Annotated in this window: 46 protein-coding genes, 2 pseudogenes and 2 CRISPR repeat arrays (1 of these 50 running past the window's edge); of the genes and pseudogenes, 17 read left to right on the forward strand and 31 right to left on the reverse strand. The window is 46.3% G+C overall.

The genetic code is table 11. From position 1 onward, the window contains the following. The 3 genes from NDI48_26650 to NDI48_26660 form a co-directional block, all read left to right on the forward strand. Positions 1-596, forward strand: a 596-nt coding sequence (locus tag NDI48_26650) for an HNH endonuclease (GenBank protein MEP0834748.1), incomplete at its 5' end; no start/stop codon positions are given. A 25-nt stretch (positions 597-621) separates the two neighbouring features. Then, the gene (locus NDI48_26655; GenBank protein MEP0834749.1) at positions 622-801 is read left to right on the forward strand and encodes a hypothetical protein; all 180 of its coding nucleotides are present in this window, start codon (positions 622-624) and stop codon (positions 799-801) included. A gap of 154 nt (positions 802-955) precedes the next feature. Further along, positions 956-2,032 carry a tyrosine-type recombinase/integrase gene (locus NDI48_26660; GenBank protein MEP0834750.1) on the forward strand — a complete coding sequence of 359 codons (1,077 nt, stop codon included), beginning with the start codon at positions 956-958 and terminating at the stop codon, positions 2,030-2,032. Between the two features lie 174 nt (positions 2,033-2,206). Here the strand turns inward: NDI48_26660 and NDI48_26665 are convergent, their stop codons facing one another. From NDI48_26665 to NDI48_26695, 7 genes are all read right to left on the reverse strand, one after another. Continuing rightward, positions 2,207-2,458 carry a hypothetical protein gene (locus NDI48_26665; protein MEP0834751.1) on the reverse strand — a complete coding sequence of 84 codons (252 nt, stop codon included), beginning with the start codon at positions 2,456-2,458 and terminating at the stop codon, positions 2,207-2,209. Positions 2,459-2,482: 24 nt separating this feature from the next. Further along, a CRISPR array of direct repeats spans positions 2,483-4,966; the repeat unit is 36 nt; unit sequence GTTTCCATTCAATTAGTTTCCCCAGCGAGTGGGGAC. Positions 4,967-5,163: 197 nt separating this feature from the next. Beyond that, entirely contained in the window at positions 5,164-5,445 is a 282-nt protein-coding gene (cas2, locus tag NDI48_26670; GenBank protein ID MEP0834752.1) for a CRISPR-associated endonuclease Cas2, read from the reverse strand. A 12-nt stretch (positions 5,446-5,457) separates the two neighbouring features. Beyond that, positions 5,458-6,090 carry a prepilin-type N-terminal cleavage/methylation domain-containing protein gene (locus tag NDI48_26675; protein ID MEP0834753.1) on the reverse strand — a complete coding sequence of 211 codons (633 nt, stop codon included), beginning with the start codon at positions 6,088-6,090 and terminating at the stop codon, positions 5,458-5,460. Beyond that, positions 6,050-7,045 carry a CRISPR-associated endonuclease Cas1 gene (gene cas1, locus NDI48_26680; GenBank protein ID MEP0834754.1) on the reverse strand — a complete coding sequence of 332 codons (996 nt, stop codon included), beginning with the start codon at positions 7,043-7,045 and terminating at the stop codon, positions 6,050-6,052. The genes NDI48_26675 and cas1 overlap by 41 nt, the downstream gene beginning before the upstream one ends. After that, on the reverse strand, positions 7,042-7,332 hold the full coding sequence (csx18, locus tag NDI48_26685; protein MEP0834755.1) for a CRISPR-associated protein Csx18: 291 nt from the start codon (positions 7,330-7,332) through the stop codon (positions 7,042-7,044). The genes cas1 and csx18 overlap by 4 nt, the downstream gene beginning before the upstream one ends. Positions 7,333-7,380: 48 nt before the next feature. Continuing rightward, positions 7,381-7,761 carry an excalibur calcium-binding domain-containing protein gene (locus tag NDI48_26690; protein MEP0834756.1) on the reverse strand — a complete coding sequence of 127 codons (381 nt, stop codon included), beginning with the start codon at positions 7,759-7,761 and terminating at the stop codon, positions 7,381-7,383. A 342-nt stretch (positions 7,762-8,103) separates the two neighbouring features. Next, positions 8,104-8,604 carry a peptidoglycan-binding protein gene (locus NDI48_26695; protein MEP0834757.1) on the reverse strand — a complete coding sequence of 167 codons (501 nt, stop codon included), beginning with the start codon at positions 8,602-8,604 and terminating at the stop codon, positions 8,104-8,106. A 472-nt stretch (positions 8,605-9,076) separates the two neighbouring features. On the opposite strand from NDI48_26695, the gene NDI48_26700 reads away from it, so the two are divergent. The 4 genes from NDI48_26700 to NDI48_26715 all read left to right on the forward strand — a co-directional run bounded on the left by NDI48_26700 (position 9,077) and on the right by NDI48_26715 (position 11,334). Further along, entirely contained in the window at positions 9,077-9,706 is a 630-nt protein-coding gene (locus tag NDI48_26700; GenBank protein ID MEP0834758.1) for a hypothetical protein, read from the forward strand. Positions 9,707-10,042: 336 nt separating this feature from the next. After that, positions 10,043-10,810: a ParA family protein gene (locus NDI48_26705; protein MEP0834759.1), complete on the forward strand. Its 768-nt coding sequence runs from the start codon at positions 10,043-10,045 to the stop codon at positions 10,808-10,810. Beyond that, the gene (locus NDI48_26710; protein ID MEP0834760.1) at positions 10,797-11,174 is read left to right on the forward strand and encodes a hypothetical protein; all 378 of its coding nucleotides are present in this window, start codon (positions 10,797-10,799) and stop codon (positions 11,172-11,174) included. The genes NDI48_26705 and NDI48_26710 overlap by 14 nt, the downstream gene beginning before the upstream one ends. Before the next feature lies 1 nt (position 11,175). Further along, positions 11,176-11,334 (forward strand): hypothetical protein, encoded by a 159-nt coding sequence (locus NDI48_26715; GenBank protein MEP0834761.1) that lies wholly within the window; start codon positions 11,176-11,178, stop codon positions 11,332-11,334. Between the two features lie 186 nt (positions 11,335-11,520). On the opposite strand, the gene NDI48_26720 is transcribed toward NDI48_26715, so the two are convergent. The 11 genes from NDI48_26720 to NDI48_26770 all read right to left on the reverse strand — a co-directional run bounded on the left by NDI48_26720 (position 11,521) and on the right by NDI48_26770 (position 23,306). Continuing rightward, positions 11,521-13,086 (reverse strand): hypothetical protein, encoded by a 1,566-nt coding sequence (locus NDI48_26720; protein MEP0834762.1) that lies wholly within the window; start codon positions 13,084-13,086, stop codon positions 11,521-11,523. Positions 13,087-13,137: 51 nt separating this feature from the next. Then, entirely contained in the window at positions 13,138-14,814 is a 1,677-nt protein-coding gene (locus tag NDI48_26725; GenBank protein ID MEP0834763.1) for a hypothetical protein, read from the reverse strand. Further along, positions 14,814-15,359 carry a hypothetical protein gene (locus NDI48_26730; protein MEP0834764.1) on the reverse strand — a complete coding sequence of 182 codons (546 nt, stop codon included), beginning with the start codon at positions 15,357-15,359 and terminating at the stop codon, positions 14,814-14,816. Before NDI48_26730 ends, NDI48_26725 begins: the two co-directional genes overlap by 1 nt. 2 nt (positions 15,360-15,361) lie before the next feature. Continuing rightward, on the reverse strand, positions 15,362-16,339 hold the full coding sequence (locus NDI48_26735; protein ID MEP0834765.1) for an RAMP superfamily CRISPR-associated protein: 978 nt from the start codon (positions 16,337-16,339) through the stop codon (positions 15,362-15,364). A gap of 9 nt (positions 16,340-16,348) precedes the next feature. Continuing rightward, positions 16,349-17,476, reverse strand: a complete 1,128-nt coding sequence (locus NDI48_26740) for a CRISPR-associated protein Cmr3 (protein MEP0834766.1) — start codon at positions 17,474-17,476, stop codon at positions 16,349-16,351. 11 nt (positions 17,477-17,487) lie between these two features. Beyond that, on the reverse strand, positions 17,488-20,481 hold the full coding sequence (locus NDI48_26745; protein MEP0834767.1) for a type III-B CRISPR-associated protein Cas10/Cmr2: 2,994 nt from the start codon (positions 20,479-20,481) through the stop codon (positions 17,488-17,490). A gap of 215 nt (positions 20,482-20,696) precedes the next feature. Beyond that, positions 20,697-20,861, reverse strand: coding sequence for a hypothetical protein (locus NDI48_26750; GenBank protein ID MEP0834768.1), 165 nt, complete (start codon positions 20,859-20,861; stop codon positions 20,697-20,699). Positions 20,862-21,473: 612 nt separating this feature from the next. Further along, a complete protein-coding gene (locus NDI48_26755) occupies positions 21,474-21,875 on the reverse strand; it encodes a hypothetical protein (protein ID MEP0834769.1) in 402 nt (133 codons plus the stop codon). A 41-nt stretch (positions 21,876-21,916) separates the two neighbouring features. Beyond that, positions 21,917-22,276, reverse strand: a complete 360-nt coding sequence (locus NDI48_26760; GenBank protein ID MEP0834770.1) for a hypothetical protein — start codon at positions 22,274-22,276, stop codon at positions 21,917-21,919. 9 nt (positions 22,277-22,285) lie between these two features. Further along, positions 22,286-22,423, reverse strand: coding sequence for a hypothetical protein (locus NDI48_26765; GenBank protein MEP0834771.1), 138 nt, complete (start codon positions 22,421-22,423; stop codon positions 22,286-22,288). Continuing rightward, on the reverse strand, positions 22,410-23,306 hold the full coding sequence (locus tag NDI48_26770; GenBank protein ID MEP0834772.1) for a M23 family metallopeptidase: 897 nt from the start codon (positions 23,304-23,306) through the stop codon (positions 22,410-22,412). Before NDI48_26770 ends, NDI48_26765 begins: the two co-directional genes overlap by 14 nt. A gap of 845 nt (positions 23,307-24,151) precedes the next feature. Between NDI48_26770 and NDI48_26775 the strand changes: the two genes are divergently transcribed. The 3 genes from NDI48_26775 to NDI48_26785 all read left to right on the forward strand — a co-directional run bounded on the left by NDI48_26775 (position 24,152) and on the right by NDI48_26785 (position 28,160). Beyond that, positions 24,152-25,708, forward strand: coding sequence for a hypothetical protein (locus NDI48_26775; protein MEP0834773.1), 1,557 nt, complete (start codon positions 24,152-24,154; stop codon positions 25,706-25,708). A 692-nt stretch (positions 25,709-26,400) separates the two neighbouring features. Beyond that, a complete protein-coding gene (locus NDI48_26780) occupies positions 26,401-27,606 on the forward strand; it encodes a WYL domain-containing protein (GenBank protein MEP0834774.1) in 1,206 nt (401 codons plus the stop codon). Positions 27,607-27,617: 11 nt separating this feature from the next. Further along, positions 27,618-28,160, forward strand: a complete 543-nt coding sequence (locus NDI48_26785; protein MEP0834775.1) for an ATP-binding protein — start codon at positions 27,618-27,620, stop codon at positions 28,158-28,160. 282 nt (positions 28,161-28,442) lie between these two features. Continuing rightward, positions 28,443-29,726: direct repeats of the CRISPR family, unit length 37 nt; unit sequence CTTTCCCACTCGCTGGGGAAACTAATTGAATGGAAAC. A gap of 416 nt (positions 29,727-30,142) precedes the next feature. On the opposite strand, the gene NDI48_26790 is transcribed toward NDI48_26785, so the two are convergent. Further along, entirely contained in the window at positions 30,143-30,559 is a 417-nt protein-coding gene (locus NDI48_26790) for a hypothetical protein (GenBank protein ID MEP0834776.1), read from the reverse strand. Positions 30,560-30,597: 38 nt separating this feature from the next. Continuing rightward, entirely contained in the window at positions 30,598-31,881 is a 1,284-nt protein-coding gene (locus tag NDI48_26795; protein MEP0834777.1) for an ISKra4 family transposase, read from the reverse strand. 170 nt (positions 31,882-32,051) lie between these two features. Here NDI48_26795 and NDI48_26800 point away from each other — a divergent pair, with 170 nt between their 5' ends. From NDI48_26800 to NDI48_26810, 3 genes are all read left to right on the forward strand, one after another. After that, positions 32,052-32,213, forward strand: coding sequence for a hypothetical protein (locus tag NDI48_26800; GenBank protein ID MEP0834778.1), 162 nt, complete (start codon positions 32,052-32,054; stop codon positions 32,211-32,213). Between the two features lie 110 nt (positions 32,214-32,323). After that, entirely contained in the window at positions 32,324-34,567 is a 2,244-nt protein-coding gene (locus tag NDI48_26805; GenBank protein ID MEP0834779.1) for an ATP-binding domain-containing protein, read from the forward strand. A gap of 622 nt (positions 34,568-35,189) precedes the next feature. Next, the gene (locus tag NDI48_26810; protein ID MEP0834780.1) at positions 35,190-36,497 is read left to right on the forward strand and encodes a transposase; all 1,308 of its coding nucleotides are present in this window, start codon (positions 35,190-35,192) and stop codon (positions 36,495-36,497) included. Positions 36,498-36,629: 132 nt separating this feature from the next. On the opposite strand, the gene NDI48_26815 is transcribed toward NDI48_26810, so the two are convergent. The 8 genes from NDI48_26815 to NDI48_26850 form a co-directional block, all read right to left on the reverse strand. Beyond that, entirely contained in the window at positions 36,630-36,848 is a 219-nt protein-coding gene (locus NDI48_26815; GenBank protein ID MEP0834781.1) for a hypothetical protein, read from the reverse strand. Positions 36,849-37,109: 261 nt separating this feature from the next. After that, a complete protein-coding gene (locus NDI48_26820) occupies positions 37,110-37,262 on the reverse strand; it encodes a hypothetical protein (protein MEP0834782.1) in 153 nt (50 codons plus the stop codon). A 255-nt stretch (positions 37,263-37,517) separates the two neighbouring features. Beyond that, a complete protein-coding gene (locus tag NDI48_26825) occupies positions 37,518-39,470 on the reverse strand; it encodes a hypothetical protein (protein MEP0834783.1) in 1,953 nt (650 codons plus the stop codon). Positions 39,471-39,549: 79 nt separating this feature from the next. After that, positions 39,550-40,977 carry a restriction endonuclease subunit S gene (locus NDI48_26830; protein MEP0834784.1) on the reverse strand — a complete coding sequence of 476 codons (1,428 nt, stop codon included), beginning with the start codon at positions 40,975-40,977 and terminating at the stop codon, positions 39,550-39,552. A 392-nt stretch (positions 40,978-41,369) separates the two neighbouring features. After that, complete coding sequence (locus tag NDI48_26835; GenBank protein MEP0834785.1) at positions 41,370-42,686, reverse strand: type I restriction-modification system subunit M; 1,317 nt, start codon at positions 42,684-42,686, stop codon at positions 41,370-41,372. 57 nt (positions 42,687-42,743) lie between these two features. Then, a complete protein-coding gene (locus NDI48_26840) occupies positions 42,744-45,122 on the reverse strand; it encodes a DEAD/DEAH box helicase family protein (protein MEP0834786.1) in 2,379 nt (792 codons plus the stop codon). Between the two features lie 1,402 nt (positions 45,123-46,524). Continuing rightward, the gene (locus tag NDI48_26845) at positions 46,525-47,355 is read right to left on the reverse strand and encodes a hypothetical protein (protein ID MEP0834787.1); all 831 of its coding nucleotides are present in this window, start codon (positions 47,353-47,355) and stop codon (positions 46,525-46,527) included. 25 nt (positions 47,356-47,380) lie between these two features. Then, positions 47,381-47,671, reverse strand: coding sequence for a hypothetical protein (locus NDI48_26850; GenBank protein MEP0834788.1), 291 nt, complete (start codon positions 47,669-47,671; stop codon positions 47,381-47,383). Between the two features lie 53 nt (positions 47,672-47,724). Between NDI48_26850 and NDI48_26855 the strand changes: the two are divergent. Further along, positions 47,725-47,844 (forward strand): annotated as a pseudogene (locus NDI48_26855) (site-specific integrase). Positions 47,845-47,905: 61 nt separating this feature from the next. On the opposite strand, the gene NDI48_26860 reads toward NDI48_26855, so the two are convergent. Further along, complete coding sequence (locus NDI48_26860; GenBank protein ID MEP0834789.1) at positions 47,906-48,211, reverse strand: hypothetical protein; 306 nt, start codon at positions 48,209-48,211, stop codon at positions 47,906-47,908. Positions 48,212-48,250: 39 nt separating this feature from the next. Then, complete coding sequence (locus NDI48_26865; GenBank protein MEP0834790.1) at positions 48,251-48,586, reverse strand: hypothetical protein; 336 nt, start codon at positions 48,584-48,586, stop codon at positions 48,251-48,253. Between NDI48_26865 and NDI48_26870 the strand changes: the two genes are divergently transcribed. Next, complete coding sequence (locus tag NDI48_26870; protein ID MEP0834791.1) at positions 48,585-49,517, forward strand: trypsin-like peptidase domain-containing protein; 933 nt, start codon at positions 48,585-48,587, stop codon at positions 49,515-49,517. The genes NDI48_26865 and NDI48_26870 overlap by 2 nt on opposite strands. A gap of 161 nt (positions 49,518-49,678) precedes the next feature. Beyond that, entirely contained in the window at positions 49,679-50,116 is a 438-nt protein-coding gene (locus tag NDI48_26875; protein ID MEP0834792.1) for a hypothetical protein, read from the forward strand. Between the two features lie 790 nt (positions 50,117-50,906). On the opposite strand, the pseudogene NDI48_26880 reads toward NDI48_26875, so the two are convergent. Continuing rightward, positions 50,907-51,308, reverse strand: a pseudogene (locus NDI48_26880) (helix-turn-helix domain-containing protein). A gap of 429 nt (positions 51,309-51,737) precedes the next feature. Here NDI48_26880 and NDI48_26885 point away from each other — a divergent pair. Further along, positions 51,738-57,671: the 5' portion of a hemopexin repeat-containing protein gene (locus NDI48_26885; GenBank protein MEP0834793.1), read on the forward strand. Its footprint extends 2,460 nt past the window's final position; 5,934 of the gene's 8,394 nt are visible here — the first part of the coding sequence; it begins with the start codon at positions 51,738-51,740; its stop codon lies beyond the right edge, outside the window.

A 57,671-nucleotide genomic window follows, 5' to 3' on the forward strand; every position in this document is an offset into this window, starting at 1 on the left:
ATCTATATGGGGCTAATTTAGTTGGTACGAATCTGGATAAAGCTCGGATATCGGATGCCAATTTAGAAGGGGCTATATATAACGAAACTACTATCCTGCCACCACTAGCTCCGTTGCAACAGCAGAGCCTGATTTCAGTTAATCCACCTCTAGAATTAGAATCTAATAAAAAAGAAGTTTTAGTTGATTTAGAGAGTTTGAAAGACGAGAGAAGAAGAACTAATGTTGAGCGCATTATTAGAAAAGGTCAAAGAAAATTTAGGGCTGTGGTACTCGATGCTTTTCAAGGAAAATGTGCAATTACTGCTTGTGATGTCGAACGTGCTCTTGATGCGGCTCACATTTTTCCTTACCGAGGACAGAAAACAGATTGTCTTTGGAATGGCATTCTTCTCAGGCTAGATTTACACCGACTTTTCGACTCTTATTTGCTAAGCATTGACCCCCTTTCTGGTCAAGTCTATCTGGAATCAAGCTTGATGAATAATTATGAGGGGGTTGCTAATACTAAAGTCTGTTTCCCTGAAGAGCCAGTTTCAGAAAATCGTAAGCAAGCTCTTAGGTGGCACAATGCTCAGTGCAGTTGGCTAGCTTAGTCGCAAGAACTAAGCAGAATCATGGATGCAGCAGATTGTCACTTGGTGCCTTTTTCACAAGGCTTCAAGTCCCGCTGAGCTGACGCAAGAACTGATGCTTTCCTCTTATGAGGGGAAGGTCAATATCTTGACGGCTGGCGGGATAAGTTTAGGGGAGGCGAGAGCGTTGCGAGAAGAGCGTCGCGCAGATCGCTTCTTGGATTGACTCAAGACAAGGTGAACCTGTCGGCAGTTACTAAATAAGACTACACGCCCCGTGTAAATGGGACGAATAATCACAAAATGAATAAGGCACATCTACTCTACCCGGTTAGATGTGCCTTTTGTTTGGAAAAGTTTTTGTTTTTACTCACGACCCTATGCTACCAATTCGCCCTTCTTCCCCAGACGGGAACACTCCCACAGCGTTAACGACTTGCGAAAACCCGCATTGTCTTAATTCCAGTTTCGAGATTTTTATGTCCGGTGGGTTCCCCATTCCCAGCCATTCTCAAACCAGTTGGCTCACAGATGCCAGCCAAAATTTAATTAGTCAGCTTTTAGCCGACAAGCGATCGCCTGTGACGCGCAAGGAATACGAGAAGGACTTACGTTATTTCTTTAAAGTCATTTCAGGTGCTTTCCAACCCAGCCCTGAACTGGTAAGCGAGTTTTTGAACCTTGACCGCTTTGCCGCGCTCTCGGTGGTTTTGAAGTTCAAGTCTTACATGATGATTGATAAGGGGCTGAAGGAGAACACAGTTAATCGTCGATTGGCAGCAGTTAGGAGCCTGGTTAGCTTTGCCTACAAGTTGGGGAAGTGCACTTATACACTCAAAGACATCTCAAACGAGAAAGTTCAGGCTTATCGCGACACCAGTGGCGTTAGTCCCGACTCCTATAAGAAAGTACTCGCGTCGTGCGATCGCTCTACAATACTTGGCAAGAGAAATTATGCATTACTGCGACTGCTTTGGAGTAATGCCCTCAGACGAGCTGAAGTTACATCTCTCGATGTAAAGCACTTCGACCCGCACAGCCGACAGCTTTGGATTTTGGGCAAAGGTAAAGGTTCTCAACGGCAATCAGTCACCCTTAACGACCAAACCGTAGAGGCCATTCTGGACTGGTTAAATTCTAAAGCACAACTCACCCCAAATAGCCCATTGTTTTGCAGCTTATCGCATCGCCAGCCAGGGCATAGACTAACCGGAACAAGTGTCTATAACATTGTTCGTGATAGCTGCGAAAAAGCTGGCATCACTAAAGTGATGAGTCCTCACCGCTGCCGACATTCAGCCATTACCGCCGCATTGGATAAATCAAATGGTAACGTCCGAGCGGTACAGCGATTGAGTCGTCACGCTGATTTGCGAACGGTTCAACTCTATGACGACAACCGCCAAAATTTGCAAGAGCAGATTACGGACTTACTTGAGGATGCGCTAGGGGAGTGACGGCAGCAAGCCATGTCGAGGTATACCGTAGTCTTATACACATATTTGCTGTCCCCAAAGGGGCTTGTCCGCTTCTTTTTCGGGGTCTATGCATTCAAAACTTTTGATTGTGCCGTCCAACATTATTCCAAATGTAATAGACCAGTCAGTTCTCTGCCTGCCAAACCTGACGGCTCAGAGAGAGCCACAAGAATTTATGATTTCGGAGGTGATAGCTTTTTGAAACACTGGCGATGACATCACCGAGTCAGCCGCATTGCCATCAACAATGATGGTGACGAACAAAGGACGGCCTGCAAAAGGCTGTGTAGCGTCGTTTACAGGGATATTCATGTTAATAATCCCACCCCACCCCAGATCGTCTCCATCTGCTTCGTACTGAATATCTAAAGGAATCGGGGTTGCTTGCACTGGGCTAAAAGCCATAAGAATTTGACCGTGTTCTACATGGTTTCCATTCAAATGATTTTCCCAGCGAGTGGGAAAGTTCTTTTAGATCTGTTATTTTAATATCTTCCTGAAAAGGTTTCCATTCAATTAGTTTCCCCAGCGAGTGGGGACCATCTACAAGGTCATTTAAGAGTTGTCTTTATTTCTAAGTTTTGTTTCCATTCAATTAGTTTCCCCAGCGAGTGGGGACTACAGGCTGGTGGTGCACCTCGTGCCAAAGTAATATCTGTACTTGGACTGTTTCCATTCAATTAGTTTCCCCAGCGAGTGGGGACTGAAAATTCATACGGTTTGAAATTTGACTACTTGAGTAGTTTCCATTCAATTAGTTTCCCCAGCGAGTGGGGACCTATATAGGGCTACTCATATAAGGGGGTCTACATAGAGGTTTCCATTCAATTAGTTTCCCCAGCGAGTGGGGACTCAATTTTAAAAAAAACGGTCAATCATCAAGAGATATTCCTGTTTCCATTCAATTAGTTTCCCCAGCGAGTGGGGACAGGACTTATGAACCTGAGTGTAAGGCTGTCCTAGCCTTGTTTCCATTCAATTAGTTTCCCCAGCGAGTGGGGACTCCAAAAATGAAACTCAATGCAGGATTAGCTTCAAGTTTCCATTCAATTAGTTTCCCCAGCGAGTGGGGACTTGAACAAAGATTAGCTAAGCAAGTACTTAAGGAGCAGTTTCCATTCAATTAGTTTCCCCAGCGAGTGGGGACTCTGTCTGCGGTCGGCGGGAGTGAAAGGTGTTTTGTGTTTCCATTCAATTAGTTTCCCCAGCGAGTGGGGACTTCTTATGAGTTTTACGATAAAACAATAGTTTGTTGGGTTTCCATTCAATTAGTTTCCCCAGCGAGTGGGGACTAAAGAGGCAGAAAGGATACTAGCTACTACAGATAACGAGTTTCCATTCAATTAGTTTCCCCAGCGAGTGGGGACCCAATCACGCTGACATCGAGCACCAGGCTGACATCCAGCGCGTTTCCATTCAATTAGTTTCCCCAGCGAGTGGGGACTTTGAAGAGTTTTTACAATGGTGTTATTGGAACCAAGATGGTTTCCATTCAATTAGTTTCCCCAGCGAGTGGGGACACTTATTTAGACAGAAACCTAGATAACGATTTTGAGTTTCCATTCAATTAGTTTCCCCAGCGAGTGGGGACTCTACAAAGGCCAAGCTTGCTGCTCTAGGAATAGTGTTTCCATTCAATTAGTTTCCCCAGCGAGTGGGGACTCTGGGATGACTTTAGATGAGGTAAAAAAGAGATGGGTTTCCATTCAATTAGTTTCTCCAGCGAGTGGGGACGTAGAAGAGAAAGAAGTTAATACACCATTGTAATTAAGTTTCCATTCAATTAGTTTCCCCAGCGAGTGGGGACTCTGTAAAAAACATAATCTACAACTAGTTGCTACAGAAGTTTCCATTCAATTAGTTTCCCCAGCGAGTGGGGACACAAAATGCTAGTGCTGACTTAATGAGCTGGCGAATGAAAGTTTCCATTCAATTAGTTTCCCCAGCGAGTGGGGACAATGTCTGCGGTATCTTCGACAAAACCGAATATCTCGTTTCCATTCAATTAGTTTCCCCAGCGAGTGGGGACTCTCCATTTGGGGATGGTTACTCCAAACTGATTCCTTCGTTTCCATTCAATTAGTTTCCCCAGCGAGTGGGGATTAAAAGTGAACTAGGTAAAAACTTTGATGTTCAGAGTTTCCATTCAATTAGTTTCCCCAGCGAGTGGGGACTAATAATACAATCTTAGATGTACCTTCATTGTTGTGTTTCCATTCAATTAGTTTCCCCAGCGAGTGGGGACTCAGGGAGTACTGCCGACGGTTTTGTCTCGAACCTTTCGAGTTTCCATTCAATTAGTTTCCCCAGCGAGTGGGGACTAGCTTCTTCGGCATCTATAAACATGCAATCAAGTGTTTCCATTCAATTAGTTTCCCCAGCGAGTGGGGACTTTATTACCCTGTTAACCACAAAATATGGATCGGCAATAGCGTTTCCATTCAATTAGTTTCCCCAGCGAGTGGGGACCTCATTGTGGATCAATGTCGCTCAGAAAAGGTCAAGGTTTCCATTCAATTAGTTTCCCCAGCGAGTGGGGACTTGATAACATACCAGCTACTTTAGATGCTGATGAAGTTTCCATTCAATTAGTTTCCCCAGCGAGTGGGGACACAAACTGCTTGGGATAGAGAGAATCGTGAATTAGATAAGTTTCCATTCAATTAGTTTCCCCAGCGAGTGGGGACTTTCACATTTTTGGAGTTTTTCATGTTTGTTACAAAGCTTGTTTCCATTCAATTAGTTTCCCCAGCGAGTGGGGACCGCGGAATGAGTGGTCTTCATCTCATTTTTGCAGGAGATGTTTCCATTCAATTAGTTTCCCCAGCGAGTGGGGACTTGTGGCTATAACAGACCTTAACCGGGTTACGTTAAATGGTTTCCATTCAATTAGTTTCCCCAGCGAGTGGGGACCCCTCTATTTAAAACCTTCGCCCCGCCTAGTGTCCAGAAGCCGTTTCCGACGCTCACCAATTTTTCCCTGACAACACTGGCAAAAGTCCCTGCTAAAATCGCTGAAACCCATGCAGGACAGGCGACCGACACTCCCAACGCTCTAATCAGCCTTTCAGCCCTTTTGCTATTGCGTCGGCTACCTCATGATACATTCATCAGATAACCACGCTCCCAGGCGCTTGTGTCATATCTGGCCCCACTCCCCAAGTCTCCACCTGTCCTAACGTATGCCGCGACAAGGGATAAAAGCGTACACTGTCTTCTTTGACTTTCACCTGCTTCTTCAGCCGAGAGCACAATTCATCATATTTAGCCTGAGTCAGCATACACTCAAACACCGAATACTGAACTCGCTTGCCATACCCTTCTAATAAGTCAGACACCTTTTTGCGCCGCTTATCATCCGGGATATCATAGGCAACCACATAAAACAACATCAGTAGCAGCCATCACTGGCATTGAGCGTTTTCTAATGACAGTACTGGGCAACTAACAATGTTGCCAATTAGAGTATTGAACCCAACTCGGTAAAAGTAATTTTGTTGACCATTGGACAAGTAAAAAAACCCTAAAGCATAGCCGTCATCAGGAAATAAACCCAAGTAAGTGGTATAGCAATCCCCATGAACTTGACGTTGCAGATTGTAGTGCGTCGGCGAATACCGAACCGTCGATTTGACGATGGAGACATTTGCGATTTCCGTAAACCCATAAGGACGCTCCGAGTACGGATGAACACTGTACTCAATCGAGTCGGTTGCAGGAGAATAGGGAGAATTTTCGCAAGCGGTAACCGCATAGCGAACTGAGTTTTTAGCAGCTTCAGACTTCGCCAGTTGTAAAGCAGATTGCAGTTGCCCAGCCGCCCTTCGTACCTGTTGCCGTTGCCAGAACAATAGCCATGACGGTGCAGCGATAACCCCTAGCAATCCCATCATCAGCAATACCACCACCACCTCAGGGAGAGTGTAACCCCCATCAAGCCTCCTCCCTCGATACCCCACCGCCACGCTTAACCCTTGCTGATTAGTACCCATGAGTTCAATCAATGCGATAAGGTTGATAACATTGGCTCGGTTCATAAACAAACCGCTTATAAGCCCTAACTTGCTTTGTCAGCAAATCCCAACGAGGCGCTTTGATATCAGACCCATCAACTTGAATCAATTCCTCCATACGTTGGAGAAACGCTTTGAGGTACGTTTTGCGTCCGAAATCATTGAGATAACACCCCCCATTGCGATAGACAAAATCCTTAGAGACATCAATTTGTTTGCGATTAACTAAATACATCACCAGAGAATCCACCAAAGGAGCACGAAACTCTTCAATCAAATCGCTAGCTAATGCCGCATGACGTTCTGTTCCTTGATGCAAACAAGCCTGATAGGGGTCAAGTCCTTGGATTTCAATTAATGCCAACAAATGATTCCACAGAATCTGATAGCCAAAACTCAGCATGGCATTCACCGGATTTCCGGGAGGACGACGAGTCCGCGCTGTGAACACAAACTCCTGATTTCTCAAACATTCCCCAAACGCCGAGAAATACTGCGCCGCCCCCGCCCCTTCAAATCCCATCAACCGCTCAAGGGACTCAGATTGAGCCGCTTGTAGGGCAAGGTGTTCTAAGCGTTGCAGCACTTGTTCGAGTAACTCTGACTCCCGCCGCCTCAACTGCCGCCGTAAAAAAACCCGACTGTTTTTCAACTTGGCAGTGACAATTGCTCGTGCCGTCACCAATCGCTCAACAACACCCAACTGCTGCTGGTAATGAGACAACTGACGATACCCCCGCTCAATCGGCATCACCCGTCCGTAGCAGTACCCCATCCGGGAAAGGTAAGCAATGGGAATATCCCGCCACAAACAAGTCCGAATTACCTGGGTTGTGACTTGCGACTTACCAAAGATTAAAATCTGCTCCAACAGTGGCAACTGTACCAAGGCGTGAATCGTCTCACCTTGCTTTACCAGTAAAGTCTCCTGTTGCAGCGTCACATAACAACCTTGTTGGGAAACATAAAGCGTTCTCATTGCCGCCGCCTCTCCATCAACGACTCTAAACGCTGCTGACGCCGTAGACTCATTGAATCCAGATTTGATTGTGAAAGTAATTCCGCTTGTGTGGGTGGCAATAACCAAGCAATAACTCGGTCAGCCACACTAGAAACCGCATAAGTGGCAACAGTAACCAACAGCGTATTGATAATCACCGCTGCCAATCCCAACGGAGCAATCAGCAGGATAATTAAGGTGATGCCGCCGTTAATCGTTGAAACCAAAAGGGTACGCACCCTAGTAGCGCGAGGAGAAATGTACATAAGTAAGATAAAAGGTAAAAAAAATGATGATTCCTTGACCGTTAAAATTCAGGGCAAACTCTCACAAGCTCTGCCATCTTTGTTCTTATCCAATTTGTGCGGGTCATTGGGAAAAGCATCCAGCACCGCCTGTGCTTGAGTTTGTGTGTTAAAATCGCTGCAATTACAGTCTTTTTGAACGCAATCAGGTAATTTTTCCGTTGAAGTATTCGGTGAATCTGTTGCCGACGTTTTTGCTTTTTTTGCCAATTTAGGCGCTGTCGTTCCTGCACTTTTAACGGTAGGAGTGGTAATGGGGGTTGAAGTCTCTTGAGGTTGAGTTACTTCAGACTTCTTTCGAGAATTAGAGGGTGATTTAAACTCTTGAGAAGTACACTGAAAGTTAATGGTTGTCCCCAAAAACAAAACTAGGGCAAAACTTCGTAACATTAAGCAATCCTCCTAAAAATTCCTCCAGATAGAGCCGCCGAATTCTGCACAATAAACGGCAACCGGACAGCAGGTGATACCTCTAAAGCCGGAACCTTAGAAGAATCAGGCTTCATTCTTCTGCCTTAGATGGGTTTCCTTACTAATTCAGTGAAAATTTTCCCTTCTCGTGACAAGCTTTTCCAAAAAAAACGCCGTTCACGATGAACGACGCACTTTCCTTAAGCTTAGAAAAATCAGCTATCTGAATTCCATTAGTTTGTAGCTTTTATCCTGGAACGCACCCCCAAAAATCCGCTCACAGCTTTCCCAAAAAACGAGTGTAGGACAACCATTTCCTGGTTAGCAAACTGACCGTGTTTGGATATCAAAGCAATCCGTTCTCTCGCCATTGACATGAAACTCTTGCTTGAGCAGTTCTATTGCTGTCTGAGTGAGGGGGCCGATGTAACCATCGATGAGGCCATCGTACAGCCCTTTGTCTTGCAAGTACTTTTGAATTTCTTTAGAACGATTTTGTCTTTGTATCTCCTGAAGGACTTGTTCGCACCAAAAGCGGTCTATAGATTTTTTCAAATCATGAAGTTGATGCTGGATAGCTTGTTCCTTAATTAAACCTAATCCATGTGCCAAAATATGGTCGGCTTCATCAATCAAAAAATCAAACCAGGGGTCATACTGTGCTTGCTGTAGTATTTCCTCAATGCGCTCTCCTTGCTGTTGGGTCAGCGTTCGCTGTGACGCCAACGTCCAGTATTCTTGGATGATCTCTTTGTATTTCAGAGATTGCTCAACTAGGATTTCGATATCGCCCATAGGTTTTTCATCACTTTGCGTTCCCATGATTCTTATAGTTGCTTCTCTCCTTTCGCTAATCCAAATGGTTGCCAAGTTATCAGCAGGTGGTGCTGATAGACTTATCCAAAAATCAGGCTGGTAGCCAGACGAGACGAGAAGCCTGCCTGGAAGAGTGCGGCAAAGCGCTCATTGCTGTGTGCAAGTTCAGCCTTTTCCATCGCCATGACTTCAGATAAGTCCAGTGATTAGTGTTTGAGTCTCACTCTTCGTGACACGGTTTTATTTAAAAGTTTCGTAAAGATTTCCCAAAGCGGAACGCGATGCAGCCTACGGATTAGAAATTACACACAGTCTCTACCCGTAGTGGACATTGCTTACCTTACCACTGGCACTAGAGTTTAAACGTTGAATTGCATCAGTACTCTTATGCTATATCCGGAAAAAAAGGGTTAGACCCAACTGTCACATCGGTTACGAATTGTTCACTAATGGTTGCCAGTGGTTTTTCTAGTATCCTATGACAGACACTGAACTCCCTAGGTCTTCCTCTTCCCCCGAAGATGCATTAGATGCAGCAGTGATAGAAGTACTAGGGAAAGATAACCCTCATGCTTATTCCACAATCTCGTTTATTCAGAGAAGCCTCATGCAATTTCATCTGGCTAGCCAATTTGAACCTCACGAAATCCTCAACGACGCTTACGTGCGTGGTAAAGAATACATATGGTCTGGGGGAATTATCCGTTCCCCTCATTCTTGGTTGAAGAGTACGTCTCTCAATATTATCCGGGAAATTAGCCGTAGGCAGAAGAGAGAACAGCTATTATACCCTGAATTGGTAGAACTAATCCCTTCCTTAAGAACTACAGAAGATAGTGTAGTTACGCTTAACAATATTGACAACACATGGAAAACGCTAATGAATTCACTTGAAGCCTTGGGACGCACAGACCCTGAAGGAGTAAGGCTTCTGCGCTTAAAAACTCAAGGACTTTCCTGGAAGGAGATTCACCAACAGTTAGTTAAAGAGGATGGAGTTGCTCCAAGTGAGTCAACGTTGCGGCAGAGAGGATGCCGCGTCACGAAAACTCTCAGAAAAATTTACCATTCACAAACAACGGATTCTGCCGACTTGCTTCTTCCTTGAAGTCAATATTAGGTTGCAGGGAGAAGCCGCATTGGTGTAATCATGATTGTCGTAGCAACCATTGATGATCAAGTTGGCTATCTCAAAAAAGTTCTTGAAAGAGAAGAGCTACAAGCTCTTGTCAACGTGCTTATGGCCGTTGCTATGCTGAGTGGATTTTAGCTCATGACAAGCGTGCCTCAAAACCATTCTGTGAGCTAGATTGGCAGCCAAGTAAACTATTCATCTCAAATTATCTTTACGTCAATATGTCTTGACGCCAACACACAAAGGCTTAACTACATAAAGACGTACAACTTCACGTAAAATTGGTGGTAACTGTTTTGGTAAGTCCTTGTGTGGACAATTGCTTGTCTTTCGTTATCCGGCGGTCAGGGCAAAACAACCACTGCGTTATTACTGGGGCGAGCGCTTGCCCTTGCTGGTCAAAAAGTTCTGACCATCGATGCCGACCCTCAAGCTAACTTAACCTTTTATCTAGGACACCAAGTGGCACCTGATGAGCCGACCCTGTTGGAGGTGATGCAGCGCGAGGTGGATGCAGCCCACGGCATTTATCAGTCTCGTTACTCCAACCTGTTTCTCATCCCCGCCGACAGCGCACTCAACAAGGTGCAAGACTACCTATCCACGTCTGGGATGGGTGCTGTAGTTTTACGCAAGCGCCTGGAGCCAGTCGCCAATTTGTTTGAGTACTGCATCATCGACTCCCCACCCCAGCGCACGCAAATCTGCCTATCGGTTATCGGAGCTGCCGACTTGATTCTCATACCCGTCGAGGCATCAACTAAAGGGGTGAATTCCCTATTGCGGTCTTTAGAACAGGTCGAAGAATTGAGAGATATCGGCGCGTTTCGTGGGCAGGTGTTAGGAGTTCTGCCCTTTAGAGATCGGTGGTTTGGGCGCTCTCAGGCTAAAGACAGCCGAGACGCAATTGAAGCCATGCGCCAGGTGGCACAAGATATTCCCGTTCTGCCGTCCATCCTAGAAAGCGAACAGTATAAACGAGCCATCCGTCTAGGTCAGACCCTAGCTGAAATGGGTCAGGCTGATTTGCAACTCCCGTTTGAGAAAATTATCGAGCTGCTTTATGCCAGAAGATGACGCCCTCCAAAGATTGATGCAATCGAAACGCCCTAGCGTCTCACCGCGCCCAGAAACCCTAATGACAAAACGTCTTGACGCCAATACGTCTTTGAGTCAAGACGCAGACCTTAACTTACCCGAAGTCGTTAGGACAACTGTGCGTCTGGAAGAGTCTGTAGATAAAGCGCTACGCCAGTTGTGTTTGGAAGCTGGATTAACCAAAGAAGTCTGGTTTGAAGCGGCTTACCTTTACCTATCTGAACATCCCCAGGAGTTAGAAGCCGTTAACCAAATGGCTCATCAGCGATTGGAACGTCGCAAGCGTGCAGCCGACGTGCGGAAACTAAGAACGATGCAGAAGCGATTATCTGGGGAGGGCTGAGATGAAACGCCTGTACAATACTCCCTGCGTTGTGTCCGCTTTAGCTAACGCACTCTTTGCCTATCGAGTTGACCGCCCTAATTTTATGTCAATTAACCAATACACTGATGAAGCGCACCTCGCACCTTCCAACTGTCCACCCACCGCCAAAAATCTGTAAACAGATTTTGCTTTTTCTGGGGAAACTAATTGAATGGAAACCCAGATGTTCATCAGGTGCGAAGCTGCATCAACACAAGCTGTTCTCACGCGCTGGAAAAATTAGTTGAAGCCAAACTCAAAACCCCCACCAGATCTGTTGCTAATGGGGGTTAGTATTTTAATTAGATAGAAAATTGAGTTTTGATTACGAGGCAGCTTCAGAACGCAGTAGTTTTAGCCCCCATTGATAGAGCGATCGCACCAACAATTTATTAGTATCCGGTGCATCACTCACTTGCTTGAGAACATCCAGCATCAACCCCTTCACCACTTCCGGGTTTTCCGAATGCGTCATTGAAAACAGACCGCCATCCGTCCAAATTGAGCGAACTTGTGCCAAATTAATCGATGCAGCGGAATGGATCATTTGATTGCGCTGATTGCGAATACGGTCTAGCAGCTTGTACCATTTATTATCTGACCTCAAATTCTTAGAGCGATGCCACCCTTCAATCAGTCCACCAAGTCCTGGTTGATAAGCATTTCCTAAATAAGTTAAATGCGGTGGCGGCGTGACGAAACCCCGACCGATCCAGTTGTCAGATTTGTATTGAATATACAGCAAACGCTCTAAGGTTTGGGCAAATTGGATAAACGCAGCGGTATAATTTCGCCTAAATAACGGCAATTCTATCAATAAAGACGACTCCCACGCCTGAATTAAAGGATTTAACTTCATCAAATTGAGTTGCTCTTGCCACAGCTTAACTTGCTCAGAATCTGCCACTTTAGCTAAATCGTTTGAACGCAGCCAATCTTCAATTAACCTTAAAAAAATCGCCGTTTCCCAGTTCGTATAATAAGCCAAAATCCCTGCTAACTTATACAACACCTTATGCCGACTCTGATGCAGTTTCAGCCAGACTTGCGCCTCGGCGAAATCTCCCCTCTCCCAAGCGGAAATCACCCGCAACCGTTCCAAAGGCCAAAAATAATCCCCCATTGGAATCAGTTTAAATGATTGAGATAAGCAAGCGGCTGTGGCACCATTAGGTAGGATTTCAAAGAAAACATCCGGTTCGTCAGGACAAGCATTGAACACTTGACATTGCCGCACCAATGCCGCTGCACAAATTTCTACTCCAGATGCGATCGCAGGCGTACATCCCTTATTCTGAATCCACAAGACAAACTCTTTATCACCATTGGGAGAGAAAAAGTCAAGCGCTTCAAGCAGCACTAACTTTTCCAATTCTTCCCGAATTGCCTCGCTATCATTGGCTGAAATCTTAGGCGCATGAACATCAACTTTCACTTCAGGGTAAATTGCTCGAATTTTACCCGCCATTAATTGAGCCAACCACAGGGTATCCAACCGCCGATAAAACCAAGAAACCGTTTCAGGTTGGTCAGTTCCCCACAAAATGATATGCTTTAGACCAAGTTTTATTCCTTCTTCAATAAGGGTTTGGTCCAAAATCAGTACAACTTGGCTAAAGTCACCCCCCAGCCAATCAACGCAATAATCATAGTAGCGCTTGCCTAATTCTTGAGCGCTCCAAGGATAGGTTTTATCCTTCTCTTGATGACAGCCACGCTCAATGTCTAATTCTCGATAAAGTTCATCGACGTGACGGGGATAGCAGCCAATATTACCATCGGCACCAAAAGAGCGGGTTATACCATCTTTACAGCGCCATCCTACTTGCCGTGTGCCAACTGTAATAATTAAAGTATCGACGTGACTGGGTTCAGATTGAATTGTTTTCATTGAAACTAGGTTTAGGCGTAATTTTTTGCAGAGGTACTCTAAGTGCGATCGCTAAATTGGGTTAGAGGGTTGCACGCCAAACAGATGCACTGCACCGGAGATTTTAGCTAAGTCACCAAGGAATTGCGATCGCAAAGAATTTTCATCTCCCATAAATAGACAGACAATTTCTTTAGTTCCCTCCTTAACGGGAATTCGCCTAACGCTGACCCAAGAGCAGTAAGCATTTCCTCTCCCCGCGTTACCCCCAACATCAGGCTGTCGCTTGTACGTTGGGTTATAAATCAAGTCCATTCCCAACCCGCGTGTTTCTACAGCATCTATATCCTTCCAAGTTAGATTCTTGCGATCAACAGGTTCCGCCTCTGGTCCAGGCACCAGATAAACAGCACAGGTTCGGGGAGAAAACACTTCAGCTTTGAGTCCTGCCTCCGGTGCAAAGCGACTGGGCCATCGCTGCTGAACGGCTGTTTGCCACTCCTGATACAAGTCACGCCAATTTTCTGCTTGAGGTGGCAGTCCGAACGGCTTAACCCCTGACTTGAGTTCGTGAGTCAGCGTTAGGTAAGTTCCCCGCGATGCCTCCTCCTGTTCGCCGTTTCTCTTCTCCATCCAATAGATATGCAGGGGTCTGCGCCAACCGCGTCCCACACCTCCTACCATGACAGCAAAGCGAACGACGGGCAAAATAATTGAATTCAAAATATCACTGCGAGCGCTCAACCGAAGCTGACCTTCCCAAGCATAAAAATTGGGTTGATTTTGGGAGAGTTCGCCCCAAGGTTCCCCTTGAGTCATTTGCAGGCGCACGCTACCTTTGCGGCTTTTGTTGTCGGCAGGTGATTCCAGGGTTCCCATTAACTCGGTCACGGTGATTTGGGCATTCTCCTTCAACATCACGCCCAGCAAAAACCGCAGCATCCAGGAGCGCAACCACCCCCGGCAATGGGAGGGGCGCAATTCCAAGGTCTTTATATCTGGTCCTGCACAGCCTTGGCTGTAGAGACTAAAGTCAAACTGTTTAACTGAATAGTCCGGGTCGGGTGCAGGCTGGTCGAAGTTATCGAGTTTAACGCCGCCATAGCCAGAAGCTGTGCGACTGCCAACACCATACAAACTCAGCGCCTGTTGTACCCAATCCCAAACTTCCTCAACTTCTGCTTCAGTCGTTCGACCCGGAATCCCTCGAATCGCTACAGTAAGGCGAATGGAATCTTTGCCGTTGCCGAGAGTATATAAAGATAGGGGAGTGCTTTGCCCCTCATGGTAGACCTGGAAAGGCTCTTGCGGATTAACAATATCCAGCGTCAGCTTAGTCGGCTGTTCGGGCCAAGCATCGAGAAACTCGATTTTGCCAGCGCTGATAGTGTCATTATCTTGATATCCCAGTAATTGATACATTCTGAGCTTAATTTTCGGGCGCTGCTTCGCCCACGCTCTGACCACCCCTCGGATACAAGAGCCTGGAATATAGCCGTTTAAGGGTAGCTTTGGCATCTGCTTCCAGTTCTCGCCCACGTTCCGCTTATCTTCTGGGCGTCCGTCGCTAGGTCGCCATGCACCGCAGGGTTCTCCGGCTGACACAATTGTTTCGATATCTGGGTGGGGAAACGAGCCAACTTTGGCACGCCACTGGAGGGTAAAGGTATCTTTCTTAAACAATCCAGATTGCTGACGCGCTTGGTGCTGCCTCTCTAGCAACTCCACCAATTGAGGTCCGCTATACATTAATCCTCCTGCTGATAAGCTCTTGCCCAGAAATTCCAGTGATGGGCTAAAATTAGTGCCTTACGCCAAGTTGCCATGTACTCAGATGGTCTTTCCTGCGCCATCTCGACAACTTTTGCCATCAAAGCCTTTGCATCTGGCGGGTTATTTGGATGAATTAAGTGTCCCAGCAAGCATTCCCACACTGGCACTGTACGCCTGCGAACCTCATTATTTTCCTGAGCGTTGGATTGATTGATATAGCCAACTGATGAGAGCAGACCAAATACTCTTAAATGCTGAGATAAGCGTAAAACGGCGTTTAGGTCTTCTTTGGTCAGTTTTTTGATGTCTTGGCGGTGCTTGTCTAGATACTGTTGAATGTGCTGATGAGCGTTGAGGCTCATCTGTTCTGGCTGCACCCGCTGTCCGTCAGCCTTAACAGCAACTGAGTCTATCAATGGGGTGGAATTGGGTGTTTGAACTGCTGCTGATGGAGGTTTGGGAGGGGTGACGGGTTGGGACTTAGATTTAGGAAATTGAGAGGATTTGTGCTTCTTACTCATTGTTAAACTCCCACAGTTGCTTCGGTTTGTTCAGTTGAAGCCGATTCCTCAGAGGACTGTACCCCCTCACTCACCGCCGTATTCGTTTGATTGGTGGGACTTGCTAATCCAGTAGGAGGCTGATCATCTGCAACCCAACCTTGTACCCATCCCCTGCCTACATTGGCTTGACCTCCCACTTGAAACAAACCTTTGAGAACATCCAGCAATCGGTTGTGATGGTTGAGCGAAATAGGATTTGTTTGAGATAGACTGTAGCCCCAGGAATAGTAAAGGATGGTATCCCTAGGAATGCAGACATCCGTCCAAAACACTTCTGCTGAACCTGCTTGCCCCGCGCCATTTTCTGCGTCCTGAATTTTGTTGCGGACTTGCGTCCAGAGAGAGTGTTCCATCAGAACTTGAAAGTCAGCATCCGGAAGTACAATGCGATTAGCTTCCCAAGTCGATTGAACTGCGCCTGCTAGATTGGGATGCCAGTTACCCGCAAGCGCGATCGCATTTCTCCGTTCGGGTGACAAATTCTTCACCTCTAACTGAGCGTCAGCCACCATATAATTGCCAGGACTAGTCCCTACCGGATAGTCGGGAAACGGCACAGCCTTCAGTTTGGCGAGTAAAGCATGGTCGCGAATTAGAGAGTGACAGCTTACCCAGGTAAACACGTCTCGACCACCACTCATCGACATGGTACGCATGGGAACCCACAGCAGACGCGCATCCCCAAACCACACCTGATGCACGCCCATCTGGCCCTCACGATCAAGTTCTTTGCCAAACAAGTTATCTGCCATCTGGCGACCATCTGGCTGAATTGATGCCACTTCGTCCCTGAGACTTCCCCGCACTGAGGAGCCAGGGGCATAGGGAAAATCCGTATGCACCTCGCGAGCAATCTCTAAAATATTGCCCAAATCGCCCTCGCCACCACAGTGAATCGGGGCGAGACTATATAGATAGCCAATCCGAAAGTCAGTCATTGTTTCGTCTCACTTGCTTAATGGTTTGTAAGGAAGCCAGAGCAATTCCGAGTAACCTAATTGCCGCCAGCGCTGCACCTTTTCCGGGGCATCGAGCTGATTTTGGAACAAGTCTTCGGGCTGTTTGAGGTAATATAGGCTTCCAGAAGGGGCAGCAAACACCTGGGGAGAAGGCACACTGTTCTTGGGTTGGTCTTTTTCAGGCAAAAGGCTACGACAACCAATTGAAACTTGTCGTTCGCTGGCAAAACTGACAAGATTTCCCCCATTAGTAGTGAGTTTCCACTCCCACGGAAAAGCGCGACAGCGAGCAATGTTGGGATTTTTGGCATCGTTGTGCCAGCGCTCAAAAACTCCTGGAGTAACAAGATAGGCAAGCGATCGCTCTTTTTTATAGAAGTTCTTCTGAGACTTTTTTTCCAGGCTGTCCCACTGCTGTGTGAGAGCCTCACACGATTCAATTAGTACTCGATGACCCTCTCCACCCAGTCGCAGCGTAGCAGATGCTTGGGGAATGGGTTGTTTTAACCCAATGGCTAAACTCCATCCTGAGTGCAACCGTATTGCATTCTCGACAAAGTAGCCATCTGCTTTTTTAACTTGCTGAGTTCCTGGTTCAATAGCATTGTGAGAGCGGGTTTCCACTTTCCAGAGCTTGTCTTCGCCCTCATGTTTGACGTTCCACTCACCATCAGGAATTTGTCCACTCTCTAGATAATGAAGGACGACATTCCAGGGCAGGTACTGGCGGTACTTTATCTGTGGTTTGTCGGTATCTTTATCTGGGTTGGGGGGAGGCTGTTTCCAAGACGCCTTGGCTAACGGACAAGGCTGACTCGAATCAAATTGCAGCGCCTTATAGAGGTGTGACTCCTCATCCCAGTCAATCGGAACGAGGGGGATAGTGCCGACATATCCCAAGGGACGGGGTAAGTAGAGGGTTTGATTAGAGCAGAAAAATGGACCTGTAATATTAAGAGAGTCTGAGGTTTTTAAAAGACCGCGCAAAGCACCTGCCAGAGTATGACCGTTGGGAGGAAAAACGCTGCCTGCCCAAGCTCGTTCCCCTGGTGTAAAGGGTTTGGCATCTCGCAGTAGCAGCACATCTAGAGGGGTGAGGGTATACCAGTGAGTCATGATTGCTGCCTCTATCTAATATCAATCTCTCGTTTCCGCAGAACAAAGGCAGCAAGTTTGAGCCAGTTCTGAATTTCGCGATCGCGATCCTCTTCCTGAGTCATCGCCTGTAGAGCGCACAAAAATTGCTTCAAGGACTGTTGAAAGTCTTTCTTAGCTTGCTCGTTCCCCTTGAAAATGTCACGACGGTTGCAAAAAGCTTGCGTCCAAGGAGCGATCGCGTCTGATTGCGGTGCTGGGTGCTGGCTCCAAATTTGGGCAGCTTGCTCGAACAACGCCGCATCTACAGGAGAATATAGAAGCGATCGCCACTCGTTGAAGGCTTCAAATTTACTGGTCGCTTTCAGGCTGTTGCCATTGCCATAGAGAACTCTTACCTGCACGGCATTTTTAGTAGAATCTTTGAGACCAGGGCAGTAATGCTCTTTGGCTCCATCTTTCTCTGCTTCCCAAAGATTTTCTATAGCGATCGCCAATGGCACGGAATGATGAGCGATGACAATACCAAAGCTAATCGTCGCTTCAGACCCCATTGTAAATAGAGGGCGCGTCGGGAAGTCTTTCGGGAGGTTGCCCTTCTGCCACTGCCAATAATCCCCATCATTTTTAAACTCTTGCTGCTCTTTATCTTCAGCCCCCCGGAAGCACTGGCGCACATCCCACAGCCAACTATCCCATTCCCATAAATTGATATAAGCTAAGACATCGTCGCCACCCCCGTAAATTAGCCGTCCGGCATAGCGCTGCTCGGTGAGGTAAGGGAGCAGTTGATTGGAAAAGTCTAGTAAAGCGCGGCTGAGAGCGTTGTGGGTAGACGGACCCATGCGCTTTTGTAACAGCTTGAGTTGTTCAAAAGCCTTATTGACCCGTTGAGCTTCTCGGTCAGAGGGATTGGATAAAGTTGATGGCTGATAGTCCTCAAGTATATAGTTCTGATAATTTTGCAGAGGTAAGCCCTTAAGCCATCTGCTCATCCCATCTCCATCACCAGCGGCTAAGACATACCAATCGGCAGGGTTGTTCTTGGGGTAGTACTGAGCGATGTGACGCTGGAGTTGGGTGCGATAGTCGGGTTTACTCTCGTCTGGAATTTCCAAGTCAGCAACCAACCATCCAGCATTGAGCAGGCGAGAGGGGTAAGAACGCAAATCAATGTCTTGATGCTGTTCAATCCAAGGGATGCCCCATTTCATGTCTTCCAGAGCTTTCCTTTTCCCCTCTGGGAATTCATCCAACTGATTGAGAACGGATTCGCAAACCTCTTGGAAGTGTTCAATGCGCTCGGTTTGAGACTTATTCTTAGGGAAGTCTGCTTTTAAGTAACCTGCCACACCAGCCGTCAAATCGGGATAGGAAAGGTTGAGAGCTTGTCCCTGTAGACCTAATACCTCTGGGTTTGGCAAAATCAGATGAATGCCCCGCTTAAGGGTTTCCGTGGCGTTGAGTTGTTCGATGCCGTCAAACAGTCCAGCGTGGTTCTGCCAAAAATCCTTGGTGTCTCTTTCTGCAATCGGGCGGTGCTGGTTCTTTCCTTTGGGTTGATATTCGTTAGAGTCGGGGTAAACGACGGGTCCGATACCCGAAATGGTAGAACGAGGACTGAAGGCGGTGGGAATGTCCCAAGTGCGGGCATTTTTGACGGCAGACAGACCAAAGCGCAATTGGTCGAAGACGTAGGGCCACCAGGAACCCACATTGACGCTAACCGATGAGTCGGCATGGAGCTGGGGTAGGGTTTTAACAGCTTTTACGAAGTCAAATTCATCAAGGTGAAACAGCTTTGCCTCTTCCTCTGCCAAGTTGCAAGCTTGATTGTGGTCTTTAATCCAGTGGTATTTTCTGTGGTCTTCTTTTTCGTCTAAAACGGCTTGTTCCGTCAATTCTCTGCCTTCTTTCCCCAAGGGCAAGGCTGTCCAGTAGGGCTGCCACTGTGTCTTGAGCCAACCCTCCCAAGTTCGGCTTTCTTTTCGCAACTTTCTCGTCCAGTGTCGCCCTTTGAGTTCGTCAAACACCAGGTCGCCCAGTTTTAACCATTCACTGTACAGCGTTTGTTTTGCAGTCTGCATAGCGGCTTTGACCTCGCCTTTGGGAAGAACAGCGACAATGACATTGGGAAAGCCAGCAGTAAGTAGGGCGCGAGGACTCGGTTCGTCTATCCACTGGTCAAAGCCTTGATACTCCCGCCGCAGCCACTGGTCAATGAGGGGCTGTTGGTAGAGGCTGGGATAAATTAGGCTATCGGGTCCGTAGGCTAACGCCAGTTTCCAGCAGACTTTGGCAGAAAGGTAGTGCAGTAACCAAGAACCTGCCCAGAAGTCGCGCATTTTACGACTGGCTTTGATTAGTTCCTGCACTGGGGTAAAACTGAAAATTGCCAGATAAGGACGGGGGGTTAAGTCTTGGGCTGTTGAGTGCTGCTGTCTCTGGGTTGGGGTACGTCCGTAAGTGGCTAAGGTTCCTGCGATCGCTGCACGCAAACTGGCGTGACTCCACACCGAAGCGTCGGGCAAACTGGCAGCAGCGGGGACTAGCATCAGGGATTGGTCGTGTTCGCAAATAGCTTGAGGCAAGCAGCGCCACAGCCACCAAAAAAGTTGTTGGCTGTCTATGTTGTCTGGAGGTAAAGGGAGATGGAATTCTCCGCTATTTAGTTGAGTGGGTAGCTGAGGAGAAATGGCAAGTTTTTTCCCTGAGAGTAGGTGCGATACCGTTAGTGCCTGGGCGTTCGTTTGTCCCAGTACGGTATTTAGAACGTTGCTGTCGTTGGCATTGAAGTGCCGATGGGCAGCATTGAGAACGGCGCGATCGCTGGCATCGGTAATTAAATCAGCAACATGACTAATGTCTGATGGACTGGGCGAGGCTACTGTTGTTGCTAGCGGGGCGATTGCTTCTAAAGCTCTGAAGAAGGGTTCTGCCCGATTCCCAGTGTATTGGTTTAAGGCGCTGAGGTCGAGATTGTAAACCAATCCCCGTATTTTGGCTTGCCAAAATGCTTCGGACACAGATTTCCTCCGGAACTGTCTTACTGCACTTTAACTAGAGTTCCCCGATATCGCTATAGAAAACCAATTATTTATGAAATTTTTTTTAATCTTCCTGAAATGTTTTTGGGATGAGGATTGTAAGGCGATTTTAACAGAACTGATTAATATTGGCTTTTGACTTGACATTTAGCTTCAAAGCGAATATTACTGCCCCATCTCAAGACAGTTCCCCTCTATAAATGATTATCCCCCGGCAGCACCGGGGGATTTGTTTTGTCGGTTGAGTTAAGCAGTACTGCGGCAAGTGATTTGGAATTTTCTGCGATCTGCTCCTTGCTGCGGTGCTTTTCTATCGCATCATTCCCAGCGTCCTCGCCAGATTTTTTTGTCAGTTTCAAAGGTTCTCAGACATTAATATACACCGCATTTACTTGACGGCAAATGCGATGTGTATGTGTATTTGCTTTGCATTTCTTTGATTTTAGGGGGTTCGGAGCATTCCGGATTCACGCTTTACAGAACACTCCGACTAAACAGGCTTTTGTCACCTGTAGATTTGGGTTAATAAGACTGTGCCTCTCGCGTTAAGAGGGTCTCAGTCCCCAAATCTACAGTATGATTTCTTCCCAATTTTGTCAACTGTCGATTCACCTCAATGGGTTTATTGGCTCAAAGATGCCGACCTTTCTCTCTAACAAGAAGGGTTAATGCTTTGCAGAACACTCCGAAGAAACAGGCTTTATGGTTTCCATTCAATTAGTTTTCCCAGCGAGTGGGAAAGACGACGGTTTAGCTATCTTCATCGATGGCTACGGCGGATGGTTTGCATTCAAATAGTTTCCCCAGCGTGGGGAACCAAGGAAAAACTGGGTTGCCAGGATCAGGTACTAGCAAGCTTACATCCAATGCTGTCACTAATTTAAAAACTTATCTTCAATATTTGTGCCAGAAATTCTAGGATTTTTGTGTTGGCAATCACGGCGGGTTGCCCTCTACAAATCTAAAAAAATCTAGTTTTTTTCCCCAATGGGCACAAGAGCGTTAAAATTGAATGTTTGAGTGAGATACCAGGCGTGGTAGCTTTTCTCAGCAATAGGAATAACTTTGATAGTTGTAAACCTGGATTGGGCAAAGCCCTTGACCTCACTCAGTTGATGGATGTCTTCTGCTTTTAGCCTCACTGGGCTACCAAAGTAGTAGCAGTTCTGCCAAAGTAATAGAGGAATGACAGGCGGGAAATCACTGTGATGGGAGAATTCCTGAAAAAATCGGGAGCTGACTTCAGAATCGAGTAAGTCAAGATTCACAATTCCTTGCTCGTTTACCAAAATATTCAGGGCTTCTTCACCATGAACTTCTCCTTTTTTTACACACCGCAAAGAAAACAAAATTGTTGGTAAAATCTGCATCATGTTTTCAATATTTCTGGCAGCTAAAAAAACAGGGGATTGAGTTAACCTCGTGGAGAGCCATTGGTCGAAGGATAGGTGGGTCGAGGGGGTTGCTGACAGCCCAAATTAGCTAAACAAGAAGCGTCGTTTCCACAGGATTGAGCGAAAAAGGCTTTACGTTCGGGGTCGGTAATTTCTGGACAGGGAATCGTAGGCTGAACATTTTTTTTCCCACACATACTGCTGAGGTTTACAGTCATCCCCTCAGTTGTTTGGATGTAGCAAGCGGGGGTGTCGCTTTCTTCATGGGAAACTGTTGGCTGTGGTAAAGTTCTCAAGATTGGTTCACAAACACCACTTTTAGGGATGACGAAAATCAAGGGTGTTGATAAAGCAACCGTCAAACACAAATTTTTTAACATGGGATGGCCTCACTTGTTTCTATAAAGCGATGGGGTTAGGGCATTGGCATTCGTGTGATAACAAAGCAAGAAGAGCGTTTCGCAGATCGCACCTCGGTTGTGAAGTGCGATCGCCCTGGAAATTGGCTGGGATTTATTGATTGGCAAGATTAACCGCATCCACAGGGTTCATTGTCTGATTGATGTCTGTGGCTACGTATGTCTGCCGCCCCAGACGCGCTTCAAAATGGAGGTGAGGGCCAGTCGAGAATCCTTTGGTTCCTATCGTTCCCACTTGTTGCCCTTTCGTCACGGTGCTATTGACGCTTACCGTGGCTGAGTTCATGTGATTGAAAAAGAAGGTGATGTTTGCCTTCTGGTTATAAACAGCCACAATTCCGTAGAAATCATTTCTGGCAATCACCACTCCATCAACGGGAGAGTAGATGGGGTCGCCAATTCGACCAGAGTTCGGTGCAAAATCAAGCGCTGGGTGCATACAGCCTCGGTAAAACCGACACCAAATTTGCAGGGATTGTCCGTACCTGCCCGTGACGCTAACCGGGGTATTTCTGAACAGCAGTTTTTTGAGTCCTTCCATATCCACCTGTCCCCCACTGCTAGAACACAGTCGCGGCGGTGAGGGATTGGGGTTGCCATAGACGACGCCACTGGCAACCCAGCCATCTTGTCCTTGGATTTGGTCTTGGAGTTTGTACCAACGGGCATCGGGTACAGGTGCTCCGGGTTGGGAAAGCCAGATATCATTGACAGCATCGCCATAAGTATAGGCATTAAAAACGCGACTTTCGTTTGGCCCTAAAGCACCAATAATGTTGTCAGGTCTGATATTTGGTGAAGAGCGCACATTTACACCCTCTGGGGCAGCGGCGGCAGAGAAGGGGGTAACTGGACGAACCTCGTTACAATTTGTGGTTTGGGCAATCGCTTGCTGTGGCTGAAGACTGGCATTTTGTAGGTTTACACCCAGTCCACTGAAGGCAACAAGTGTAGCAAAGGCAACCGTTGATGCTGAATGTTTGATGTTCATAGAACTTCTCAAGTGAATAAAATTTACTAATTCTTGGGCGTGAAAACGCATCACTATCTCAGTCCAAGCGCTCAGGATGGACGGTGTCGTTGCTAAGGTTTAGTGTTGAGAAAGTGAGAGTGGAAAGGCTGAAAACGTCAGGCTATGGCTTGCTAATTTGGGAAGGTAAAAATTTTAATCAGTCGGTTGTTGCCCAAAGTGTCAGCGTTTCTGGTAATTAGCTTGACCTGTTGGTCAAGGGATGCAACGTTAATGTGTTTCTGACGCTTAAGGTATCAAGAAGGGTGAGGGGAATTCTAGCAATTACCACTATTGATAGGGGTTTTACGAAGGGAGGCGCAATCGCTTGTAGAAGCTGGGATTCTGTTGTTTTTATCTGGGGAAAGTAAATATTTGTTTTGGCTTGACAATTGCTGTTATTTGAGTATTGAGGTTGATTCCAAGCAACCCGAAAAACTCTATATCTCACCAGTCATTAATTGTCAAGTTAAAGAAAGTATTCACTTGAATTCATCCAATTAGGTTTAACCTCTGTCCAGATTCGCTTTACGGCTATTCTTCAATAACCTGCTATCAATAGCGGCGAATTCTGGAAAGGGAACCGATGGTATTGGTAAAGTTGAGACGCCATTTGAGGAAGCCGACTTGGATAGACCCAGAGTTTCAAGAATCTTGATTCATTGAGTTGGCACTTGAACTACTAGCCTCAACTGAAATTCGGCATTTTACGGAACGGAACAAATAGTACGAAATGAGACACCTCTCTAAATCAGTGTGTTAGCCGATTTACTGGGTCTGGTCATATTCATAACACCTAAGTATCTACTACAAGAGGAGAAATCATCATGTCTTGCCCTAATTTTGGCTGGAATGCAATGCAATGGGGAAATAATTACAAGTGGATGAGTAATACAATCTCATACCCTTTTATTGACGGCAGTAGCGGTGCAGATACTGTCGATTACAGTCACTCCCCCAGCGGGACGGTAGTAAATATTGATCAACGTCGCGGTTACACTAACTCGGCATACGGGACGTTTGACCTAGAAGGAAGTTTTGACATTGAGGCAGGTACGGCTAAAGATGGGTTCGGCACCCAAGATAGTCTCTGTAAGGTAAAAAATATCATTGGTTCTGCCTACAACGACATCCTGATTGGAAACGGTGCCAACAACTGGATTCAAGGCGGTGCGGGAAACGATATCCTCATCAGTAGTGGTGGCAACGACCGACTGGAAGGGAATGAGGGGATTGATACTGTCAGCTATCGCCGCGATTCTGGTGGCGTCCGGGTTTACTTGGCCGGGAACTATGCTACTGATGGGTTTGGTCGCCATGACCAGCTATTCGGAATTGAGAATGTTATTGGCAGCGCGTTTGGTGACGAACTGTATGGCGATTATGGGGCTAACATTCTTCTGGGTGAAGGGGGGAATGATACCCTTTTTGGTCAGGAGGGGGATGATAGTCTCTATGGTGGCACGGAATGCGATCGCCTATATGGGGGAACGGGTCACGACTTCCTTGATGGCGGCGCTGGGGATGACCAACTCTATGGCGGGAATGGCAACAATACTCTCGTCGGGGGTTTAGGGAATGATGGACTTTATGCTGATGACGGGAATGATTATTTAGAGGGGGGTGGGGGAAACGATATCCTTTCTGCTGGCGTAGGGAACGACCAACTCTACGGTGGTGATGGGGATGACACGCTTTGCGGCGGTTGCGGCAATGATACGTTGGATGGGGGTGAGGGGAATAACGTTCTCTATGCAGGTGTTGGGGATAACGAACTCTACGCAGGTGCGGGGAATGACCGGATTTATGCGGGTGCAGGGAATAACCAAATTGATGCAGGCGACGGCGACAACGTAATTTACGCAGATGTTGGGCAAAATGCTGTGTATGCTGGCAGTGGGAATGATGCCATCTACACCGATGCTGGCGATGACCTAATTCAGGCTGGGGATGGCGATAATTTGATTTACGCAGGTGTTGGGCACAATTGGGTGACGACGGGTGAAGGTCGCGACATTATCTATGCGGGTGCGGGGGACGATGTGTTCGTGACTGGCGCAGGTGATGACCTGATTTATGCTGGAGGAGGCGATAATATCATCTACGGCGGGACGGGCAACAATACAATTTATAGCGGCTGTGGCAGTGACGTATTCGCCCTCGCGGCTGGTGTAGGTGTGACCACGGTGATTAATTTCGAGGTGGGTCGAGATTTGTTGGGGCTAACTAATGGTCTGACTTTTGAGGATTTATCGATGACTCAAGGCTGTAATGGAAATGAATTTTTCACTCAAATTGGCATTGCTAATAGTGATGATATCTTGGCGACGTTGAATTGGGTGACGGCAGATAGTATTAGCAGTGCTTCCTTTACGTTTGCTTAAACGTTGGATTAGTTGTCTACAAGTCGTTTTCTAGACAAAAGCGATCGCTTTTGCTAATGAGTCAGTGAGTGGGAAGCCTAGCCCGCACCCGCAGGCCTCTAAGCTCTAAATTTAGAGTTTCCATTCAATTAGTTTTCCCAGCGATTGGGAAGGTCATGAGTGCATCTCTAACTTTCAAAATTCAAAGTTTCCATTCAATTAGTTTTCCCAGCGATTGGGAAGAGTACGTCCGTGCAGCCCTTACCCAGTAAAGGTTTCAGACGCTAAATCGACACCACTCTTGAAATCATACCGTATCCTCCCAAAAATTGAGCTAAACACAGCCCTCAAATCCAAGTCCTGTGAGGAATCGACACCACTCAACGAAAAATATAGGGTTTCGGCGATAGCCCTTGTGGTGTCGATTCGTTCATTGGACGCTTTTCTGATGCAATTTTCAATGCTCAGTAGATTGACTTATTGCCAAGATTAGTATAAATGAGAAGGCGCTCATTAGCAGACGGCTTAATAGCTTCGACTACAATGGCACTCGCGGCGCTGACTCTGCAATAAAAAGACAATATCATTCACGATGCTCAATGTGCAGCCAATTAGGTCATAGAAATCAAAGTAACAGCGCTGATAAATTACAACACTATTAATATTGCCTTTTAATTGACCGTCCAATACGGGTAGCGCTAACTTAAACTTTTATGCCAAAGAAACCCCAACCTCACCCCTACGCCGATCGCCTTTCGTTTGAACGCCTCCTGCTGCTGATTGCCACCTTAGTCCAGTATCCCGGCATCGGTAGCCCGGATTCATACGAATCTTCATTGCAGAAAAAACACCACGAAGCGTTAGAAGCAGTACAAACCCAACTGCGACTTGTCGCCACAGCCATAGGAATAAACTTCCCAGAGGGATATCCCGCCCTAGCCACCATTCGCAAAGACTTGCAAACTCTCCGCGACTACGGCATTTTAGATCGCCGCATGTATCGCTGGGGCTATTACCTCGGCACTGGGGCAATGAGCAAAGACCAATTAAAAGTGGTTTTCAACGCCCTTACTTCCCAAGCCGAGTATCAAGGCGATCCCCAAGTACGACAGATTTATCAAACCTTGGAACGTCGATTGCGGGGGTTAAACCTGGAAGAACAAGAAGATTTCTTTTATCCAGTTCGCGCTTACCTAAACCGTCCCATCATCTATACCGACCCGGATGAGATGATAGCCAAAGGGAAAAAACGTCCTTCCCTATGTCACTGTTTGGAAACGGTAGAAAATGCGATCGCACAGGGTCAAATCATTGAACTGTACCGCCACGCGGAACCCTATCAACAGCAGACTGGCTACCTGCAAGTTTACCCGTTGCAATTGTTTTATCATGATATCGCCTGGTATCTTCTTTACGAAGAAGCCCGAACGCCGCATTTATACGCAGAATCTGAAATCCAACATCTAGAAGTCGAACGATTAGACCGTTTCAAAGACCATTGCCGAATTGTTGAACAGCAAGGACGAGGGCAAAAAGCTCAACTCCAAAGTCTCAAACTCGCGCAAAAATTAATGAATATCGGCTGGGGTATTTTCCTGGGAGAACCCCAAGAGCAGCAATTAGAGCGGCTGGGACAGTTACGATTAGAAGAAGTGAAAGTAAGATTCTTCCACCCAGCGACAACCTTTATTTTAGAAGGGGAATGCCGCCATCCCAGCCAAAGGATTCGCCCTGGAAAGAAAAAAAACTCTGGGGAATATGAAGAAGTCGATTACATCGTAAAGCTCCCCCGTCGTTCCTTTCATGAATTGACCCGCTGGGTTTACCGATATATGGGTAATGCCCAAGTGATCTCGCCGCAGGATTTAGTCGAAAAGCACCGTCAAGCCGCTCAAGCTTTAGCTGCACGCTATAGTTAGTTATTCGTCAAATGTCATTGGTTATTAGTCATTTTCTGATCGGCCCTCCCAGTTCGGGCAAATCCACCTTTGCTCACCAACTCGCTCAACTTATCCCCACCGCAAGGATTGTTTCCACCGATGTGACTCGCGCCCTTCTGTTTGGTGATGAGAGTATTCAGGGAGATTGGTCTTTGATTGAAGAGTATGTCCTGTCTCAAATGCGAGAATCTTTTCAAGCCGGACAACCCGTCATTTATGATGCCACCAATGCTAAACCGGAGTGGCGGACATCTCTATTAAGTCGGATGAGGGATGACAATGTGCAGTGGATGGCTTGGCACTTGCAAACACCGCTGGCTCTATGCAAAATTTGGAACAAACAACGTCTCCGCCTGGTGCCGGAAACTGTGATTGAAGAATTTTTCCAAGCACTGCAAGAGTTTCCTCCAGCCCTGAATGAGGGGTTTGCGATCATCAATTCGGTGGATGTTACCGAAGGGGGATTTGATATGGCGCAAGTTGAACGCCTGCTTGAAAGGTTGTTGGTCAATGATTATGAAGCCGTCGAGTGAAACCAGATTCTAGGAATTAATTTGGCCTTTTCGTGTGTAGGTGCTATGGGATAATGAGATTATCGCTGGGCACAAAATAATTTTCGTGGGTCGAAGTGGGAGCGAAAAACCGGGGAGTCCCACGAAAAACGCTAGAACCTTGACAATTGAAGAGTTTGAACGTTGGCTCTCGGCTAGTAATTGCGAAGTCTTATCAATAACGGGGGCTCAAATGAGGTCAAAAAAGAGACCCACGAAAATCCTCTGTAGAATGAAGAGCTAGAGGGCTTTTCAGACCCCGAACTTTCCCACTCGCTGGGGAAACTAATTGAATGGAAACGACTTGTAGCTTCGCTTGTCTAACGCACTGATTGGGGCCTTTCCCACTCGCTGGGGAAACTAATTGAATGGAAACGAAGTAGGTCACGGGCATCGCTGGGTTGATTGTCCGTTGCTTTCCCACTCGCTGGGGAAACTAATTGAATGGAAACTATAGATGTTTGTTCGGTATAGCCAAACCTTTGGCTTTCCCACTCGCTGGGGAAACTAATTGAATGGAAACTATTCATAAGCGGCGGGACATTCCCTTTACCTATTTCTTTCCCACTCGCTGGGGAAACTAATTGAATGGAAACCAGCCCTTCAGTATTTGTTTGGGATATTATTTTCTCGACTTTCCCACTCGCTGGGGAAACTAATTGAATGGAAACTCAAACTAATCATGCCAAGAGGTTTCCATTGTATGAGCTTTCCCACTCGCTGGGGAAACTAATTGAATGGAAACAAAACATCCCAATGCCGATCCAGGTATTTTTCAGCACTTTCCCACTCGCTGGGGAAACTAATTGAATGGAAACGCTTGGTGTTCTTGGGGCGGAGCAAAGTTTTGGGCGTACTTTCCCACTCGCTGGGGAAACTAATTGAATGGAAACAGATAGGGAAAGTCTTCGAGAATTTCGTCTTGGCTTTCCCACTCGCTGGGGAAACTAATTGAATGGAAACATGAGTACGATACGTTAATTACTGGCCCCAGCGTTAGCTTTCCCACTCGCTGGGGAAACTAATTGAATGGAAACTCTTGAGCTGCCTGTCTGTCAGCGTTACTGGAGGTTCTTTCCCACTCGCTGGGGAAACTAATTGAATGGAAACAGAGTAGCGCGAGCCTGATCGCTGAGTCCCTCGACTTTCCCACTCGCTGGGGAAACTAATTGAATGGAAACCATGAAGTCCCGCACATCAATATTTGCCTGTTGGAGACTTTCCCACTCGCTGGGGAAACTAATTGAATGGAAACCTGACTCTAAGTTCAACGGCAGCCGGAGCAAAATCTTTCCCACTCGCTGGGGAAACTAATTGAATGGAAACCCTGCCGAAGACGGTCAGGCATGTCCGAATGCAAGCTTTCCCACTCGCTGGGGAAACTAATTGAATGGAAACACTTCTGGCTTAACCCCAGTCTCTACAGTTGCCACCTTTCCCACTCGCTGGGGAAACTAATTGAATGGAAACACGCCGTCGTAAGCGGCAAAGCAGTTTACCCGACGTTTAGACTTTCCCACTCGCTGGGAAAACTAATTGAATAAACCAAATGCATCCCCCGGCACTATCGGGGGATAATTATTATTGACAGGACTTAGGCATTTGCCCCTTAATCACCTGGGTAAGAGGGAGGAAAGGAGGCGATCGCACCGGACAATGCCCCCTAACCTGTTAACAGATTGGGGGGCGGCACGATTTTGATAGTGTTAAGTGAGAAGCACCTCATCCAAACGGCTGTTCCCACCACTTCCAAGACTCCTTATTAAATGGCGATCGCGTTTGCAGCTCACATAGGCATAATTCTGTGCCCATCCCCTAAAAGACTGCTATTTGGAGTCTAAACGTGTCTCGTACTGCATCAGTTATTGGGGGGTGAGCGAAAAAAAGCGTGGGGTGGGGGGGAGTTAGTTAGCGTGTATGAGCCGCTAACTATGCCGCCAAACGATTAATGCTTTCTGCTGCTGTTACTTGCCCTGCTTTTGGTTTTTCTCTTGAAATCTGGTGGCTTCTTCGACTAAATCCTCTAAACCTAGTTCCAAGGTATGTTTGACTTGTTGTAAACCTTCAATTTTGGTTCGACTCTTCATCATCTCTACAGCCAGTATGAAAGCTGGACTTCCAGCTTTACCAATGTATTTATAATGGGATTTTTGACCGGATTTGGTCACAAAAATAGCTTGACGAGATTGCCACTTGTAATACCAATAAGTCCCACCTCGTCCTCGGGCACGATAACGCACAATCCAAGTCCCTGGTGGAGGTAATTTTTTCGGCTGACTGAGCTGCTCAATTTCAGTATCAATTTGCGTTAAAATCGATTTCACCTCTTCCAGTCGAGAGGCTAAATCCTGCTGTTGCCGTTGCTGATAAGACTTAGGCATAACTAGAGAAAGGGGAATCAGTTATCGTAAATAATACGCTAACCTATCCTCATTTTTGACCGACTTGACCAGATGTTTGACCAACGATTGGAACTACTCAAATAGGCAGCCCTCAGAGCCATAACTCCTTCGGCACCTGCTATTGACCAATGCATACCGGCTTGTTTGAGTCTCTGAGTTACGACACGACGATTAGAGCTTTCTACTACTCCCGAACCAATCATTAAACCGGAACTTAAATAGCGTTGATAGTCAATACGGCTTTGATTATTGGTTAAATAACGCTCTAAATTAGTAATAGCTAACTGTAAATCCTTCCTTTTTGAACGAAATTGAGAACAACTTTTGATAACTTGTTTCCACTGTGATTTTTTCAGGAATTGTTGTTGCTGTTTGACCCAATCCTTCTGGAGAGATTCCTGCTTGGGATAAGCTTCTTTAGCTACTGCCCAGACGTATTCTGATAGGTGAAAAAAGTCGAGTATTTCCACAGAACCCGGAAATTGCTCTTGTGCCATCTCCCAGATCCAATGTGCCCCATCCCCAATTACTATCGTTTCTGGTTTTTGCTGCCCAACCACTTGCTCATGCAGTTGAGAGACTTTCTTTCTAAATTCTCCACGGGAGTTTAAGGTGGCTAGATATTCTCTTTGACGTATCATCCCTCGTTGTCCCTGGCTTTTTTGATGGTGTTTTTCCCAAAAAATCACTCCGACTTTGGCTTCTTTGTATCCCTGCTTTTGATTGAGGGGAGTCATTACCCCATCTACTCCCACATAGATTCTTTCTTTTCTCTCTATATCTGGCGTTAGAGAATCTGCCTCACTCTCCTTATCTTGCTCTGGCAGACGGCTTTCTTCTACAAGAAGTAGTTGATTTCCTGTCGCTTCTACTCTTATAGCTAAGGTCTTTTCTGTCAACTTTATGCCTGTCCATTGTTGGAAGAGTTTATGGGCATTGGGGAATTCACTACTGACTCCCAATGCACAAGCTAATTCTAATACTGGTGGTAGCCATTTTTCTTTTGGAAGTCCTAATTCGAGATCCACTTTGACTTGGTAACCATCTTCTTCTGGATACACTCTACGCTTCAGAACCATTTCTCCCAACAGTGTGTAGTATCTTTTTTTTCTCTTCGTTCTTGCTCCTTGATATTGGGTTTCAATTTCTTCTATTTTCTCTTGTACTAGTTGCTGTTGAAGGGCTTGCCCAAGTTTAAGCCAGCTTGCCTGAAAAGAGCTGACAAACTCTTCTAGGTTCTTCCATTCGGGTAAGGTAGAGAGCGTTTGTGCAACTTGTTCTCCGATGGCATGACAGTTCATAGGCAATTGGCATGAGCATACAAGTCTAGGACTGAGACTATGTTAGCGTGTATGAGCCGCTAACTTGCTCCCTCCCCCCACGCTTTTTTTCGCTCACCCGTTATTGGGGTCTAAAAGAGACCTAATTAGGACATAAACAGGGAGACGGGGTCACTTAAGCATTTTTACTTATGAATTCGTGTAACGCCTTCCGTGCTGCTTTGTACCCCGGTACTGAGGATGCGATCTGCGATCAAGCTCTTGGTTGCAGCCACAATGCTGATCGCTTCTCCACAATTTACATCCGTCTAATCACGGAAAAATTTTTGAGACTGCAAAAACTTTTTCCGTAATTCCCCCGTAGATAATAATCCTCTTCCCCCTCGACACTAAGAAGAAGCATTTTCCCAAAGCACGGTACCACTCTGTGCCTTCAAAAATTATAGAAGGAAGCGCATTAAAGATGCCTGTAGGAATTTATGAATCAGGGCGTAAATTTATTACTACCGAACCAATAGGTAAAGACGGCGAACAGAGCGAACAAAAAGTTTGGGACAAAGTGAGAGAAGCCTTTGCCAGCCGCGAGTGTATCGGGTATTGGCGATATCCTATCTTTTCTAAGACAGGAGAAACCCGGAAAGAGCCTGATATTCTGATAGCCGACAAAAAGTTAGGATTCGTAGTTATTGAGGTTAAGGGTGTTACCATTGACCAGATTGTTGCAATCAACGGTCATCAATGGCAGTTCCAGAATTTTTATATTAATTATGGCAACCCCTATGATCAGGCAGAGAATCAGCTAAATGCTTTATTGAAGTACTGTGACCATGAGCCGCTTATCTGTAAACAGGTTATAGGACGAGCTATCGTTGCTTTACCACTAATTACTCAGGAAGAATGGCGGAAGAAAGGATTTGATCGACTTCCCTGTTGTCCGCCCATTATCTTTAAAGACCAACTCGGTTCAGCCACCTTGCTCAGACGCATTGAACAGACAACGCACGTCGCTCCAGGTAAAGAACTCGATGATGAGCAGTGGGAGCTTCTGCTAGCAGTAATTGGTGGAACGCAAGTACTGTATCCATCCGCCCGTGACGTTGCACCTGTCGAAAAGACGGGGAAAACTCGCTCTAGTGTTGTCGCTACTTCACAAAACACACTATATAAACTGGATTTACAGCAGGAGCATATCGCCAAAGAAATTCCTCCGGGACTACAGCGAATTCGGGGCATTGCCGGGTCTGGTAAAACAGTGCTGTTATGTCAGAAAGCTGCTCATATGCATCTGAAGCATCCTGACTGGGACATTGCTCTAGTATTCTTCACTCGCTCGCTTTACGACAAAATCGAGTCTTTAATTGACAAATGGATACGTCATTTCAGTAATGGGGCAATGCGGTACGACTTTCAGACTAAGAGAAAGCTAAAAATTTTGCACGCATGGGGAGCTTGGAATCAACCGGGTCTGTACAAAACTATCTGTAATGCTAATGGTTACCCACATCTAACGGCACAAGACACCAGCTACAAGAAACCCAATGAGGCGCTTGCAGATGTTTGTGGGCAGCTTTTACACCGCCTTGAAGAGGATAAAAACTTTATTGAACCAATCTTTGACGCCATCCTGATCGATGAAGGTCAGGATTTATTAGTAGACAAGGAGGAACTCAAGTATAAAGATAAACAGCCTGTTTATTGGATGGCTTGGCAAGCTTTAAAACCCATTGATTCAGACATTTCAGACATTCGACGGTTGATTTGGGCATACGACGAAGCACAGAGCCTTGATAACCTTAAAATTCCTGAATTTAAAGAAGTATTTGGTCAAGAATTGGCTAAAGTTCTGACTAAGGGGCCGACTTACAAAGGTGACATCAAAAAGTCTGAAATAATGAAGCGCTGTTACCGTACCCCTAGTTCAATTATTACAGCGGCTCATGCTATTGGTATGGGTTTGCTGCGTCCTCAAGGAATGCTTTCAGGGGTTACCAACACCAGAGATTGGGAGGATTTGGGCTACGAAGTAAAGGGGGATTTTCGTAAAAATAATGAAGAAATTACCCTACACCGACCTCCCAAAAACTCACCAAATCCTGTGCCTGCTCTTTGGGGGGAACCAGTATTAAACGTTGGTATCTATAGGAGCCGCCAAGAAGAACTGCACGCTCTAGCCCAACACATCAAACACAACTTAGAGTACGACCGTCTCAAACCCAGTCGTGATATTTTAGTCATTATTTTAGGCGACTTTGAGGCAATACAACTGGAAACTCATGTTGCTGGGTTTTTAATGGAGCAAGGCATCAATATTTTCGTTCCAGCAGCCCCAGCCGTTAATACATTGAACTTCCACTGGCAACGCAGCAGACCGAATATCTTTTGGGAAGAAGGCGCAGTAACTGTATCTCGCATCCAACGTGCTAAAGGCAATGAGGCTCACATGGTCTATGTCATCGGCTTTGACAATGTGGCAAGAGACGAACGCAACATTAACCTTCGCAACCAGCTATTTGTAGCGCTTACCAGGTCGCGGGGTTGGGTCAGGTTGAGTGGTATCGGTTCCTATGGCATGTATGAAGAAATGCAACGAGTTATAGCCAGTGGGGACACTTTCACCTTTATCAACAAACCACCGAGGCGAGATATAGGAGAAGAAGAAAACAAAGAGGTGTTTTTAGCAACCAATTATTCAAAGATAGGGGTGTGAGTAGCAGTCGATACTGTTGGCGAATGTAAAGACAAGAGCGTAAGCACAAATGTTACAAAAATCCCCAAAAGGCATCAAAGGTAGGAACACCACCTTGAACTGGGAACTGTTGATCGACGCGGATATGAGTGACCAACGCCAGAAGGCATCAAAGGTAGGAACACACTCATTTTCACGCCTAGGACACTTCCGGCAATAGGAGTGACCAACGCCAGAAGGCATCAAAGGTTAAGAACACTCGAGCAGTTGCTAGCACAAATGGGAGAGCGCAGGTGTGACCAACGCCAGAAGGCATCAAAGGTAGGAACACTTGCTAATAACTGGAGTTTAGACTACGATGGCAAGGAGTGCCGAGTTGGGAGACAGTAATTAGGACTAAAAAACAAGTTTTATTCGCGAGTGGAAATCGCGAATAAAACTCAGCTCTGGGAAACTGTTGTTATAGAATAATACAAACTTAATAGCGAGTCGGAATGATTGCCCATAAGCAAAATTTCTGGAGCGTCTGTCTGTCCCTGTGTCTCCGTGTCTACCGTAATGACAAGCATCCAACCTCAGATGTATAAGCGATGGGAAAGGGGAGAAAATGACAATTAACCAAAATTGAGCATTTCTCCCCTGCATGAACTATAAACAACTTCAAGAATTTCGCCAACAAGTTTACGAGTTACTTAACTTCGCGGCTGATGCCACCTTTGAGTTGACGGATGCTGTACTGACAACGCGCAACGTCTATTGCCTAGCTGAATTTTCTTTAAGTCCTTTCTTTCGACGCAAGTGGCCGAGCATATACGAAGCGATACAGGACTGTAGACCCAATCGCAACAAGTTAATGCGCTTGTATATCAAACAGATGTCACTACAGGAGCGCCCCATTTTAGCAGTAGATCATACAGCTTGGACAAGACTGCATTCACCAACACTGCAAGACCGTACATACTGCCATCAGCCCAGTGCGATTGCTTCCAACAAACCGATTAGTGTAGGTCAAGGATACAGCACCATAGCTTGGATACCCGAAAGGTCAGGCAGTTGGGCATTACCTTTGAGACATGAGCGCATTACCAGTTGGGAGAATCCGATTAGTAAAGCCGCTTGGCAAATCAAACAAGCTTGTAAGTATTTGTCACAACGTCCGATGATTTTGCTCGATAGTGAATATGGCAATGCTTCCTTACTTAATCAAACAGCAGAGATAGAAGCTGACTTTTTAATGAGGATTCGTTCTAACCGTTGTTTATATTCAGCGCCTCCTGCCTATACAGGTAAGGGACGACCCAGAAAGCATGGTCAAAAATTTAAACTCAACGACTCTTCAACTTGGTGGGCAGCAACTGAAACTGTTGCAGTGGAAGACTCAAAGTTTGGGCAGCTTCAAGTCCGGATGTGGTCAGACCTTCATTTTTCGGGTAGTGCAACTCATGCGATGCAATTAATTTTAGTCGAACGTATTGTGTCGGAGCCATCACAGTCAAAGTCTCAACCGTTATGGTTGGTGTGGGTAGGTCAGGAAATGCCTCCCCTGGCTGAGATTTGGCGGCTATATTTGCGTCGCTTTGCTGTTGACCACTGGTATCGTTTTCTCAAGCAACGCTTACATTGGACAGTTCCTCAACTGAGTACTCCTTTTCAATGTGAAAGGTGGAGTGATTTAATGCCTATCTTGACTTGGGAATTATGGTTAGCTAGAGATTTGGTGGCGCAGCACCATCTTCCTTGGCAAAAACCCCTCTCAAATTTAACTCCTGGACGCGTGGCTCAGTCAATAGCATTACTTTTACCGGAGATTGGCACACCAGCTACCTCTCCCAAACCCCGTGGAAAGTCTCCGGGTTGGAAATCAGGAAACAAACGTACTAGTAAACCTCGTTATCCAGTGGTTAAGAAAGGCAAAATAAAACACAAAAAACCCTGTAAACAAGCCGTTTAAATTTCGAGTTTTAGATGACTTTTTCCTTTCTCAGCTTTTGGGTTTTGGCTGAGCTAATTTGTCATAGTCTAAACTCCAGTAATAACCGATTTTGCTGCTTGAGTTCAGGCAAGTGACCAACGCCAGAAGGCATCAAAGGTTAAGAACACTCGAGCAGTTGCTAGCACAAATGGGAGAGCGCAGGTGTGACCAACGCCAGAAGGCATCAAAGGTAGGAACACTTGCTAATAACCGATTTTGCTGCTTGAGTTCAGGCAAGTGACCAACGCCAGAAGGCATCAAAGGTAGGAACAACTTCCCGCAGTGCAGCCGGATAGGTGCGCCAGTTGCCTGACCAACGCCAGAAGGCATCAAAGGTAGGAACAAGCCGATGGCTGGAAGGCTTGGTGTGAAAGTGTGTCTAACAGCTTAACACAAAAATAGAGTTGGACACCAATTTCCTCCACAAAACTTGTTTTTATCTGATTCGCCGATGTCCAAAAACCTTACAGAGAATAGAGTTCAGCAAACGGCAAGCATCTCAAATGCTTCCCAAAACGCTCTAACCCGCTCCCAACTAGGTTTTCAGCTTTAGTTTGTACTTAGGCGGCTTCGCACTCAGAGATCCTTGCATCAGACAATCCGGTATCCTGCCTCCTCAACAGGCCAAGCCTCTGGACGGTTGGATGCGATCGCAAGGGCGCTGCGGCTTCTCCAACTGAGTACGCTCTTCTCGCAACGCGATCGCCTTTGACCAAAAAATGAGAGAGAGAGGGCTAGAACCATTGTCCCTCCTCGCTTCTATCAACCTGTTAACATCACACATATAGTGTTAACAGAATTGGAGATGAGGGCGCTCGAGGGACACACCCCTGTCGGAATTGTGCGGGAATACGACATCCCTGCTTCTCCAGGGTTGGAGCAAGTATCGTAGAGGATAGTCCCTAAAGCGATTACACCCAACCTAACAGCAAGCCCTTAGCAAGACCAAGAGCTTAAACTTTGCCGAATCAACTATCCCAACTGTGGTGCAGGTAGACTCTAATCCTGATCCACCAGTGTTCTTAGCCGCCCTGAAACTTCTGTTCGCCATGCCTCGCAGATACGGATTTTCAGTAAATCATGGAGGTGACGCTGTTTAGGACTGTTAAACCACTCTCGCAATTTTGAAGAAACTTCAAGACGGAATTGTGTACCTTGCCCATATAATTCAGCACATTCCAACCAAACAGAATCACCGTCAAGGGCAGGTTGAAACACTTGCGAACCAATCTGTTGTGTAACGTTCAAGAACCCGTCGTACCATGAAAGCCAATTAGAATTTAGCTCTCGTAGAAATACATGAGATGGTTCTAAATCATTATTTCCAAGCATCTGCTGAACGATACCATGTAATCCATAGTAAATTTCCTCTGTATTATTGCGAGCCTTTACTCTTGCTCCATAGCCAAGTATAAAGTGAACGTCTAAGTTACTCCAGTGGCCTTTTCGCCGTACTGATGCCCAAACTGTACGTGCATGTGTATTCATGATTTCATCAAGCAAAAAATCATGAATATCCCAGTTTTGTTCAGGGAAATCTGGATAGCGCTCTAGAAAAATCTTAAGCTCTTTCGAGACATGACCTTGAGCTGTTCTTGCCTGTTCTTCTTCCTGATGTTTGATAAGATAGTCAACGGCATTACATACTACAGAAATGCGTTCAACTTTCTCTTGTCTTAGAGTGTTTAATTGGCAAATTATGAATTCATTGAATTGTTGAGGTGCGTCCAAAAATGAGTTAAAGAAATACATTGGCATATTCTCTATGCCAATACGTTTTAGAAGCAGCTCTACTTGCTCGCCTTTCATGATGTAACCATCTTCATCTGTTTCGGCTGGTTCACCACTGTCATCTTTCATAGCGCTCGCTTCCGCTGGTCGAGGCAAAACTAGGAGCTTAACTCTTTCTGTCAGAACAGTTGATTGACCAGCTTTCTTCAAATGCTCTATAAGATTCTGGGCTGATGTACCTGGAGCATCATTGAATTTGGAACACAATACTGTGATAGTTCTAGGATTATCTATACAAGCCTGTACATCTGGGCGAATAGCAGTCTGGTCTACCCCTTTCGTATCAATTACTTCGACTTGATATTCGGGTATATCTAAGGGGCTACGTGGAATGGTTATGTCAACTCTTTGGGGCAGTGAAAACTCTTCATGCCGCCCGTTATTTACGTCCTTGAATGTTTTCTGTAACCATTCCAATTCTGATAAGTTAGACATTTCATCGTAAGAGATTTCTCGACGTGTTCTCTTCGGTAGAGCTAGTCTCTGAATGAATTCTGAACACAAAGCATCTAAGCTCTCAGATTTCTTAGCCAATTCTTTGAGAGGATCATAATATGTTTTTGTTTTACCATCAGATGTCCTCTGACGTTGCCTTGTTAATCCCGCCATATTACGCAAGGCTCGATCAATCTCTTTAGAAACTCCTTTAATTTGGCTTTCCTTGCCTGTAGGGGAGCCATCTTTTACAACATCTCCACTTTCATAAGTTCCTGCACACAGTTCTTCTGCAAATCGATATATTTCAGTATCGGCTTGAGGTTCCACTAGAACAGAGTAGTGAAGTCCTTGCCTGATTCTTACTTCGCAGACTGTTGTTCCACCGCCACCTGTTTCTAGTGCAGTAGTTGGAAGCTCCGATTTACCGGATTTTGGGAAAATTAATCCTGTTTGAAGGCAAACAGCAGTAGTCTTACCTACACCAATATCACCAACATACGCAATTGAATGATGAAGTGATGAAAGATACTTAGCTGCCTGTAAAAGAGACTCTTCATGCATCTTTACCTCTCCGTATAAGGGAGTCGGCAAATTCTTCTTTCTACAAAAACTTCTCAATTTCTGAAGTGTGAGTTCTGCTTTGTAAAGAGCTTCTCGTTGAGGATGGCTGAAAGGTGGTTGCTCCAGTATCTCCCACCTCTCATTTAAGTTGATGTTATTCATAGATATTTTTTTTGCATGTATGCTTTGTTAGATGGACAGAATGCCCATATTTGCTGCCTGAAGCCTAACCTACGAATATCTAAATTGTCAGGTGGCTGATGGCGGATGCGGCAAAGCTCTCTGCCCGTTGCTGGCTTTGGCGCAGGCTGGCTTCAAGTTGATTGCAGAGTTGCATCAGTTCATCGACCTTAGCGACGATGCGTTTTTGTTCACCAAGAGGTGGATAAGGTATTTTGTACTGTTTGATTGCACCTAACCCTAAATCGGGAACACCAATACTCTGAGTACTTGAAATTGCTTGCTCTAAAGCTAATTTTGAATCCAGAAAGTAACGTAGATACCTAACATTTATAAACTGGTATTTAGGTCGAATTAGACAGCAAGAATATGAGATAAGAAATGTTGTATCTACTTCAACCAGCCTTGCTTTACCTAATTTTGCTCCAATTCTGGAGTAGACAATATCACCTTTCCTAGGTTTTATTTTTCGTGATAAGCGTTCGTAGTCTTCCTCAGAGATATACTTTGGAGCGCTGAAATCTAAAGTTCCATCATCTTTTAAGTCTTTAGCAGATAAAAAAGGAACTCCCTGTTTAACTGCTTGAGGCATTTTATGGTCAATATCTCCAATTTGCTCACACACAAAGTCTAAGTATGTCCATTCCCAAGATTGAGGAATATCAAAAATACTTGGGCAGATTAAAGGATTTAAAAGATTTTTTCTCCGACTATTTTTCTTTGTTACTGGCTCTTCTTGCTCCTGCTGTATCGCTTTAAGAAGTTCTGAGGCGCTGGGAGTTTCAGTAGACTGTTGCGTGAGACGACCTTGAAATGCCAATTTTAGAGCTGATTGGCGCAAGCCGTTTACGTCTTCAGGATGTTGGCTGAGGTTGTGCCAGTTGTCACGGACAAACGCCCAAGCAGCATCCAACTCCTCATCAGTTTCGGCGTTCATGAGGGAGGCGATCGCACTTCCCCTCAGTTTTTGCCGCAGGTTGTCTCGCGTTTGCTGGGCGGCTTCGTAGCGATCGCACAACGCCATCAACTCATCCACCTTCTCAACAATCCGCTTCTGTTCAGCAAGAGGAGGAAGAGGAACTGGAATTGAGTTCATCTTTGCCTGATTCATCTTTGGCTGTGCCGTGCCAGTTATATAGGGCTTCAAGTCAATCGCATTAATGAAGACCTCAAAGTATCGAAGACAATCTACTGAAAGACTGTCTAAAACATGAGCATGATTATTTACCCAATATTTTCCACTTGCAATGAAGGCAATAGGTGTTGAGCGATTTACAAGATTTGCGCCATCTTCCCCAATTAATAGCAGTGGTTCGTCAAAAAGATAATCATCTATTTTATCAATAACTCCAGAAGCACCATAATAGTCATATTCTCCTTGGCGTAGTGTTCGCTGCTCCCTTGATAAAGGAATACGTTCACCATCACGGCAAATCGTAGCATCTCCAAATCTTATCCATTTCCATCCATTAGGCAATTCATGAGACATTTCTTTTAGCTCGACTGGTGGTAGGGAGTCAGATTGCCTAATCTTCTTTTCCTTAATTAGCTGCTCTTTCTTAAACCTAATTTTTTCGACTAGAACTGAAGCTGGTTTATCCTCTGGATTTTGCGGTACTAACTTTCCCCGCACTGCCAGGTCTAAAATGAGCGATCGCAGTTTTGGAATACCACCGGGAGCTTCTACGATCGCATCAAAGTTTTCTAAAAACGTCTTGAAATCCATCAACTCTCACCTCGTTCCAGGGCTGCTACCAGGCTGTTTTTTAAGGCTTGGCGGTCATTCTCTGCCTGAATAACAGCTTCCTGATATTGTTTCAGCAGCACTACTGGGTCTTCATGGATATTTTATGGGGCATTAGGGTTCTTGATATCCAGGTTTTAGCCATTAGCAATGATGGTTTCAACAGACACCTTCCAGGCATATTCATTTTCCTGGCGGTTCTCCCACCAAGCTTTCTCGGCATCAAACTCCTCAATCCGCATCGGCTTAGTCTTGTTGTAAGACTTCGCCCCCGGTGGGTAGGGATGCTCGTAATACCAGACATCTGTAGTAGGTGTGCCCTTAGTGAAAAACAAGACATTGGTGCGAATGCTGGTGTAAGGACTAAACACCCCATTCGGAAGTCGGACAATCGTGTGCAGGTTACAGTCGCGCAGCAGCTTCTGTTTAATGCGAGACTTGATGCCCTCGCCAAACAACGTCCCATCCGGGAGAACGATCGCGGCTCTGCCCCCATCCTTCAGCAGTTCCATCACCAGCACTAAAAACAGGTCTGCCGTCTCCCGCGTCTGAAACTCGGTGGGAAAGCCCCGCTCAATTCCATCCTCCTCCATGCCCCCAAAGGGCGGGTTCGTCACCACAATATCCACCTGGTCATCGCGCCCATACTCCCGAAGCGGTTTGCGGAGTGTATTGTCGTGGCGTATCGTCGTCGGCACCTCAATGCCATGCACCATCATGTTGGTCACACAAAGCAGGTGAGGCAGTTGTTTCTTCTCCACCCCCAGAATGCTCCGCTTCACCCGTTCTAACTGTTCAGGCGATTTTGTCTGCTTTTTTAGATGTTCATAGACACTGGTCAAAAAGCCACCCGTACCGCAGGCAGGGTCAAGTACCTTCTCGCCCAGTTGTGGATTCACCATATCCACGGCAAACTGAGTCACCGCACGAGGCGTATAAAACTCTCCCGCATTTCCAGCACTTTGGAGGTTTTTGAGAATCTGTTCGTAAATCTCACCAAACACATGGCGGGTCTGAGACTGGTTAAAGTCGATGCTTTCGTTAATCTTGTCTACCACCTGCCGCAGCTGTGTGCCTGACTTCATGTAGTTGTAGGCATCCTGAAACACATCCCGGAGCAGTTTCGCTCGTTCTAGAGCGATTCCGTCCAGGTCATCGACTGCCAGTTCCTTGAGTGTGGGAAACAATTGTCCATCGACTAATTTCAGCAAGTCATCTCCCGTAGGCGCATTCTTGCCCAGGCGATTACTATCTGCCCACTCATCCCAGCGCAAATCCAAGGGCAGCGGTGAATCGTAGTTATCATCATTCAACTCCAGCTCGGCATCCTGGTCGCTGAAAATTTTGTAGAATAGCATCCAGCCAAGCTGACCAATTCGCTGGGCATCGCCATCTACCCCGACATCTTTCCGCATGATGTCTTGAATCGATTTGATGGTAGCACTCAGCGACATAAAAACGTCCTTTTTTCAGACACTAAGAAACAGTTGTACTCTAGTTCGGTAACAGCCTCAAGCCCCTCGGTCTTCGTACAACAGGGACTCTAGCTCTCGAATCGCGGCTTTGTACTGCTGTTTGTTACCAAAACTGCGGACGAGTTCCACCGGCGTTCCCAGCTTGGCAAAGGGGTCAAGCTGTAAGACCGTGGTATCTTCGATCGCAATGATGCCCTGGTCGGCATACTTATCCAGTAGAGCATTCAATACGATACGGGCCGTTTCACCATATTTCGTAAACACATCCCGCTTCCGCACTTGCTCAGCCCGTTCCTTGCGAGTCAGGGGAGGACGGTCAAAGGCAACATGGCAAACCAAGTCGAAGAGGTCATAGTCTTTACCGACCATCTCTTCCAAAGCTTCTAGAATCACCCCATGCCCTTGCAACTCATCAAGAATGGCTTGTTTGCGATCCGCTTCGTCCCACTTATTGAGAAAGCGATCGAGAGACTGATACGCTTCACTGACGGTGCGACGGGTATAATCCTTTAGCGACTCTGTAGTCAGTTGTCCATCTTTGTTGTAGTAGCTTACCCGTTCCGCTGCAACCTCGAACTCCTGCCGACCGACTCGATACTTGACGCGAACTGACTTGTCAGGGTTGGCGCGATCGCCATTATCGCCCATATCATCGCCATCACTATTCCCCTTTGCTCTTGTCTTAGTGACCGTTCCGGTTGGTTGGCTCTCTTTACCAAAGTCTTCATCCTGAATCGGTGGGCCGTCCCAATTGGGGTCATTAAAGAGTTGGGTGGCGTTGCGAAAATCAATTATCGTGAAGAAATTCTTGCCATAGTCCGGGCGTAAGCGTGTACCCCGACCAATAATCTGCTTAAACTCGGTCATGGATTGGATACGGCGATCCAACACAATCACATGGCAGGTTTGGGCATCTACCCCCGTCGTCATCAGCTTAGAGGTGGTAGCAATCACCGGATACGTCTCTTTGGGATTGATAAAGTTATCGATTTGAGCTTTACCCTCCCTCTCATCCCCCGTAATTTGCATGACGTAACGGTGGTCTTTGAGAACAAGCTTTTCATTCAGCTTTACGTTATTCAAGGCTTCTCGCATTCGTTCGGCGTGGTCAACGTCCTCACAAAACACAATGGTCTTCCGCATTGGGTCGCCATCGTGCAGGAACTTACTGACATACTCCGCGACCCGTCGATCTCGTTTATCAAAGGTAATCGTTCGGTCATAGTCCAGCAGGTTATAGTCCCGCTGCTCGATTAGTTGATCGTTATCGTCGTACTCTCCTGCTTCGGGTGTCCAACCTTCCAGGTCTATATCCAAATCCACCTGTATCTTACGGAAGGGAGCCAGGAAACCATCTTCGATTCCCTGCTTGAGGGAGTATTCAAAAATCGATTCACCAAAGTAGTCAATGTTTGAGACGTACTTAGTTTCCTTTGGCGTTGCCGTCAGTCCTACCTGAATCGCCTCTTTGAAGTAATCGAGTACCTGACGCCAATTGGAGTCGTCTGCTGCACTACCCCGGTGACACTCATCAATCACCACCAGGTCGAAGAAGTCGCGATCAAACTTCTCGTAGAGGTTATCCCGTTCTTCATTGCCGATGATTGCTTGATACAGCCCCAGATAGATTTCATAGGAGGTATTAATCCGCCCAGTTTCATTATCCACCAGCCTGCGGTCTAGCTTGGTCATGACCTCTCCAAAGGGGCGAAAGTCATTGGTAATTGTTTGGTCTACCAACGCATTGCGGTCTGCCAGAAACAAAACTCGCTTGACAACCTTTGTCTTCCACAGTCGCCAGATAATATTAAAGACCGTGTAAGTTTTACCCGCCCCAGTTGCCATCACCAGCAAACAGCGTTTCTGACCACCGGCAATCGCTTCAATGGTGCGATTGACTGCTAGTTGCTGATAGTATCGGGGTTCCTTCCCGCCAATCTCAATGAAATAGGAGGACGTTAGCAACTCCTCATTGGCGGATTGTAAAGCCCTCCACTGTTTATAGTGCTGCCATAGTTCTTCAGGTGACGGAAAGGCATTTAGGCTGATTTGCTGTTCTATCTGAGCGTAGGTGCCGCTCTTGTCATGGAATAGGAAGCCGTCCCCATTCGAGGAAAAGACAAAGGGAACTTGCAGAGTCTCTGCATAGCCAAGTGCCTGCTGTATCCCTGCTCTTACACTATGGTTGTTGTCTTTGGCTTCAATGACTGCAATCGGCTGATTCGATGGGTAATACAGCAGGTAGTCTGCCCGCTTCCTCGCTCCTCGCCCCGCCATCTGGCCCCGGACAATCATCTGACCGTCTGTAAAGCCATATTCCCTGCGAATTTGACTCTTTTTCCAACCTGCCTCATAAAGGGCAGGTGTAATGTAGCGATCGCAGATATCAGCTTCACTCAGATCTTTCTTACTCATTAGTTGTAGTCTGGAAGTCTCACACTATAAAGTCTTCCCAAGAAATGAGCTGCGTCCGTATTCACGACCCCAGCCGCACGGAAATGTTCTTAGGTAGTCTTATATCGAGACTAACCAAAGACTCACTACCTGGACATAGTATATTTACTGAACTTTGAAGCTTTGCCCCCAAAATAAATAAGAGAGTCACGTTTGCGGCTCTCTCGATCATCAGGGTGCATCTACTAACCTTATTATTACGCTCAGGGGTGGGGGGCGTCACCCCCTATTTGTGAAGTGTTGATGAAACGTGAGATTCGCGATCGCCACAGTCGCTTCACATTTGGCGTCCTGGTCTGTTCCAAAAACGACCGATTGATGCTATACCGAGCCAACCCGCCTTCAACCTGTCTTCCAGCCCCTGGCGGGTGTACCAGAAACCGTCATTTTATCTATGTCTCTAAAATCCTCTTGCCCTAAGTTCGACATAATTTTTGTCATACTCTAGCAATGTGATAATAAAATTATTTTTTAAGGTATTCTGACTATCCCTTCTTGGCTAGAGCCAAGTTAAGCCAAGGGGACATGAGCAATCCTTATAAATTAACTACCCAAAACTTTTCTCTAATACCGATAACTCTCACAACTGGTAGTAGGTAAACGCCTGGAACAACGGTATAGCGTTATTTTGGCTAATACCGGAAAATGATGGCGTAGTAGGGACAGAAATTAGCCGCTTGTTGAGAATTACTCCCCGATTGTTGCAAATGATTGATAAGTTGGGGTTAACCTTCTTTACTAACGCTGTCGGTACACGCGAAGGTCTCACAAGAGGTAGCGTAAAAATCATTACGTATCGGAATTTGGGTTGTTCGTAGGAACTGAGGTGGGGTATCTAGGTCAAACTCGCTGGTTTTTTGCCACCAGCTCCTAATATAAATATTTAAATTAGAACTTTACAACTATTCGGCGAGGGTGTGCTTGGAGAGGCTTACGCGATCGCTTGCGAGAGGGGGAATCCCGTTGTCCCAAAATTGACCGATAATGATGCGATCGCCTGACCTTATTTTAATATTTAAATAACAGCCCAGTTGTCAGTTCTCTTTTTAACATAGGGGACAATTATAATTAGGTTCACTGGTGTGATCAGCGCTTCGCGATCGCGCCCCCGAATCGTCTAAGTTTAATATTCAACTTAGACATTTGTTGTCATTGATTTTAACATAGGGGAGAATTATATTTTTGGGTCAGTTTTGAATGCGATCTGCGCGACGCCGCAGAGCTTCGCTATCGCACCCCCCTGACACCGTTGATTTTTTGATGAGTTTCTGATGAGTTTCTGATGAGTTTCTGATGAGTTTTTGGCAAGAACCGATCAGGAACGCCGACACCCCGAATAAAGAAAAACGTCTAAGTTAAATATTTAACTTAGACAAAACCTCACTAAAAAAGCGATCGCCTGCTTTTCGCCTTGATTTATCAAATCGATCCACTCCTTTATCTGTCTTTTTTTATCGGAAGGCAAAAGGTTGCAGGCTTTTTTGATTACGGTTGGGCTGTAGGCGGCTGTACTTGCTAGTTCTGCGAAGCACTCCTTGCTATCGCAAATTTCCAGCAATTCCGCTAAATCTGCGATCGCTTCCTCCGATGACATTGGGTCTGATTGCGCCGCTGCGGCTGATTGCGCTTCCAGGTGTGTTAGGAAATCAAGCAGTTCGGCATCGCTCAGGTACTTGCGGGATTTCTTTTTATAATTGCTGATCAAGCAATCGCGGATCTGATCGATTGACCACCCCAGCCCATCCAAGGCTTCGTCTACGCGATCGCTCTCCTGCTCTCGATCGAATCCAGGTGATTCCGCCCCTCCACACGGGCGACGGGTAGCATGTGACAGTTGAGAATCGATTACCGCAGGAGCGGGAGAAGACGCGATCGCCTCCCCTGACTTCGTGATCGCTACTGGTTCGGTTGCAGCGGGAGAAGGTGCGATCGCCCTCGACGCAGGAGAGATCGATTCCTGTGTCTTGGTCACAGGTTGGGCGTGTTGCACCTCATCCAGTTGTTTTTCGACCGCTTCCTCCATCAATAACTTGTCTAAATTAGACGATTTATTAGACGGATTGTCTAACGCTGTAACCTTCTCTCGTTGCGTGTTCTGAGCAAAATTAGACGAACTAGACAACTCATCTAAAACTGAGTCTTTTTCTACGCCAGTAGTTGTAGTTACGCTTGCACCTATGGTTTGAACGTCCATAGTCCTTTTTGCCAATTCGTCTAAGTTAGACAAGCTGTCTAAAACTGAGTCTTTTTCTTTCGCCAGTACCTGGTGTTGCCTCTGCTTCTATGGCTTGAACGTCCATAGAGTTTGTAGTGTTTTTTGGGAAATCGTCTAAATTGTCTAATTTGTCTAATTTCTCCTGAAACTCTTGTTTTGCAAGGAGTTGGCTGTTAGACGATTTGTCTAATTCTTGTCTAAATTCGTCTAATTGTTGTTTTGGGGGAGGATCATTGGGTAAAAAGACCCGGAACTGAAGTGAGCGGCTTGACCCCCTTACCTCACCTTTACCCATCACCACCAATTCGGTGTACCACTCGCGTACAGTTTCAGGATTGGGACGATGTATCACCTCACTGGCTTAGACATGCCCACGCCTCACATAGCCTTGATAGAGGCGCTCCGATTCATCGGGTTCAGCAGACCTTGGGGCATGAGTCGGTGGCGACTACCAGCCGATACCTTCACGCCCGACCCAACGACAGCAGTAGTTTGTATTTGCCTTAAAGGCGATCACTCGTTTAATTTCTCATTCTAACTTGTCAAACAGTTCTAACAAACCAACTGTGCCCACGAAAAAAGTATAAGTGCCATATTTTATTAGCGTTTTGTTTCTTGAAGGGGCTTTATAAGCTGCTATAACTCCCTCAACTAAATGGATGGCAATAGCAAATCGCTCAAGCCAGAAAACTGGATTGAGACTGACGGGAATCTTATTGTTAGTTAGCCATGCATATATATTCCATGATTCCAATCCAATTGCACTCGTTATAAGAACTACAGATATAATCTTTATCAGGGTGAATAATCTCTTCTTTGTATTATTTAAATTCATGCTATTTATTTAACAACTTATGCTAATTAACGACAATCCTTACTGAAGCCCTGATCCGACTAATATATTCCCCAAACCCGTTTCTGTTCGGATGATACTCAAACGCCGAATCCTGCTAGAGAGGATAACGAGAAAGATACTCAAGGGCGAACGCCCGAAACGAGTGATGACTTCTATCACTCTCTGGTTGGTTTGAGTGCGTTGTCCCCAAACTACCTTCCCTACAGCGAAAGAACGATGAGCGGCTGATTTTGATTCGTCAATATTTCTTGATAGCAAGAGAAGTACCCGTAAGGGTACTGCTGGAGTGAGAACGCGATAGACATACTTAGGAAAGTTGCGCGTAAAAACAAATTTAAGGAGAGAAATTAACATGGCGATGCATGAAGTTGCTATCTCGGAGCTGCAAGAGATCGTTACCGCTAATTTGCACGAAGCAGTATCAAGTGATGGTAGTAAGTTGAGTGGAGAATCCCTCATTGCAAAGGATTTTCAAGGTGAATCGACCCAAGGTGAGATTGAAATGGTCGCTGGGTTTGATCCCAGTCGGGCAATCGGCGAAACTAGCCCTGAGGGTGTAGCCACTACTGCCCTCGCCAACCTGCCTGATGCAGCCGCAACTGCATATTTGTCTCCAGAAACCGTGTGTGGTGCTGATGATCGAACCCGCATCACCCCAGCTACCAACCTCCCCTGGCGCTGGATTTGCAAACTGTTTATCACCTATCCTGATGGTGCTCAGTTTGTGGGCACGGGTTGGTTTATTGGTGCTCGCACTGTCATGACCGCAGGGCACTGTGTTTTCAGTAGAGCTAATGGCGGCTGGGCAAGCTCTATCGAAGTCGTTCCTGGCATGGATGGCAACGCCCGTCCCTATGGTTCTCAAGTAGGCACATCCTTCCGCAGTGTCACAGGTTGGATTCAAGACAGCAAGCCCGAATTTGACTACGGTGCGATTATTCTGCCTAACTGCGACTTGGGCAATCAGGTGGGCTGGTTTGGCTTTGCCTCCCTCAACAATGACTTGCTCAACAACCTACTTGTGAATACGGCTGGCTACCCAGCAGACAAACCCTTGGGCACGATGTGGTTTAATGCTGGTTCGATCAGCCGAGTCGAAGATCTCAAAATCTACTACATGATTGATACCGTTGGTGGACAGAGTGGGAGTCCGGTTTGGCGTTTCCTCAACGGCGAACGGCAGGCAGTTGGTGTACATGCTTATGGCGGGTGTCCAAACAGCGCCACCCGGATTACTAAACCCGTATTTGACAACATGCTGGCTTGGCGGAATATTCCTTGCTAGAGCAGAGTATATGCGGGGCGCTGTGAAGAGTGGAAAAATTGCAGTGCCCTATTTTTGTATCCCTTTTGGCAACCACAACGACGTTTGAATATTTAGCAGGCTTAATAGAAGAAGGGTGAGATCACCCACAACAAAAATTTTCTAGGAGTAGTATGTAGGATATGCGTTCCAACATCATTGTTTCGAGTAGCTTGATCGGTGTGGGGTCACTGTTGCTGATTTGTACAAGCTATCAAGCCGCTCCTTCCCCTCATTCCGCTGCTAAAGAACCCGCCACCATGAGCAGTTACGATCCCAATCAATCGGTTTCTTCCGATCAGTCTGTTTCACTTCCTCCCACTGTTGTTACTCCCCAAGTTGCCATGATCCTTGAAGGCACTGTTGAACAAGTGATGGAAACATCGCCCCTGCAATTGACAGTCACTACGAATTCGGGGCGCTATTACGTGGCTCTGCAACCTAGCACGGTCGTGACCCAACAGGGGAACACCGTCAAGCCTAGCAGCTTGAAGCCCGGAGTGCGCGTCCATATCAGCGGACAGCCATCTAACTTCGATAACATGGCTCTCACAGCACAAGCCGTTGAAATTCGCTCCTAGCTGCTTGTCAGATATTGCCCAAGATGGCGCTCTTCGCTATGCATTAGTCGCATCTATTTGTTGAACTCAAGTTGACCTACATAGGACTTGCTGAATAAGTCAAACAATTATTTTTGGCAATGTTTTTTCACCCGCAAGTAAAAAAGTTAGGTAGTGAAAGGACTGTGTATCAAGGGTTTTGACAATTAGCATTACAAAAGTTTACAACGTGTCCCAATTTTCACGTACTTTGTCATAACCCCTACAGCTTTTTGCACAGGTGCGAGCGCAACCCCGGCGTCAGTTGCGATCACACATTTTCTGCTTCTATAATCTGCGTTAATGGGATTGACGCGATCGCATTTCCTGCCAATGGAAATATTTAACTTATCAGTTGACAATACTAGAACCTAGAACAAAGGTTTTTTGCGTGAGCGCTTCTTGCTGCTCATAGAAATATTTCTATGAGCAGTTGACAGTCCGGGTGTTGAGAAAAGATAAAAAACTCCAGAAGAGCGCGATTATAGGAGGTTCAAAGAATATGAGTGAAATGAAAATCTTAAACTTTCCGGAATATGGGTCAGAATCCCTGATTCCGTAATAATTAATGAAACAAGCTTAGCTATCCCTTCAGAAAATGCCAATTTTATTCGATTGGTTTAAACAATTTTTTTGCATTTTTACCGCAATTGTTAACGAAGGTGCTGTCGAATCCAGTTCCCACAACTCCACCCCGCCTACCAGAGGAATGAACTTCATGAGATTGACAACTCCTTTTTCTCCGGCTTTAGTCACTAATCTGAATCCCCCTTCTTTTGAGTACCCGTCGCAGGTAGTCAGGACTTAACTTGACTTGCCGCTCTTGAACCAGTTTTTGTGCCAGTTGCTGGCTGTTGTAGGTACGATTCTCTTGCCGCAGACACGTTTCCAAGTACTCGATATCATCGCTCGGCCAACGAGCTTTGGCTCCACGCCCGGACTGTTCCCACAACCCTCCGAGTCCCTTCGTTTCCCATCGATGTATCGTCTCTCGCACCGTTTGCGGGTGTCAGTTGAAGTAGTTGGCGATTTTGTCCACGTACCACCCCTGAGCTTTGAGTCGTAGCACTTCGGCTCTATCCTTTACCTTCTGTGGCACCGTGGTCGCCGCTCTCTTCTCAAACAACGTTCGGTCTTCTTCTGGCTTGAGGAAAATTCTCAGCCTTGCATCCATGACTCACCACCTATGATGAAACCAGCTTCTTTTGTTTACCTATCTTTAGATACTTCAGTATTTTCAGCCCCACCTACTTAACCTTTCAACAGAGTTTTTAAGAAGCATTAATTTTTTTCTTGATTTTAAGGAAATAAGATTAAAACAATATCAGTATTCTACAATATTAGGCTTAAAGAGATTTGATTCAGTGTTCTGTCGGTTAGCTCCCAAAGTTCACAAATAAGGAGATGTGGTGAAGGGATTGAACTTAAATTAGATGTTAAGAGAATAGTGTTCAAGGACTTTCATAAACTCAGTTTTAGGATGTTTTTTATTGCTCTTTGTTGAGTTTATTGTCGATATTAAACCTAATCGATCCCGGAAAAAAATATTTTGTACCTCGATTTTTTTGCATTTATGCAAAGTCAAAAACAAACAGAGGATGCTATGGCTGCTAATTCAGATTTGCCCAGCTATGAGGAAATTTTCGGACGTCTGGACTTCAAAAAAGGAGATGATGGCAGGTCTGTTCTATCCCCTGCGGCTTATCTGGTCGATTTACTCCAGCTTTTGGATGATAATCTACCGATGCGTAACCTCTCTAAAGTCAAAGGGTTGCATCAACGTCGAGGCGATATTAAAAATATACTCTTAAACACTGACAACGCCTTTACCTGGATTCCTTACCTCGATATTGTCAACGATATTCTGGGGCAAAAAGTAGGAAGCGACACTTATGCGACGCTCCAGAAACAGCAATATCCCTTTAATTTACCCTTTAACTTCGAGAACGAACGAATCAAGAAATTCCTACATTATTTAAATGTTTCCTCCGAGGAACTCTATAAACTGTTTAGCCTCGAATTCGACCCGGTTCTGATTGGCAGAGAATACCTAAAACTGTCAATAGAAGAGTTTGAGGCGATTATCCAAAGCCCAACGACCACAGACCTGAAAGCGTATTCCAAAATTACTAAATCTTCTGAAAGGGCAAAACCTGCAAACTTGCAGGTTGCCAATTTTCTTGCGGCGACGCGACTTTCGGGGGTGGAATTACGGGAGTTACTTTATCAAAATCTGAGTGAAACGGCGAAAGAACCGAATCAATCGACCACCAATTCCACAATAAAAAACGAGCGTGTCAAGGCGACGGATTTCTTTATTAACTATGGCTTAGGTGGCTATGCCGTCTTGCATGACAAGGAAGAATCTATTGTCTGGAATACTGGAGATACAAAACCTGTTTCTATTCCGGATGCATGGTTTGATCGTACCCAACGAGTCATCCGGCTCCAGCGAAAGATTGGACTTTCTTTTACGGAACTCGATCTAATTCTGCGTACCTGCTGCCAGCACGCATCTGGTCAAAGCGATTTGGATGGGCAGGTGATCCAGAAAATGGCGGTGATTAAGCAACTCTGTGATCGCTACGAAATTGCAGCTGATGTGGCCTGTAGTTTCTTCCGCCCCATGAATGTGCTGGGAATTGGTGATGGGTTGGAACCTGAGGATTTGTTTAACCGAGTTTTCAACGGCAAATTTGCCCATCCTGATAAAAAATATATTCGCGGTTCTGCTTTTGCACCCGCCAGCTACGCGAACTATGCCACCCTCCCCTACCCCGATGACATCCTGTCCTCGAACGGCAAAGAGTATCGGAAACGGGTGTCTCAAGCGCTGGGCATGAGCGATGCACAGTTAGTAATGATTGTGAACAAATTTAGGGATCATGCCAAGCAGGTTGGGGTAAAGCCGTCGCTGTTTGATGAGAAAGTGGCGATCGATCTGCCCGCTCTATCGCTTTTGTTCCGCCTAAGCCAACTAGTCGAGATATTGGAGCTCTCCTATGAGGATCTGTTCAACCTGTTCGATATCCTGGAGAAAGATCCTATCATTCGGACTTTCAGTCACTTTAATATTCTGATTCCCACGGCACCTCAGGAGCAGGATTGCTATCTGATAATTGCTGGGAATGATGCGGCTGCTTCGATGTGGCTGGTGCAGATGTTAGGGGCGATCGCCCAATGGCTGCAAACGAATGATGTGAGTGCCGGGGAACTCAAGCAATGGTTAACCGGTGCCTACAAAGATGAGGCAGAGGCAACAGCGAGTCGGCAACAAAGGATTGATTTTCTCAACTCGCTATATCAGCAGTTTAAGCCCCTGATGTTTAGTGCTGACACTTTTGCATCGGAAGCGGAATCGGGGGCTGAGGAGATTGAAGCAATCGATCGGCGTACTGCTCGGATTATTTACCAAACCTTTATCGAGAAGGATAGCGGTTTGGTAGCCAGCCAAGATAATCGATTGGTGAAATATGATACCCGATTGACGGAGAAAGCTATCTATCAGGCTTTAACACAGCTCGAAAGGTTTAATCCAGAGGATTTTACTGGGTTAGGGTTAGAGTCGAAGGTACTCGATAAGATTTTCAATAATTTGATTCTGAAGGACTACATCAGCCCGGAAGGACTCTTGCTGGAAGAACAGTTCCCCACAACAGCGGAGCAATTTGAATTGGAGACAGATTTCAGCGCCTATCGGGATGAAGTGTTCACGATTATCCATGACTTGCTCATGGAGGCTATGGAGGTCGAGGACGCAGAAGCGAAGGGTGGAATGGATGACGCTGAGTTTGATGAGAATGAGATCGATGAAAGTGAGTCCGATGATGAGATGAGTGTTGGGATGGATGACACTGAGGACGATGAGGATGAGGACGATGAAACGGAAGACGATGAAATGGGCGAAATGTCACTCTCACTCTCATTGGCTGCGCGATCGCCCAATCTGACCGTTGAGCTGGCAATTTATCCATCCGATTTAGAGGTTTTGACCGACCTGTCGGAAAAAAATCGTAATGAACTCTACGATAACTTGATTTTCAATGGCTACATTGATGAGGAAGGCAACGTCCTCCAAACTGATTTTTTGGCTGATCAAGATAACGTTGAAGATTTTGAACTGAACACCGACATAGCCAACTATGCCAGGCAAATCTTTAATCTGATCCTGGGTCAAATCCAACAGTTTCATCAAGCCGAACTGGCGCTGGATAGAGAGGTTTTTGCCGACCTGCCCCTCAAGCCGTTTGAGATTGATAACTTAATGGAGAATTTAGTATTCAACGAATATATTAATTTCAACCATTTAATCCTAAACAAAGACGCACTGCTAACTACGACTCCGGAGACCTTCAACCTAGCCCTCGCCTTTTATCCCCATCGCCGCCGCATTCTCAAAAACATCCAGAGATTCATTCGTGAGTTCAAATCGGATTTCTATACCCTCAGCAGAGATCTGTTTGCCCATATTGCCGATGAAATCGCAGCACGCCAGGTGTATCAACATCTTGAACCTGACTATCTCCGCAATGGTCTGCTGAAGGGCAGGATGCTAGAGGATGAAACAGAAGGTTTCTTCCTGGATGTCGATAATTTTCCCAAGTTTGTCCTCGGTGCCCCGTTTAGCAGTAATGACACGGAGATTATTTTTGGCGCAATCCAGACGATGGTCAGGACAGCGAAAAAATATCAGTTTACACCTCAAGTTTTGGAGGAGCTGGATTTTGATCTGGACGAACAGGAAAAACTCATTGACATTCTCGAATCAACGGGTTACTTACGCGATCGCACTTACCTCACCTGGGAAAAAGTGAGCTATTTCCTCAGAATTGACAACGCCCTTGAATTCACTCTAACTGGGTTTGAAGACTACAACAAAGACATCTTCTTTGCCCTCCACGAAGTCGCCAAAGTCATCGACGCCGATGTGCAGGCGATTGCCGCCCAATTCAAAACCCTGGCCGAATCCCAATCTAGTGTTCTGTTGGAAGCCCTCCAAGATCACTTTGGTGTAGATGCCGACATCATCCAAACTCTGTGTCAGCGAGTGTTGCAAAATACCGTCAGTATTGCCGAAGAATTTCTGGTGCCGATTCTGGCGGTGGTGAACAGTCAAGATGTAATTGCGGTGGAGCCGGACAACAACACCTTCAACTTTGCCTATCGGCGGATTTGGCAGTTTGCCGCGATCGCCGCCAAGCTAGGACTCAATCAAATCGAAACCGAGATCGTCTGGCAAGATCAGGATTTGGTGGAGAAATTCCCGGAAAAATTGGCTCTGCCACCGGGAGTTGATCGCATGGATGCCCTCCTCGAAACCCAACTCGCCGACGGCAAAGGGGTGATTTATCTGTTTACAGGCAACCAGTATTGGCGGTATTCAGCGGAGAACTATAAGCTGCTGCCTCCCGAAGGGCAACCCTTGGCCCCCCCGAAAGCACAACCTCTGACCACCCTGTCGGTGCTGTTTGCCGAAATCACCAAAGTTAATGCCGCGTTTACCGCTCCCAGTGTAGGTTTGGTGCTGATTGCCCAGGGCATCACCTATCGCAAGGCGAAGGGCAGCGATCGCTGGGTACAACTGGGAGCGCAGCAGCCGGGGCCGCAGCTAAGCCAGCTAGGGGCGCAATCGGCAAAAATCTGGGGCAAGGTGTCCAACAATTTTGAAGACCTACAGCGAGTGGAGGCCACTTTCCAGGACAGGGATGGACGCACCTACCTGTTCTCTGGGAATCAATATATCCGCTATTCCAGCGATGACTATAGTACTGTGGACGAAGGTTATCCTCTTAGGATTAAACAGCATTGGCGGCAGGATGCCTTATGCTCAAAATCGGTGGATGAGGAATCATCGACCACGGAAACCAAAAATGATCTACCTAAGGCGTTTCAAACCTCGATCGACGCCTCGTTCCAGGATGTCAACGGCAAAACCTATCTATTCAAAGACAAGTATTATTTCTGTCTGGAGTCATCAGAACCGGAGACATTGATTAATCAAACTTGGGGCAAAGTTAGAAATAACTTTGAAACCCTTGGCAAAATTGATGCAGCCTATGCGGATGGGAATCAGGTATTCATCTTCTCCGATGACCAAGTTATAGCTTATCAGGATAGTTTGGAAAATGCTCAGATCCTTATTCAGGAGGGATTTCCCAAACGCCTTAGAAACCAATATCCCAAACTTCCACCGGAATTTGTCGATGGCGTGGAAGCCGCGTTTAAAGGACAGGATGGTTCCCTGTATCTATTTAAGGGGGGGACCGTCCTGAAGTATTCTTCAGACCTGGAAACATCTACGGAAAGTCCGGTCAAGGAAAGCTGGGGGCGCGTTCGCAACACATTTACATCGCCGAAAGGGGGACGAGTGGATGCAGCTTTTGTGGGGCTGGATGGCAAAACCTATCTCTTTAGTAAGGATCAGTATGTGCGCTACTCCGGAGCGGACTACACGAAGGTCGATGACGGCTTCCCACGCACGATCGATCAGGATTGGGGAGGGCTAAACCGAGTCCAAGATGCTTTCATTCTGGATGGCAAAACCTATCTGTTTGGCACACAGAGCGGTAAGAAAAACACGGTCTACGTCCGGTATTCGACCCATGACTACACCAAATTAGATGAAGGTTATCCTAAGCCACCCAACGATAATTGGTGGAATCTCCCCTTGAGTTTGGTGGAGGAAGGCGCAGACTTTGAAACCATTGATGCCGTGTTCAATGCGCCGGACGACAAAATCTACCTCTTCTCTGGAGACAAGTTCATTTACTTTGACCAGCAACAGCGGTGGTGGTCGGAACCGCAAAAATTAGCCAAAACTTGGAGCCTGCCGTTTAAGACGGAACGGGTAAGTGCTGCATTTACTGGTAAAGATGGCAAAACTTATGTGTTTTCAGGAACGCAATTTATTAAATATTCCGGTCAAGACTACAGTCGTGCCGACGATCGCTACCCCAACATCACCAATCGCTATTGGGGGTATACCACGAATAACATTGTCAGAACCGGGCGCGTTGATGCCGTTCTGGTAGTTGAATCCCACGAAAAAAATGCTGCCGGTCAGGAGCAAGCCACGGTGCATACTTACCTGTTTTCCGGCAACCAATATTTCCGATACAGGGGCAGTGACTACACCGAAGTAGAAGAAGGCTATCCCAAAACCATCGCCACCTCACTCCAGCTGGAACCTCGCTTTAAAAATCTCGATTCCAGTACACTGGCCAGTATTCAAGATGGTATTGATGCTGCCTTTGCTGATCGCCGTCAGATTTACCTGTTTAAGGGTAGCCAGTGCTATGTGGTCTCAGAAACCCTGTATAAAGACTACGGCAATCTGGGATTGACAGGAGTGAGTTGTGCCTTTGTGGAGAAGGGCACGATTTTTCTAGATGATGCGGAAGGATGGCAGCATCACAGCAGCCTGGAGGGCCTCGCTACCCACAAAATCCCCTTGCTGCCCCCCTGCCTGCGGCAGGTGCCTGATGCGTTTCAAACAGGAATCAACGCGGTGCTGCAAGGGCGCGATCGCAACACCTAT

Origin of the sequence: Microcoleus sp. AS-A8 (assembly GCA_039962225.1) — a bacterium.
Classification (GTDB): Bacteria; Cyanobacteriota; Cyanobacteriia; order Cyanobacteriales; family Coleofasciculaceae; genus Allocoleopsis.

Coding starts and splice junctions, on each gene's coding strand:
- NDI48_26655 (MEP0834749.1), top strand. CDS start 622: ATGCAGCAGATTGTCACTTGGTGCCTTTTTCACAAGGCTTCAAGTCCC.
- NDI48_26660 (MEP0834750.1), top strand. CDS start 956: ATGCTACCAATTCGCCCTTCTTCCCCAGACGGGAACACTCCCACAGCG.
- NDI48_26665 (MEP0834751.1), bottom strand. CDS start 2,458: ATGGCTTTTAGCCCAGTGCAAGCAACCCCGATTCCTTTAGATATTCAG.
- cas2 (MEP0834752.1), bottom strand. CDS start 5,445: ATGTTGTTTTATGTGGTTGCCTATGATATCCCGGATGATAAGCGGCGC.
- NDI48_26675 (MEP0834753.1), bottom strand. CDS start 6,090: ATGAACCGAGCCAATGTTATCAACCTTATCGCATTGATTGAACTCATG.
- cas1 (MEP0834754.1), bottom strand. CDS start 7,045: ATGAGAACGCTTTATGTTTCCCAACAAGGTTGTTATGTGACGCTGCAA.
- csx18 (MEP0834755.1), bottom strand. CDS start 7,332: ATGTACATTTCTCCTCGCGCTACTAGGGTGCGTACCCTTTTGGTTTCA.
- NDI48_26690 (MEP0834756.1), bottom strand. CDS start 7,761: ATGTTACGAAGTTTTGCCCTAGTTTTGTTTTTGGGGACAACCATTAAC.
- NDI48_26695 (MEP0834757.1), bottom strand. CDS start 8,604: ATGGGAACGCAAAGTGATGAAAAACCTATGGGCGATATCGAAATCCTA.
- NDI48_26700 (MEP0834758.1), top strand. CDS start 9,077: ATGACAGACACTGAACTCCCTAGGTCTTCCTCTTCCCCCGAAGATGCA.
- NDI48_26710 (MEP0834760.1), top strand. CDS start 10,797: ATGCCAGAAGATGACGCCCTCCAAAGATTGATGCAATCGAAACGCCCT.
- NDI48_26715 (MEP0834761.1), top strand. CDS start 11,176: ATGAAACGCCTGTACAATACTCCCTGCGTTGTGTCCGCTTTAGCTAAC.
- NDI48_26720 (MEP0834762.1), bottom strand. CDS start 13,086: ATGAAAACAATTCAATCTGAACCCAGTCACGTCGATACTTTAATTATT.
- NDI48_26725 (MEP0834763.1), bottom strand. CDS start 14,814: ATGTATAGCGGACCTCAATTGGTGGAGTTGCTAGAGAGGCAGCACCAA.
- NDI48_26730 (MEP0834764.1), bottom strand. CDS start 15,359: ATGAGTAAGAAGCACAAATCCTCTCAATTTCCTAAATCTAAGTCCCAA.
- NDI48_26735 (MEP0834765.1), bottom strand. CDS start 16,339: ATGACTGACTTTCGGATTGGCTATCTATATAGTCTCGCCCCGATTCAC.
- NDI48_26740 (MEP0834766.1), bottom strand. CDS start 17,476: ATGACTCACTGGTATACCCTCACCCCTCTAGATGTGCTGCTACTGCGA.
- NDI48_26755 (MEP0834769.1), bottom strand. CDS start 21,875: ATGATGCAGATTTTACCAACAATTTTGTTTTCTTTGCGGTGTGTAAAA.
- NDI48_26760 (MEP0834770.1), bottom strand. CDS start 22,276: ATGTTAAAAAATTTGTGTTTGACGGTTGCTTTATCAACACCCTTGATT.
- NDI48_26770 (MEP0834772.1), bottom strand. CDS start 23,306: ATGAACATCAAACATTCAGCATCAACGGTTGCCTTTGCTACACTTGTT.
- NDI48_26775 (MEP0834773.1), top strand. CDS start 24,152: ATGTCTTGCCCTAATTTTGGCTGGAATGCAATGCAATGGGGAAATAAT.
- NDI48_26780 (MEP0834774.1), top strand. CDS start 26,401: ATGCCAAAGAAACCCCAACCTCACCCCTACGCCGATCGCCTTTCGTTT.
- NDI48_26785 (MEP0834775.1), top strand. CDS start 27,618: ATGTCATTGGTTATTAGTCATTTTCTGATCGGCCCTCCCAGTTCGGGC.
- NDI48_26790 (MEP0834776.1), bottom strand. CDS start 30,559: ATGCCTAAGTCTTATCAGCAACGGCAACAGCAGGATTTAGCCTCTCGA.
- NDI48_26795 (MEP0834777.1), bottom strand. CDS start 31,881: ATGAACTGTCATGCCATCGGAGAACAAGTTGCACAAACGCTCTCTACC.
- NDI48_26800 (MEP0834778.1), top strand. CDS start 32,052: ATGAATTCGTGTAACGCCTTCCGTGCTGCTTTGTACCCCGGTACTGAG.
- NDI48_26805 (MEP0834779.1), top strand. CDS start 32,324: ATGCCTGTAGGAATTTATGAATCAGGGCGTAAATTTATTACTACCGAA.
- NDI48_26810 (MEP0834780.1), top strand. CDS start 35,190: ATGAACTATAAACAACTTCAAGAATTTCGCCAACAAGTTTACGAGTTA.
- NDI48_26815 (MEP0834781.1), bottom strand. CDS start 36,848: ATGCCTTCTGGCGTTGGTCAGGCAACTGGCGCACCTATCCGGCTGCAC.
- NDI48_26820 (MEP0834782.1), bottom strand. CDS start 37,262: ATGGTTCTAGCCCTCTCTCTCTCATTTTTTGGTCAAAGGCGATCGCGT.
- NDI48_26825 (MEP0834783.1), bottom strand. CDS start 39,470: ATGAATAACATCAACTTAAATGAGAGGTGGGAGATACTGGAGCAACCA.
- NDI48_26830 (MEP0834784.1), bottom strand. CDS start 40,977: ATGTCTCATGAATTGCCTAATGGATGGAAATGGATAAGATTTGGAGAT.
- NDI48_26835 (MEP0834785.1), bottom strand. CDS start 42,686: ATGTCGCTGAGTGCTACCATCAAATCGATTCAAGACATCATGCGGAAA.
- NDI48_26840 (MEP0834786.1), bottom strand. CDS start 45,122: ATGAGTAAGAAAGATCTGAGTGAAGCTGATATCTGCGATCGCTACATT.
- NDI48_26845 (MEP0834787.1), bottom strand. CDS start 47,355: ATGGACGTTCAAACCATAGGTGCAAGCGTAACTACAACTACTGGCGTA.
- NDI48_26850 (MEP0834788.1), bottom strand. CDS start 47,671: ATGGGTAAAGGTGAGGTAAGGGGGTCAAGCCGCTCACTTCAGTTCCGG.
- NDI48_26860 (MEP0834789.1), bottom strand. CDS start 48,211: ATGAATTTAAATAATACAAAGAAGAGATTATTCACCCTGATAAAGATT.
- NDI48_26870 (MEP0834791.1), top strand. CDS start 48,585: ATGGCGATGCATGAAGTTGCTATCTCGGAGCTGCAAGAGATCGTTACC.
- NDI48_26865 (MEP0834790.1), bottom strand. CDS start 48,586: ATGTTAATTTCTCTCCTTAAATTTGTTTTTACGCGCAACTTTCCTAAG.
- NDI48_26875 (MEP0834792.1), top strand. CDS start 49,679: ATGCGTTCCAACATCATTGTTTCGAGTAGCTTGATCGGTGTGGGGTCA.